Here is a 54824-nt window from a genome sequence, read left to right as displayed (position 1 = left end):
TGCGCGGCGAGGGCGAAGCCCAGCGCAGTGCCACCTTCGCGGGAGCGTATCAGCGCGATCCGGCTTTCTTCGACTTCTACCGGTCGATGAGTGCCTATGGCACGGCGCTGGACAACACCGGAACGACGATGGTGCTGTCGCCGAACTCGGAGTTCTTCCGCTTCTTCCGCAATCCCGACGGCAGCGAGGCGCCGGCGAAGCCGGTTTCGCCGGCCCCAACCGCTCCGGCGACGGCACCTGCCGCGCCGGCGGCACAGCCGAGCACCGGCCAGTAGCGGCCGGTGCAGGATTTTCTCGCCGCCATGGGCCTTGTCCTTGTGATAGAAGGTCTGGTCTATGGCGGCTTTCCCGGCCTTGCCAGGAAGCTTGCCACCGAAGTGCTGTCGCTGCCCGAGAATGCGCTGCGGATTGCCGGGCTGGCAGCGATCGCCATCGGTGTCTGCATCGTCTGGCTGGTGCGAGGCGGATGACGGCGGCGAGCTTCGGTTTTTCGTATACGAGCTTCGATCCCGGGATACGAGCTTCGATCCCCGGGATACGAGCTTCGATCCGGGATAATTGATGATTTATCCTCTGCCGATAGTCATAGCCGCAAACGTGCCGTATTTTTTGCCAACATGGCGCGACGCGGCGTTTTCGTCGAAGCGCTTTTCTTTTCAGGAATACCGGGAGGCTTCTCGATGACATCCAATACAATTCTGCGCGTGGCACGGCGGACGTTCATCGCCGGCGCGGCAGCACTTCTTGTCAGCGCCGTCGCTGTCCCTTCCTTCGTGACACCGACATTTGCCGCGGATGGACCTGCTTCGGTGGCCGACCTGGCGGAAGGCGTGCTCGGCGCTGTGGTCAACATCTCGACCTCGCAGACGGTGAAGGGCACCGAGGGTCCCGGTGCGGTGCCGATGCCGCAGCTGCCCGAGGGGTCGCCGTTCCAGGATTTCTTCGACGATTTCTTCAAGAACCGCGGCGGCGACAAGGACAACGGCGCGCAGAAGGTGCAGTCGCTGGGCTCCGGCTTCGTCATCGACGCCGAGCAAGGCATCGTCGTCACCAACAACCACGTCATCGCCGATGCCGACGACATCGAGGTCAATTTCTCCGACGGCATCACCTTGAAGGCGACGCTGGTCGGCACCGACACCAAGACCGATGTCGCGGTGCTGAAGGTCGATCCGAAGGGCCACAAGTTGACGGCGGTGAAGTTCGGCGATTCCACCAAGATGCGCGTCGGCGACTGGGTGATGGCGGTCGGCAATCCGTTCGGCCTCGGCGGCACGGTGACGGTCGGCATCGTCTCGGCCCGCAATCGAGACATCAATTCCGGCCCCTATGACGACTTCATCCAGACCGATGCCGCGATCAACCGCGGCAATTCCGGCGGACCGCTGTTCAACAGCGCGGGCGAGGTCATCGGCATCAACACCGCGATCATTTCGCCTTCCGGCGGCTCGATCGGCATTGGCTTCTCCATTCCCTCGCAGCTCGCCTCGGGCGTCGTCGACCAGTTGCGCCAGTTCGGCGAGACGCGGCGCGGCTGGCTCGGCGTGCGCATCCAGCCGGTGACCGACGACATCGCCGAGAGCCTCGGCATGGCGACCGCCAAGGGCGCGCTGGTCGCCGGCGTCATCAAGGGCGGTCCGGTCGACAATGGCACCATCCAGGCCGGCGACGTCATCATCAAGTTCGACGGCAAGGACATCCATGAAATGCGAGACCTGCCGCGCGTCGTCGCCGAAAGCCCGGTTGGCAAGGCAGTCGATGTGCTGATCGTGCGCAAGGGCGTCGAGCAGACCGTGAAAGTGACGCTCGGCCGGCTCGAGGATGGCGAAAAGCTCGCCAGCGGCGAGGACGGCAGCAACACCGACCAGGACAAGGGCGACAAGGCTCCGGCCGTTTCCACGGCCTCGGTGCTCGGCATGACGGTCGGCGAACTGAACGACGAGACGCGCAAGAAGTTCAGCATTGCGGCCGATGTTTCGGGCGTCGTCATCACCGACGTCACCAAGGACTCCGCCGCCGCCGAGCGCGGCATCCAGCCGGGCGAGGTGATCACCGAGATCGCGCAGGAATCGGTTGCTACGCCCAAGGATGTCATGGACCGGATCGGCGCCTTGAAGGAGCAGGGGCGCAAGAATGCGCTGCTGATGCTGGCATCGAAGACCGGCGAGCTCAGGTTCGTCACGATCCGGATGGACTGAGGTCCGGAAGAGCCGACAACACGACAACACTGAAAGAAAAAGGGCGGCTAGCGAGCCGCCCTTTTTCTTGCCTGCCAGTCTTGGCGTGACAATCTGTAGAGGACATGCCGTTTGAGATGCGGATGGCTGTCGGGAATGCTGGGGTGGTCGAAGTCGGCGGACGGATCGGCCGTCATGCCGAGGCGTTGCATGACGGCGGTGGAGCGGCGGTTTTTCTCGACGGCGAAGGAGACGATCTCGTCAAGGCGTAGCGTTTCAAAGCCGTAGGCCAGCCAGGCTTCCGACGCTTCGGTGACGTAGCCCTTGCCCCAGAATTCCGGAGCGAGACGCCAGCCGATCTCGATCGTTCCGGCTGGCAGGACGTCAATATCTTCCGTCCCGGTTATCCCGACAAAACCGATGCACTCGCCCGTGGCCGCGATCTCGGCCGCGGCGAAGCCATAGCCGTCCTTGTCGACCCACGCGCGGACCTCGTCCATCTTGGCATCCGCGGCGGCACGGTCGCGGCGGAATGGAAAGAACTCCATGACCTGTTCGTCGGAGTTGATGCGGTGGAACAGGTCGCGGTCGCGATCCTCCCAGTTGCGCAGGATCAGGCGCTCGGTACGCATTGGTTTCATTGCACAAACTCTTCCTGTTTGTAGCCCTGCACATAGAGCAGCGCGGTCAGGTCGCCATGGTCGATGCGGACCTTTGCCTGTGCCGCCACTGTCGGCTTGGCATGGAGCGCGACACCGGTGCCGGCCAGGCGGATCATGTCGAGATCATTGGCGCCGTCACCGACGGCGATAGCGTCAATGGGCGTCAGGCCGAGCCGCGCTGAAATCTCGAACAGCGCGTCGGCCTTGGCGGCGCGGCCGAGGATTGGCTCGCCGACCAATCCGGTGAAGCGGCCGTCCTGTTCGAGCAGGCGGTTGGCGCGATTCTCCTGGAAGCCGAGCATGGCCGCAATGCGCGTCGTGAAGACCTCGAATCCGCCGGACACGAGTGCCGTCCAGGCGCCGTTGGCGCGCATGGTCTGAACCAGAGCGCGGCCGCCCGAGGCCAGCGTCAGGCGATTGGCGACGATGCGATCGACCACGGCGGCGTCGAGGCCCTTGAGCAACGCCACCCGCTCGCGCAGGGCCGGTTCGAAAGCGATCTCGCCATTCATCGATCGCGCGGTAATCGTGGCAACCCGATCCTTGACGCCGATCTCGTCGGCCAGTTCGTCGATGCATTCCTGGTCGATCATGGTCGAATCCATGTCGGCGATCAGGATTTTCTTGCGGCGGGTTTCGGCCTGCTGGACGATCACGTCGACCGCCTCGGTGGCGAGTGCCGTGCGCAAGGCGGCACTCGTATCGGCGGCGTCAGCCGCCTCAGGCAGGATGAGATCGCAGGCAATCCCTTCAGCCAGCCAGACAACAGCGCTTGCGCCGACCGACCGTGACGCCATATTCGCAAGCGACAGCGACAAAGCGCGCTCAGTGGGACGGGAAACAAGCGTGGCGACAAGCGGCATGGAACATTCCGGCGAACAGGCGGGCGAGGGCCGCGTGAAGAACGCGATCCTGATAGCCGGGCCGACCGCCAGCGGCAAGTCGGCGCTGGCGCTCGATCTGGCCGAGCGCAAGGGCGGCGTGATCGTCAACACCGATTCCATGCAGGGCTATTCGGTGCTTGACGTGCTGACCGCCCGGCCGGAGCCGGCCGACCTCGCCCGCGCACCGCATTTTCTCTACGGCCATATCCACCCGGCCACAGCCTATTCCACCGGCGCCTGGCTGCGCGACGTGATGAAGCTGATCGACGACGGCACGCTCTCTAGGCGGCCCGTGATTTTTGTCGGCGGCACCGGGCTCTATTTTCGCGCGCTGGCCGAGGGCATTTCGGAAATGCCCGACATTCCGCAGCGGATCCGAGACCGCTGGCGCTACGAGTTGAAGGAGCAGGGCGCCGTCAAGCTGCACGGCCTGCTGCTGCACGAGGATTCGGCGACCGCCATGACACTGAAGCCAACCGACAGCCAGCGCATCGTGCGGGCATTGGAAGTGCTCGACGCGTCGGGTCGCTCGATCCGTGAATGGCAGGCACAACGCGGCCAGCCGCTCATCGACAGGGAGACCGCACATTTCTTCGTGATCGAGCCGGACCGGGCGGTGCTGGTCGGCCGCATCGAAAAACGCTTCGACCAGATGCTGCACAAGGGCGCGCTGGACGAGGTCAAGCTTCTATCGGCGCTTGGCCTCGATCCCGAATTGCCGGCGATGAAGGCGATCGGCGTTCGCGAATTGCAGGCCGCGATGGCCGGAGAGATTGGCTTTCCCGAGGCGATCGAACGCGCCAAGATCGCGACCAGGCAATATTCCAAGCGGCAGACGACCTGGTTCAGGCATCAGCTGGGGCCGGAATGGCTGAGATTACGCCCTGGTGATGATCTGGAAACCACGATCTGATCGCTTGTTTCCATTGCAACCTGAAAAGTTTACCTGCAAGGAAAGGTTCTCGTTGCGGTTGTCCAAGTTAACCCTCCGTAAGCCCGCCCATGCCATAAGGTCAGTGGGCACTTTTCCATCGGGGAGCAGATGCGTTTCCACAAGGCGGAATCAGCATTTTTCGTCTTTATCTTCGTGATCCTGGCCGCCGGCCTGGTGACGCTGCATGCCTATGGGCTTCTGCAATCCTTCGCCACCGAGCTGCATACGGCGTCGGGTCTGGACAAGGTCATCTATCTCAACAAGCTTTTGTTCGCGACCGGCGTGCTCCTGGCCACGGCGCTGTTCTTCGGCATTTTCTTCATCTACCCGCTGATCCGCAAACAGGCGACGGAAGAAGGCAAGCTGCGCGCCATGACGGTCTCGCTCAGCGCCCGCTCGGAGACGCTCGAGCATGCCGCCCTGACCGACGGCCTGACCGGCATGCAGAACCGGCGCTATTTCGATGATGCGCTGAAGGAATATCTTGAGGAGTTCAGGCGCATCGAAAAGCCCGTCGGGCTGATGATCCTCGATCTCGACCATTTCAAGCAGGTCAACGACACCCACGGCCATGACGTCGGCGACGAGGTGCTCAAGGCCGTCGCGAACTGTCTCAAGGACATGACCCGCTACCACGACGTGGTGGCGCGATTGGGTGGCGAGGAGTTCGCCGTGGTCACGCCCAACATGGACGCCGAGCTTCTGGGCAAGTTTGCCGAACGCATCCGCAAGGCGATCGCCAACATGTCGGTGCTGTCAGGCAATGTCCGCCTCAAGATCACCACCAGTGTCGGGCTTGCCGTCTGGGACCGCAAGGAGACGGCGGAAGAGTTCTATCGCCGTGCCGATCGCCAACTCTACGAGGCGAAGAGGCAGGGCCGCAACCGCGTCTGCGCCTAAGATCCCGAAGAAGAATTCAAGAGGCCGGTCGCCTGACGCGGTTTTCTCGACTTCCGGTGCTCACGGACTAAATGTCCGCTCCGCTCCGGCTTCTCGAAAGCCACGTCATTCAACTCGGCCTGATGAATTCCCTTTCGGGATTTACCCAAGCAAGCCAACGAAGCTGAGCCTCGGAAGCTTGGCGCGGCTTCTCGGTCAGTCGGCAGAGGACTTGACGCTGCTGACCTAATCGTTTTGCGGGCGCAGGCCGAAGGTTGCGGGCTTGAGACCGTAGCGCATGTCGAAATCGTCGTCCGATGGCGTGCGCGCGGCGGGTGGCTTGCGGTAGTCGGGATCGCCCGCCTGGCGACTTGAATCGACGACTTCTGCGAAGGCCATCGCCTGCTGCGTTGGTTTCGGCACGTTGCGCAGTCGTTCGACGATCGCCACCAGATCGACATCGTCGCCGGTTTTCGAAGAGGCGGCCTCTTCGCGCTTGGCCGTACCGGGAAGCAGGTGGTTCGGCAGTTTTTCGAACTTCAGCCGCATGGTCGTCGCCACACCTTCGCCGAAGGCGATGGCTTCGCGCTGGCCCATGGAGGACAGGAAGGCAAGCGACGAGGCGGAAGAGTCGGCAATCGCCGAGCGGATGATCGCCTGGTCCTGCTCATTGGCGAGCCGCATGGCGAAGAAGGTCGAGCATTGCGACAGAATGGTCGGGTCGAGTTCTCCAGGGCGCTGGGTGACGACGCCGAGATAGCAGCCATACTTGCGGCCTTCCTTGGCGATGCGCGACAGCGCATGCCTGGTCGGCGCGAAGCCGAGACGCGGGTCGGCCGGCATATAGCGGTGCGCTTCTTCGCACAAAAACAGCAGCTGCAGCTTGCCTTCGCTCCACAGAGCGAGGTCGAAGGCCAGGCGCGCCAGCACCGAACACACGGAATTGACCACTTCGGACGGCATGCCGGCCATCTCGAAGCAGGTCACCGGGCGGCCATGATGCGGCACGCGGAAGATGTTGCCGATCGTCTCGTGGATGGTGTCCTCGATCAGGCGCGAGTTGAACATGAAGCGGTAGCGTGGGTCGGCGGCCGCCGATTCGATGCGCGTCTTCAGCGATCTGAGCGTCGGGCGATCGGTCTTGCTCTCGAGCATGCCCATGCGCTCGTCGATCTGCTTGAGGAGGTCGGCGATGCGGTAAGGCACCGGCGTATCGGCGGTCAGCGCATCGCTGCCGCGCCGCAGATAGGCGCCGGAATTCGGATTGCGGTAAAGGTTCTTGGCGGCCGGAATGAGGTCGCGCAAGGCATCGATTTCTTCCGGCTCGGTCTCGCGGCCCCGGAACAGCACCTCGGCGAATTCCTCCAGCGTGAACATCCAGAATGGAAGATCCAAGGTTTTGGAATCGACCCGGACGCAATATTCGGGCAGCGACGCCGCGAACTCGTTGTGCGGGTCGAGGATCAGGATGCGCAGGTCGGGCCGTGCCGCGATCGACTTTCGCAGCAGCAGCGAGACGGCGGTGGATTTGCCGACACCGGTGGTGCCGACAATGGCGAAGTGACGCGCCAGCGTATCGTCGATGGCGATGTTGGCGGCGATCGTCTCGTCCTGCGCGAGCGTGCCGATGGTGATCGAATGACGCCCGGCGAGATCATAGACCGCCTGCAGGTCGCGGGTGCGGATGCGATGCGCAACGGCGCCGATATGCGGATAGGTTGTGATACCGCGGTCGAAGACCGGTCCGGCGCCGGGTTCGGCACCGTCACGCACTTCGCCGACCAGCTCGATGCTGACCTCGATCGCGTTTTGGCCCTCATTGCTCCAGGCGCGATCCGACTTGCCGATTCCGTAGACCAGGCCGACGGTTCGCGTGGATCCAAGGTTGATGGAAATCATCTTGCCGACCGTCCACAGGCCGGTCACCGCGCCGTCGACGTCGTCCGCATAGGCGCTGATGGTGGCGCGCGCACCGTCGCATTGCACGACGTTGCCCAAAATGCGCCTGTCGTTCTGCTCGGCGTTGCGGCGCTCCTGCGATGTCGGTTCTCCAACGGAGGCTTCGCGTTCGACATACATGGACAGGCCAATCCCCATTTCCCTGGAGATCAGACCCTACAGGAATGGGGTTAAGGCCCAATGAGGTCGGATGGTGTAGAGAGGATTAAGGAGCCCGAGAAAATTGTCGCGAGACGGCTCTTTTCCCACGGCGATATTTCGCTATAATGGACGTATGGATGATATAGCGAACGATATTTCCTCGACGATCGGTCGAAGGATACACGCCGAAAGGATCATGCGGGACTGGTCTCTAGCCGAACTTGCCGAGCGTTCCGGCGTCTCGAAGGCGATGCTGAGCACGATCGAGCGCGGCAAGACCAGTCCGACGGCGGCTCTTCTGGTGCGCATCGCGTCGGCCTTCGGCATGACGCTGTCAACCTTGATAGCGCGCGCGGAGTTGCAGGGTGGCGGGCTGCTGCGCGAGGCCGACCAGCCGGTGTGGCGCGATCCCGATACCGGCTATGTCAGACGGCACCTTTCGCCGGCTTCCGACATGCCGCTCGAGCTGATCAGGGTGCAGCTGCCGGCGGGCGCCAAAGTCAGCTTCCCGGCCGCTTCCTACGCCTTCATCAAGCAGCAGATATGGCTGATTTCCGGGCGGCTCGAATTCGTCGAAGGTGAGGCCGTGCACAGGCTAGAGCCAGGCGATTGCCTGGCGCTTGGGGCGCCGTCGGACTGCACCTTCCATGCCCTGGAGCCCGGCGCCGACTATCTCGTCGCGCTGGTCAGGGGCTGACATCATGGCGAGAAGACCAAAGCGCTCCCACAATGGGGGGCCGCCTCTCGATGAGTACAAGGGGCCGCCATGGGGCAAGGGCGATCCCTACATCTTCCTTGCCTGGCAGGCCGCCCATGCCAAGGCGTGGAAGGCGCCGAGCCGCGAGGTCATGCTGCTGCGCATGGACAAGGCCGAGCGGCTTGGCCTGACCTATGAGGAATACACGCTCGAGATTCTGGAGCGCGGGCGGCATCTCAGGGAAGAAGACACCGAACGCATCAGCGCCATCAAGGCGGCGCGAAAGCGACGCCGCGTGCGCCATCTGGACTGATGGAATGCGCTCGCATCTATCGCAAATCACAGGACATCATGCGCATGAACTCGATCGAGATCGGAACACTGACCCCGGCTGTTGAGACGCAGGACATGCTGGCCGGATTGCTGGTCGCAACGGTGGCGGCCGGCGGATCGGTGAGCTTCATGCATCCGTTGGCGCCGCAGACGGCGAGTGCATTCTGGGAGAAATCGCTGGCCGCGGCGGCAGGAGGGGAAAGGACGGTGCTTGGCGCCTGGGACGGCGAGGCCCTGGTCGGCACCGTGACCTTGCTGCTCGACTGCCCGCCCAACCAGCCGCACCGGGCCGAAATCGCCAAGCTGATGACATCAGTCGATTGCCGGGGCAGGGGTGTGGGCACGCGCCTGATGCGGGCCGCCGAGAGCCTCGCCGTCGAGAAGGGGCGCACGCTGCTGGTTCTGGACACGGCAACCGAGGAGGGCGCTTCAGGCCTCTACGAGCGGTTGGGCTTCAAGCTGGCCGGCGAGATACCTGACTACGCCTTGAAACCGCATGGCGGGCTGACCGGTACGCTGATCTACTGGAAGCGGATCGGGCCAGTCTCATAACCAGTCATGCCGGCGCGGAGAGGCGCGACAGCAGCCACAGGCGAAAATCCTGCTCGGCTCCGGTCAGGCGCGCGGTCGATGCCTTGGTCAGAAAATGTCCCGATGTGCTGGAGAGTTCGAAGTCGGAAAGCCTGACCAGCGTCTTGCTGTCGAGCGTTGCATCGACGAGTGGCCGTGAGCCCAAAAGCACGCCGGCGCCGGCCTTGGCCGCTTCCATGGCGGCAACGAAACTGTCGAAGCGGTGCGATCGCCTGGGGTGGCCAGCCAGCCCGGCGGCGGCGAACCATTCCGCCCACATCTCGCGTGCGCCGGCAACCAGAAGCAGCGGCAGGGAGGTCCAGTCCGCGTCGCCGGCGAGCGCCGGCGCCGCCACCGGCACGAGCCGCTCGGCGGTCAGCCTGTCGGCTTCGCGGCCGGGGAAGGATCCGTTGCCAAAACGGATGTCGAGCACGGAGCCCGGCAAGTCGTAGTCGGTCGGGCGATGGATCGTCACCAGATCGAGCTGGATGCGCGGCAGTGCCTTAGCCAGATTGGGCAGCGCCGGGACGAGCATCAGCAAGGCAAAGGAGATCGGCGCGCGGATCGAAACGGTCTGGACGGCGCGCGGCTCGAACAATTCCGCGGTGCTGTTGCCGATGGTGGCGAAGGCCGACTGGATGTGGGGCAGGTAGGCCGCACCCTCTGGTGACAGCGCGACGCCGCGCGCCAGCCGCGAAAACAGGCGCGTCTTCAGCCGCTCCTCGAGAAACCGGATGTGCTGGCTGACGGCTGCCTGAGTAAGGCCAAGCTCGGCTGCCGCCGCGGTGAAATTCGACAGCCGCGCCGCGGCCTCGAAACTGCGCAGCCAGTCAAGCGGCGGCAAGGGTGGGATCGTTCTAGCCATTAGAGATTTACAGTCATTGGCCAAAAAATGATAATTTGAGTTATGCCTGTCGCGCGATCAACATGCAATCGAAACCTGCGGATCGGACCGCAGGCGTAGCGGACAGGAACGGATCTCCATGCTCACCCACGTGCTGATCGGCGACGAAGGCAGAACAATCGAACTTGGCTGGAAGGACGGGTCGCGCACCCGTTTCCACGCCATGTGGCTGCGCGACAATGCGCTGGACGACAAGACGCGCAGCGCCGGCAATGGCCAACGGCTGATCACCATTCTCGACATTCCCGCCGAGACCAAGATCGGCGCCGCGTCGATCAAGGGCGGCGCCCTGGAAGTCAGCTTCGTGCCCGAGCAAAAAACGGTGAGTTTCCCGGCGGCATGGCTGCGCGCCAATGCCTATGATCGCAACGCGGCCCGCCAGGCTGGCTGGACAGGCGAGGACACCGTGCGATGGACCAAGGCCACTATGCAGAATTCGGTGCCGCGCGCCGGCTACCCTGCCGCCAGCCGCGACCGCGCCGTCCTGCGGCAGTGGCTGTCGGCGGTGAAAGCCTATGGCTTCGCGGTGATGGACGATCTGCCGGCCGAATCCGGAGCGCTTTGCAAAGTGTCCGATCTGTTCGGCTATATCAGGGAGACCAATTACGGGCGCTGGTTCGAAGTGCGCGCCGAGGTCAATCCCAGCAATCTCGCCTACACCAATCTCGGCCTCCAGGCGCACACCGACAATCCCTATCGCGACCCTGTGCCGACGCTGCAGATCCTGTCCTGCATCGAGAATACGGTTGAGGGCGGCGAGTCCAGCGTCGTCGACGGGTTTGCCGTCGCGGCTGCGCTGCAGGCTGAGAACCCGGAAGGCTTCCGGCTGTTGAGTTCATGCCCGGCGCGCTTCGAATATGCCGGTTCGTCGGGTGTGCGACTGCAGGCGAAGCGGCCGATGATCGAGCTTGGGCCCGATGGCGAACTGATCTGCATCCGCTTCAATAACCGTTCGCTGGCGCCGACGGTCGATGTGCCGTTCGCCAGCATGGAGGCGTACTACGCCGCCTATCGCCGGTTCGCAGAGCTGATCGAGGATCCGTCCTTCGAAGTGACGTTCAAGCTCGAAGCAGGGCAGGCGTTCATCGTCGACAACACGCGCGTCATGCATGCGCGCAAGGCGTTTTCCGGCACCGGCAAGCGCTGGCTGCAAGGCTGTTACGCCGACAAGGATGGCTTGCTGTCGACGCTTGCGGCGATCGAGCACGGGTTCAAGGAGGCGGCGGAATGAGCGGCCAGGACCTGAACGCGGACACCATCGTCGAGTTCATCGCCGACATCTTTGAGCGCCGGGGTGCGGAATCCTATCTCGGCGAACCCGTCACCATGTCGGAGCACATGCTGCAAGGCGCCTGGTTCGCCGAAAAGGACGGCGCGCCCGACGAGCTGGTCGCGGCGGCACTGCTGCACGACATCGGCCACTACACCAGCGAGTTCGGCACCTATTCACCCGAGGATGTCGAGGACAAGCATCATGATGAAGCCGGCGGCGAGGTGCTGGCGCCGTTCTTTCCGCCCGTCATCGTCGAATGCGTCAGGCTGCATGTCGCGGCCAAGCGCTATCTCTGCGCCACCGACCCGACCTATTTCGGCAGGCTCTCGCAGGCCTCGGTCCATACGCTGTCGCTGCAAGGCGGGCCGATGAGCGCCGAGGAGGTGGCCGAGTTCCGCAAGAACCCCTTCCACGAGGAAGCGGTCCGGGTCCGCATCTGGGATGAGAGCGGCAAGATCGCCAACATGAAGACGCGGACGTTTCGCGACTACGTGCCGCTGCTGCAGCGGGTTGTCAGCGACTTTCGCGATCGCGCCTGACGGCGGCAACCGGGAGGCAACAGATGTGCTTCTGCTTCGACGGGCAAGGTGCGGTGACGCCACACCGCCCCGACAATTGTCGGGAGCGCGGGCGTGCCGCAGACGCTCCTGAAGTGCCGCTGAGAGCCTCCCTTGGCGAGCCCCGTCGCCTCGATATGGCCAGCAGGCCTGGGCCGATCGAAGCGGCGCATATTCCACGTTCATAGCGATGCCGAAGGTGCGGCACTCGCCGCACCTCGCTGAGTATCTTGTGTCAGGCCCGGCTATCCCTTGTGATGGACCTGCTGCAGCCCGTAGACCGGCGTCGCGATGCCTTCGTGCCGCGCCTTCAATTGCAGCGACAGGAACTGCGAATAATGACGTGACTGGTGCAAATTGCCGCCGTGGAACCACAGCGCCTCCTGTTGCGTCGGCTTCCACATGTTGCGCAACTCGCCTTCCCAAGGGCCGGGATCCTTGGTTGTGTCCGAGCCGAGGCCCCAGCATTTGCCAACCTTGTCGGCGGTTTCGCGCGATATCAGATCGGCGGCCCAGCCATTCATCGAGCCGTAGCCGGTGGCGTAGACGATGAGGTCCGCAGGCAGTTCCGACCCGTCGCTGAGCAGAACCGAGTGCTGCTTGATCTCTTTGACGTCGACGCCGCTCTTCAGCTTGATCGAACCATCAATGACCAGCTGCGAGGCGCCAACATCGATATAATAGCCGGAACCGCGCCTGAGGTACTTCATGAACAGGCCTGACTCGTCGTCGCCCCAGTCGAGCATGAAACCGGCCTTTTCCAGTCCCTTGTAGAATGTCGCGTCGCGTTTCTTCATTTCGGCATAGGCCGGGATCTGGAATTCGTGCAGGATCTTGTAGGGCAGCGAGGCAAAGATCAGGTCGGCCTTGGCCGTGGTGATGCCATTCTGCAGCGCCTGCTCCGAATAGAGCGAACCCAGTCCGATTTCCATCAACGTGTCGGATCTGGAGATATGGGTACTCGAGCGCTGCACCATGGTGACGTCGGCGCCGGCTTCCCAAAGTGCCGCGGCGATGTCATGGGCGGAATTGTTGGATCCGATGACAACGGCCTTTTTGCCGGCATAGGCGTCGGGACCCGGATGCTTCGAGGAGTGGTGGTGGTCGCCCTTGAAGGTCTCCATGCCCTTGAATTTCGGCAGATTGGCCTTGCCGGACTGTCCAGTCGCCAGCACCAGCTGCTTGGGCCTCAGCGTGATGTCCTTGCCGTCGCGGTGGACGACGACGGTCCATTCCTTCTTCTTGTCGTCATAGGAAGCGCTTTTGGCCTCGGTCGAGGACCAGTAATTCAGCTCCATCACCTTGGTGTACATTTCCAGCCAGTCGCCGATCTTGTCCTTGGGCGAGAAGACCGGCCAGTTCTTCGGGAAATCGATATAGGGCAGATGGTCGTACCAGACCGGGTCATGCAGGCAGAGCGACTTGTAGCGTTTGCGCCAGCTGTCGCCGGCCCGCTCGTTCTTCTCGATGATGATGGTCGGCACGCCGAGTTGCCGCAGCCGCGCGCCGAGCGCGATGCCGCCCTGGCCGCCGCCGATGATGACCGTATAGGGCTGCGTCTTGAAGCCGAGTTCGGCGGCCTCCTTCTCGCGCTCTTCCTTCCATGTCGGACGGTTCTTGCCCGAGCCGTGTTTGGCGCCCATCGGCCGCGCGAAACCCGCCGGCTCCTCGTGGCCTTTCAGCTCGGCCATGGTGGTCAGCAGCGTCCAGATCTTGCCGTCCTTCAGCCTGATATGGCCGAAGCCGCGCGCCACCTCCGTCTCGAAGCTGATCCAGCCCTCGATCAACCCGCCGCTCTCGGTCGCGTCCTCGCCCTTGGCGATGGCAAAGTGTGACGGCCTGGTTTTCGACAACTGGCTTTTCAGCATGTCGCGAACCTGGTCGCGGCCTTCCATGGTCTTTATGTTCCAGGTGAAGGTGACGAGGTCGCGCCAGTAGCAATCCTCCTGAAAGCAATCGACCGCTTTGTCGATGTCATTGGCGGCCAAGGCGGCGCCGAATTGGTCGAGCAGGTCGGACAGTTTCTTGCTAGGGGCTTTGTCGAGCATCAGGTTTCCTCCCGTGAAATCCAGATCGTCATGGTGGCTCCGCCGGACGTGCCGGCCGGAAAGCCAAGTATCGGCAGAGATGGCGGCCCTCGTCACGCCCCACCATAGTTTCAAGCGGTTTCAACGGCTTATCCGGAAATTGAGATCACCAAGCGGTTTTGGAACACCCAGGTCTCGGGAACGGACGCTCCGATTCCGAACGCCGGGACAATGCCGCGCCAGTCGCGCAAAATTGATGGTCATATGCCGCAATGCGGTCACCGAGGCTGATGACAACCGATCGGTGAGAAGCCGGGAAGCGGTGGCGGGCAACAGGGCGGTTCCCGGGGATTTTCTGGATGCGGAACTCTGGAGCCCGTTATGCAAGCATTTTCAGTTCATTCTATCGGCCGGCGCACACGCGCCGCTGCCCTGGCTCTGGTCATGGCCATGAGCGCGACTTTGACCAGCCCGCTGGTGCTGCCTGGAACTCAGGCGCACGCGGCGGAAATCTCCGTCACCCTCCGCGAAAGGCTTTCAAACTATGGCGGATGGCGAACCTCCAGCCGCTTCGGCGACGTCTGGGTTCCCACGGTCCGTACCGAATGGCGGCCCTACACCGAAGGCAGATGGGTCTGGACCGACGATGGCTGGTACTGGCAATCCACCGAGCCATTCGGCGATGTCGTCTATCACTATGGCCGCTGGACCTATGATCCCGATTTCGGCTGGGTGTGGATCGCCGGCGACCAATGGGCGCCAGCCTGGGTGGTCTGGCGCCAGGGCGGCAACGATGTCGGCTGGGCGCCGGCACCGCCCGACATCGATGCCTCCTTCGACGACGCCTGGTGGTGCTTCGTGCCGGTGGCGGCGATCGGCGCGGTCGATCTGGTCAGGGTGGTGCGGCCGGTTCAGGAAAACGTCGTCATCGTGCGCAACACGACGATCATCAACCAGACCGTCACGGTCAACAACGCGCCGCATGTGCGGCTCGGCAACCAGGTCGTCGCGATCAATGCCGGGCCCAGGCTGCAGCAGTTCCCGAAGCCCGTCATAGACTCTATCAAGGCGGCAAGAGTGGTTCCGCCTCGCAAAGGGGTGTTTGCCAGTGCACGGCTCGATGCTTCCAGGGGCGCGGAGATCAAGAGGCTGGCCGGCAACGGAACGCCCGCCCGGACTGCCGATGGAAACGGGCAAACCGTGGCGGGTCGTGGCCCCAAGACGCTGACCGGCGACAAGGCCATTTCCTCGGGCGCTGTGGCGGCGGGCAATCCCGCCATCGCGAAACCGGGTGATGCCGTGCGCAAGCGGATGGTCGCCGGCAACGGCGTGAAGGCCGATACGCTCAAGGCCCCTGCCGGCAAGACCACAGGCAATGGACGTGTCGTTGTAAAATCGTCGTCCAACCCGGTTTCGCCCGGCTCGGTTTCTGGGCAGCGTCTCGCACGCGGGGCTGGGCCGCAAAAGCCGCATCAGCAGGCATTGGCCATGCGCATGTCCCAGCACCATGGTCCGGCGAACGTGGCGCCCCACCGTCCACCGGCAAAGATGCAGGCCAAGAAGACATCCAAATGCGATCCGCGCGTTTCCCGCTGCAAGGCGCCGGGCTGATCACCGCAGTCGCGCCGGCACGCTGCGCGCGCCGGCGCGATTTTTCCCGTTGACAGGCTGCCTTTCCCGCCCTTAGTGTCCGCCACCATGAAAACGGCACTCATTCTCGTAGGAAAGCGCGTGGGCAAGGCGGTGTAACCGCCGGGCGAAAACCCCCCATGCGCAAGACACAGGCTCCCTCGGGGGCCTTTTTTATTGCCTGAAACACGACTAAACGAACCAATAACACCCACATGGCAACGCCCAAAGGGCGACAGTACGGGACCAGACCGATGAGCAACGGACAGAACGAGCGGCGCGAAATGACTGGCGCCGAAATGGTGGTGCAGGCGCTGAAGGACAATGGCGTCAAGCATGTCTTCGGCTATCCGGGCGGCGCTGTCCTTCCGATCTATGACGAGATCTTCCAGCAGGACGAGGTCGAGCACATCCTGGTGCGCCACGAGCAGGGCGCCGGCCATGCGGCGGAAGGCTATGCGCGCTCGACCGGCAAGGCCGGCGTGATGCTGGTGACCTCGGGCCCCGGCGCCACCAATGCGGTGACGCCGCTGCAGGACGCGCTGATGGATTCGATCCCGCTGGTTTGCCTGACCGGGCAGGTGCCGACCTCGCTGATCGGCTCGGATGCGTTTCAGGAATGCGATACGGTCGGCATCACGCGCCCCTGCACCAAGCACAACTGGCTGGTGAAGGACGTCAACGAACTCGCCGCGACCATCCACGAGGCTTTCCATGTCGCGACCACCGGCCGCCCCGGTCCGGTCGTCGTCGACATTCCGAAGGACGTGCAGTTCGCCAAGGGATTCTACGTCCCGCCGCAGATCGCGCCGCGCACCAGCTACCAGCCCAAGGTCCAGGGCGACCTGGAAAAGATCAAGGCGGCGGTCGAGCTGATGGCCGGCGCCCGGAAGCCGATCATCTATAGCGGCGGCGGCGTTATCAATTCCGGCCCGGAAGCAAGCCATCTGCTGCGCGAACTGGTCGATCTCACCGGTTTTCCGATCACCTCGACGCTGATGGGCCTCGGTGCCTATCCGGCATCGGGCAAGAACTGGATGGGCATGCTCGGCATGCACGGCACCTATGAAGCCAACATGGCCATGCATGACTGCGACGTGATGATCTGCATCGGCGCGCGTTTCGACGACCGCATCACCGGGCGGCTGACCGCCTTCTCGCCGAACTCGAAGAAGATCCACATCGACATCGATCCGTCGTCGATCAACAAGAACGTCCACACCGAGGTGCCGATCATCGGCGATGTCGGCCGGGTGCTGGAGGATATGGTGCGGCTGTGGCGGGCGGGCGCCAAGGCCGACAAGAAGGCGCTCTACCCCTGGTGGGAGCAGATCGCCAAATGGCGCGCGCGCGACTCGCTCGCCTACAAGATGAACAACGACGTGATCATGCCGCAATACGCCATCGAGCGGCTCTACGCGCTGACCAAGGACATGGACACCTACATCACCACCGAGGTCGGTCAGCACCAGATGTGGGCGGCGCAGCACTATCATTTCGAGAAGCCGAACCGCTGGATGACGTCGGGCGGGCTGGGCACGATGGGCTATGGCCTGCCGGCGGCGCTCGGCGTGCAGATCGCGCATCCCGACGCGCTGGTCATCGACATTGCCGGCGACGCTTCGGTGCAGATGACGATGCAGGAGATGAGCGCTGCCGTGCAGCACAATGCGCCGATCAAGATCTTCATCCTGAACAACCAGTATATGGGCATGGTGCGGCAGTGGCAGCAGCTGCTGCACGGCAACCGGCTGTCGCATTCCTACACCGAAGCGATGCCGGACTTCGTCAAGCTGGCCGAGGCCTATGGCGGCCACGGCATTCGCTGCGAGAAGCCGGATGAACTGGACGACGCGATCAAGGAGATGATCTCGGTCAGGAAGCCGGTGCTGTTCGATTGCCGCGTGGCGACGCTCGCCAATTGCTTCCCGATGATCCCGTCGGGCAAGGCGCACAACGAGATGCTGTTGCCCGACGAGGCGACCGACGAGGCGGTGGCCAACGCCATCGACGCCAAGGGCAGGGAACTGGTGTAGCCAGCAGATACGAGGCAGGGCTGTCACGAGAAGCCGTGCGCAAACAGAGAATTAGCTCAAGAGCTTGAAATCGAGATTCATGTCATGAACGCACAGCTACAGCCGACCGGTTCGGCCTATTTCATCGCCAAGGAAACGGAAAAGCCGGAAAACCACACGCTTTCCGTGCTGGTCGACAACGAGCCGGGCGTGCTTGCCCGGGTCATCGGCCTGTTTTCCGGGCGCGGCTACAACATCGAGAGCCTGACCGTCTCCGAGACCGAACATGAGAAGCACCTGTCGCGCATCACCATCGTGACGCGCGGCACGCCGCATGTGCTGGAGCAGATCAAACATCAGCTCGAGCGCATCGTGCCGGTGCACCGCGTCGTCGACCTGACCGTGCGTTCGCATGAATCCGGCCAGGAGCGGCCTCTGGAGCGCGAACTGGCGCTGGTCAAGGTGGCCGGCACCGGCGAGGCCCGCGTCGAGGCGCTGCGGCTGGCCGACGCGTTTCGCGCCAGCGTCATCGATGCCAACACCGAGCATTTCATCTTCGAGATCACCGGCAAGGGCACCAAGATCGACCAGTTCATCGCCATCATGAAGCCGCTCGGCCTGGTCGAAATCTGCCGCACCGGCGTGGCGGCGTTGAACCGCGGCCCACAGGCGATGTAGCAAGCGCCGAACGGCCCAGCACCTTCAAAAGGGGAGAGGCATCTGGCCCCGCTGTGGGCTGTCCGTGGCCTTTGCTCGGTCGCCGGGAAGAGACAATAATGCTGACTTATCAGGGAGGATATCATGTCGCTTGAAGCATTCCTTGCCCTGCTCGTCTACGCCTTCGTGACCTCGATCACGCCGGGGCCGAACAATCTCATGCTTCTGGCATCGGGCGTGAATTTCGGCATCGTCAGATCGGTTCCGCACATGCTTGGCATCAGCATCGGTTTCCTGGTGCTGCTGGTCGCCGTGGGCCTTGGCCTCGGCGCTGTGCTGACGGCGTTCCCGGCGCTGCACACCGGATTGAAGATCGCCGGCGGCGCCTATCTGCTCTATCTTGCCTGGAAGATCGCCATGTCGCGCTCGCTCAGCGGCAAGGGCGAGGTGAAGGCGCAGCCGATGCGCTTCATCGATGCGGCGGCGTTCCAATGGGTCAATCCCAAGGCATGGGTGATGGCGATCACCGCCATGGCCGTCTACACCAATCCGGAGCATCCATTCCTGTCGGTGGTGTTGATCGCCGTGGCCTTCACCGTCGTCAATTTGCCGAGCGTCTCGGTATGGGCGGGTTTCGGCACCGCGCTGCGCGGGTTCCTGTCGGACCCGGTGCGGCTGAAATGGTTCAACATCGCCATGGGCGTGCTGCTGGCGGCGACGCTGTGGCCGATGCTTAAATAGGCCTGGGGCGCACAGGATCCGGACTCTCGGCGGACCGTCCGGATCGGGAGTCAGGCCGCACTGCACATCCATTGTGCAGTGCACATTAAATCTTCGTAATGCCGTGTTTTGGCCCTTTTCCGACAAAGGCGTGTCCTATCTATTCGGCTAAATCGCGGCAACGGGCCGTGATTTGCGCTAGAATAGAACCATCAGACCACGACGTGTCGGGTGGAGAGGACCTTGGACCATGCGTGGAAAAGTCGGTCTTTCGTTGCTTGCCGTTGCCTGCCTGGCAGGGGCGGCGTGGTTCTATGTTTCGCCTGACGCGCTGGGCAAGGTGCAACAGCTTGTCGGCGTGAAGCAGGTGGCGGCGTCGGACAAACCGGCAGCGGGTTCGGACAAGAAAGGCGCCAGCGCGGCGCGCTCGGCCTCCATCCTCTCGGCAGTCGCCTCGACCGCCGATTTCCCGATCCGGCGTTACGCGATCGGCTTCGTCTCCTCTCCGGCCGTCGTCAGCATCAACGCGCGGGTCTCCAGCCAGATCGTCTCGATCGACGTCAAGGACGGGCAGATGGTGAAGGTCGGCGACGTTCTGTTTTCGCTCGATGACCGGGCGCTGAGGGCGCAGCTTGCCAAGGATCAGGCGACGCTCGCCAAGGACCAGGCGATGCTCGCCAGCTCGCAGTCCGATCTCCAGCGCGCCAAGGATCTGGTCGCCAAGCAGGCCGGCACGCAACAGACCTACGACCAGGCCGTCGCTGCGGCAAAGGCTGCCGCGGCGACCGTCGATGCCGACAAGGCGACAATCGACGCCGACAACGTCCAGCTTGGCTTTGCCACGATCACGGCGCCGATTTCCGGCAGGCTGGGCGCGGTCAGCGTCGCCGTCGGCGACCTCGTCAGCACGAGCAATGGCAGCAGCACTGCGACCCCGCTGGTGACCATCACCCAGATGGACCCGCTGCAGGTCAACTTCAATCTGCCGGAAAGCAATCTGGCGCTGTTGCACAAGGCGCTTGCCAATCCGCAGCAAGGGGCGGTCACCCTGACCAAGGACGGTGACCCAACGCCGATCGGCAAAGGTACGCTCGATTTCGTCGATTCCAGCGTGGACACCGCGTCGGGCACGATCGCCACCCGGGCAAGCATTCCGAATGCCGATCTTTCGCTATGGCCTGGCCAATATGTGAACGTCATCCTGGAGGCCGGCATCATGCCGCAGATGACCTCCGTTCCCACCGTCGCGGTCCAGCCGAGCCAGAAGGGCCCTTTCGTCTATGTGGTCAAGCCGGACAACACCGTCGAGATGCGGCCGGTGCAGGTGGCGCTGACCGAAGGCGAAAACAGCGCTATCGGCCAGGGGCTGAAAAGCGGCGAGCGTGTCGTCATCGAGGGCCAGACGAGGCTGAAGGACGGCGCTGCGGTGCATGAAGGCAAGGCCACGGCCGCAGCCGGCAGCCAGGCCGCTCCCAAGGTGGCTGACGCCACCAAAGCCGGCGAGGCGGCCCAATGATTTCCGAATTCTGCATCCGCAGGCCCGTCGCCACGCTGCTCATGTCGTTCGCCCTCGTGCTGGGCGGAGTGTTTGCCTACAAGTTCCTGCCGGTGGCAGCCCTGCCGAGCGCCGAATTCCCGGTGGTCAATGTTTCGGCCTCGCTGCCTGGCGCGTCGCCCGAGACCATGGCCACGTCGGTGGCGACGCCGCTGATCAAGCAGTTCGCGACCATTGCCGGCATCGATTCGATCTCGACCACCAATTCGCTCGGCTCGACCTCGATCGCCATCCAGTTCGTGCTCAACCGCGACATCGACGCGGCCGCGGCCGACGTCCAGGCGGCGATCGCGCGCACGCAGAAATCGCTGCCGCCGGAGATGACGGCGCCGCCGAGCTACCGCAAGGTCAATCCCGCCGACGCACCGATCCTGTTGATGTCGCTGGTCAGCGACACGGTTCCGCTGACCGATCTCGATGCTTTCGCGGAGAACGTCATCTCGCCGTCGCTATCGACCATCGACGGCGTCGCGCAGGTTTCGATCTACGGCCAGCAGAAATACGCCGTGCGCATCCAGATCGATCCGACCGCGCTTGCCGCGCGCGGCATCTCGATCGACCAGTTGCAGGCGGCGGTTGCGTCGGCCAACAGCAACACGCCGCTCGGCGTGCTCCAGAACGACAAGCAGCAGCTCACCATCACCGCCAACACGCAGCTCAACAACGCGGCCGGCTTCTCCAACATCATCATCGCCACCAAAAACGGTCACCCGGTACGGCTGGGCGAGGTGACCCGCGTCGTCGATTCGGTGCAGACCACGACGACGGCGAGCTGGTACGATGGCACCCGCGCGATCATCATGGCGGTGCAGCGCCAGCCCGACGCCAACACGGTCGACGTCGTCGACAAGGTCAAGGCGATGCTGCCGTCCTTCCAGGACCAGATGCCGGCCGCCGCCTCGATCAAGCTGCTCAACGACCGTTCGGCCTCGATCCGTCAGGCCGTCGACGACGTCCAGTTCACGCTGCTTTTGACCATCGCCCTGGTGGTGATGGTGATCTTCGTGTTCCTGCGCCGGGTGACGGCGACCATCATCCCGGCCGTGGCGGTGCCGATTTCGCTGATCGCCACGCTCGGCGCGATGTTCCTGTTCGGCTTTTCCATCGACAACATCTCGCTGATGGGCCTGACGCTTGCGGTGGGCCTCGTCGTGGACGACGCCATCGTCATGCTGGAAAACATCTTCCGCCACATGGAGGAGGATGGGCTGTCGGCCTTCGATGCGTCGCTGAAGGGCGCGCGCGAAATCGGCTTCACCATCATCTCGATCTCGATCTCGCTGGTGGCGGTGTTCATCCCGGTGCTGCTGATGGGCGGCGTCATCGGGCGCATCTTCAACGAGTTCGCCGTCGTGGTGACGGTCGCCATCCTGGCGTCGATGTTCGTGTCGCTGACGCTGACGCCGATGCTGTGCTCGCGGCTGCTGTCGGTGACCAAGGTCGACCGCGACAAGCATGGCCCTGGCCATAAGCAGGACCTCGTCACGCGCAGCTACGACCGGGTCTTGAGCTTCTGCCTGCGGCACACCTTCCTGGTGTTCCTCGTCTTTGTCGGCACCGCGGCAGCGTCGGTGTGGCTGATCCAGATCTCGCCGAAGGGCTTCTTCCCGCAGGAGGATATCGGCCAGATATCGGTGACCACCATCGCGCGACAGGACATTTCGTTTGACGCCATGGTGAAGCTGCAAGGGCAGGTGGCCAACGTCTTTTCCCATTCGCCCTATGTTTCGCATGTGGCATGGTCGGCTGGCAGCGGCAACAATGCGCTGAACCAGGGCCAGCTCTACGTTCAGTTGAAGGACAAGAGCCAACGCCCGGATATCGAGAAGGTGCAGTCGGATCTGCGCAAGCAACTGGCCAATGTGCCGGGTATCGAGACCTACATGCAGCCGGTGCAGAACCTGAGGCTGGGTTCACGGTCGTCGGCCAGCGCCTACCAGCTCGTGGTTCAGGGCCTCGATACCGGCCAGACCGATATCTGGGCGCAGAAGATGAATGACGCGATGGCGGCCGACCATGCGACCTTCACCGATGTCACCAGCGACCTGCAGAACAATGCGCTGCAGGCGACGCTGGTGGTGGATCGCGATAAAGCCGCGCAACTCGGCATCGATACCGACACGCTGCGCTCCGCCCTCTATGGCGGGTTCGGCACCAACCAGGTCTCGACAATCTTCGGTTCGGCCGACAGCTACGAAGTCATCGCCGAACTCGATCCCAAGATCGAATGGTCGCCCGAGCGGATGCTCGCCATCCAGATGAAGACGGCGAGCGGCAGTCTGGTTCCGCTTGGCGCCTTCGCCCGGGTCGACCGCACGGCCGGCGCCTTGACGGTCAACCAGCTCGGCCAGCTTCCGGCCGTGACGATCTCCTACAACCTGCCGCAAGGCGTGGCGCTCGGCGACAGTGTGACCCGTATCAACGCGCTCAAAGAGCAGATCGGCATGCCGACGGCGATCTCGACGACCTTTGCCGGCACGGCCAAGACCTTCCAGGATTCGCTGGCCAACCAGGGTCTTCTGGTCGGCGGCGCGATCCTGACCATCTATATCGTGCTCGGCATCCTGTACGAGAGCTTCATCCACCCGCTCACAATCCTCACCGGCCTGCCGTCGGCTGTGCTCGGGGCGGTCGTTGCACTGCATTTTGCCGGCATGGATTTGTCGGTCATCGCGGTGATCGGCATCCTGATGCTGATCGGCATCGTCAAGAAGAACGGCATCATGATGGTGGACGTCGCGCTGGAGCTCCGACGTGATGGCATGTCCGCCAAGGAATCCATCCATAAGGCCTGCCTGATGCGTTTCCGGCCGATCATGATGACGACGCTGGCGGCACTGATGGGCACATTCCCGATCGCGCTCGGCACCGGCGCCAGCGCCGAGCTACGCCAGCCGCTCGGCGTTGCCGTTGTCGGCGGTCTGCTTGCGTCGCAGGCGCTCACCCTGTTCGTGACGCCGGTGATCTATGTCTACATGGAGAATTTTTCAGGCTGGCTGGTCGGGCTTTGGTCGAAGCGCAAGGGCGAGCCGAGCCCGGTCGAAGATGTCGACCAGCCCTCGCTGTTCGAGGCCAGGGAAGAAATGCTGCCCGAACCGCAGCGGGCGGCCGCTGAATAGAAGCAGGGCCAGCGCCCTGTGCCGCTGGCCCAAGCCGTCGTGCTTGCGGCGGCGTCACCGGAACCGTAATTTGCCGCCATGTCACACGATCATGATCACGACAACGAACTCGATCCGTTTGCCGCCCGCGTGCGCGCTCTGGAAACCATCCTCACCCAGAAAGGGTTGATCGATCCGGCCGCGATCGACGTCATCGTTGATACTTACGAGACGAAAATCGGCCCGCGCAATGGCGCCAGGGTGGTGGCGAAAGCCTGGAGCGATCCAGCCTATGCCGACTGGCTGAAGCGCGACGCGACGGCGGCGATCGAATCGCTGAGCTATTCGGGCCGGCAAGGCGAGCACATGCAGGCGGTGTTCAACACCGAGGACACGCACAACCTCGTCGTCTGCACGCTGTGCTCCTGCTATCCGTGGTCGGTGCTTGGCCTGCCGCCGGTCTGGTACAAGGCGCCGCCCTATCGCTCGCGCGCGGTGATCGATCCGCGCGGGGTGCTGGAAGAGTTCGGGCTGACGCTGCCGGCGGACAAGAAGATCCGCGTCTGGGATTCGACCGCGGAGCTGCGCTATCTCGTCGTGCCGATGCGGCCCGAGGGCACCGAGGGCTGGAGCGAGGAGCGGCTGGCGGAGTTGGTGAGCCGCGATGCGATGATCGGCACCGGCCTGGCGAGACAGCCGGCATGAACGGGCCGCAGGATCTTGGCGGACAGATGGGGTTCGGCCCGGTCGCGCCCGAAAAGGACGAACCCTATTTCCACGCCGCCTGGGAAAGGCGGGCGCTCGGCGTGACGCTGACTGCCGGCGCCATGGGCGCCTGGAACATCGACGAGAGCCGGCATGCACGGGAATCGCTGCATCCGGCCGACTATTATGCCTCGAGCTACTACCAGATCTGGATCAAGGCGCTGGAGATCCTGCTCAAGCGCCATGGCTTCGTCACCCAGCGCGATCTGGCAGCAGGAGAGGCGATCGATCCGGCAGCGGCGCCGAAAAGGGTGCTGAAGGCGGAAAACGTACCTGGTGTGCTGGCCAAGGGCGGGCCTTGCGACCGGCCGGTTGCGACGGCGGCGCGGTTCAAGGCCGGCGATCCCGTGCGGACCAAGAACTTCAACCCGACCGGCCACACGCGGCTGCCACGCTACGCCCGTGGCAAGCGTGGCGTCATCGAGGCCGTGCGTGATGGGTTCGTGTTCCCCGACAGCAACGCGCATGGGCACGGCGAAAACCCGCAATGGGTCTACACCGTGGTTTTCGAAGGATCGGAAATCTGGGGCGAGGGCGCCGACCCGGCGCTAAGCGTGTCGATCGATGCCTGGGAGAGCTATCTTGAACCGGCGTGACACGGATGTGGCCGAGCTGCCACCGGGCATCGATGCCCCGGTGTTTGCCGAGCCATGGCAGGCCGAAGCCTTCGCCATGACGGTAGCGCTGCACGACAAGGGTCTGTTCTCGTGGAGCGAGTGGGCGCAGGCGCTGTCGAGCGAAGTGAAGAAGCCCGGTGCTGCTGCCGACGGCCACGACTATTACGAACATTGGCTGGCGGCACTGGAAAGCCTGCTTGTTTCAAAAGGGCTGGCAGCCAGAGCCGATGTCGACGCGATGGCTGAAGCCTGGGAGCGCGCGGCGCACGCCACACCACACGGCAAGCCGATCCTGCTGGAAAACGATCCCCGGCCGACCGGATAGGTCGCCTCAGACCCACACGCAAATGGCCTGTTCTGGAAAATCAATCGGTTGCCGGCTCTCGGCGCACAAGGACGCCACGTTGAATTAGCAAGTCCAATAGACGGCTGTAGCTTGGATAGTTATCGCTGTCGTTGGATCGAAGCGCTTCGTCGATTTCAGATTGCGATCTATTGACCGCCTCATACAATGAGTTTTTGTGGTGGACACGATTGAATGCCGAAGAGATTTCGACAATCGCGCGATACTCGTTGAGCATCTCCGATTGGGCGTAGCCGGCCTCCATCATATTTGAACTGAAAGGACTTTCTCGAAACGCCTTTTCCAAAAGCTGATCGAGATTGTACGTTGGCAGCCAGCTGAGCCGGGGGCCAATGTAGAAGAATATGTCTCGGTGTGGCTGCTCCGTCGGCACCTGCCATTCCTATCTTTTCGTCTTGCACCATTATCCTACGGGAGAATGCGACTCTAGGGCTTAGAGTCCAGAGCGCGCTAATCTTGCGGTCCAACTCATGCTGGCTTTGTTCCCTTTACGTTCTGGTTTGCACCTGATATCCTGACCCGTCGGCGACACCGGGGCGTCCCGACGAGTCGATGGTGGTGACAGCTGTCTTGTCTTTCCCTTGCGAATCCGGTCTCTCGCGCTGATGGAATTCTCTCCCCAACAGGACGAGGCGCTGCAAGCGGTTGCCCGCTGGCTCAAGACCGGTAAGCCGCAGCTGTTTCGGCTGTTCGGCTATGCTGGCACCGGCAAGACGACGCTGGCGCGTTATTTCGCCGAACATGTCGACGGCCAGGTGCAGTTCGCCGCCTTCACCGGCAAGGCCGCACAGGTTCTGCGCTCCAAGGGCGCGGTCAATGCCCGCACCATCCATTCGCTGATCTACAGGCCGAAGGGCGAGGAGTCGGTGTCGGACGAAGTCACCGGCAAGACCTCGATGTCGCCGACCTTTTCGCTCAACCGGCAGAGCCCGATCTCGCGGGCCAAACTGGTCGTCATCGACGAATGCTCGATGGTCGACGAACAGCTTGGCCGCGACCTGATGAGTTTCGGCACGCCGATCCTGGTGCTCGGCGACCCCGGCCAGTTGCCGCCGATCTCGGGCGGCGGCTTCTTCACCGACCACGAGCCGGATTTCCTGCTCACCGAAATCCACCGCCAGGCGCGCGACAATCCGATCCTGCGGCTGGCGCTCGATGTGCGCGAGGGCCGCGAGTTCATGCGTGGCGACTATGGCACGGCGCAGGTCATCGGCAAGGAAGACGTCACCCAGGACCTGGTGCTGAAGGCGGACCAGGTGCTGGTCGGCACCAACCGCACGCGGCGTCGCTACAATCAGCGGCTGCGCGAGCTCAAAGGCTTCAATGCCGACTATCCGCAGGCCGGCGACAAGCTGGTCTGCCTGCGCAACGATCCGGCCAAGGGTCTGCTCAATGGCTCGCTGTGGAAGGTGATGACCTCATCGCGCGAAACGGTGAAGCCCGGCATCAATCTGCTGGTTTCTCCCGAAGAGGACGATCCGGGTCGCGGTGTCGCCAAGATCAAGCTGCTCAAGGCGGCCTTCGAGGATCCGGACGCCGATATCCCCTGGCAGCAGAAGAAGCGCTTCGACGATTTCGACTATGGCTACGCGCTGACCGTGCACAAGGCACAGGGCTCGCAGTGGAACGAGATCGTGCTGTTCGATGAAAGCTGGGCCTTCAAGGAAACCCGCCAGCGCTGGCTCTATACCGCCATCACACGAGCGGCTGAGCGGCTGACGATCGTCAGGTAGAGGCGCCGGAGCGGGCTCCCGTTGCGTTCTGTTGGACGGTCAGATTAGTTTTTCGGTCATGCCACGCGTTTTCCAACAGGTCGTCAGTCTTGGCCCCGATTGCCGGACAATCCATCAGATCCGGGAGCGTTTTGGCAGAGTGAGCGGCAGGCGCGGTGTTTTCGACTGGCAAGGCACGCCGCCCGTGGTGGTGATGGAATATCTGCGGCGCGATTTTGCCGGAATGTTCGAGCGCGATGATTTGCAGGTCGCCGACGGCAAGGTCTCCAACCGACGGTTCGGCACCAGCTACAAGCACCTGTTCCCGGATGATGTTACCGAAGCGGTGCTCGAAGTCCGCTATCGGGCCGTTCGGAAAAACCATGACCGATGGTGCAAGACGACGAGGGCACTGATCCGAAATGGTCGTTCGACGCTTTTCGTCCTTGGTTTGCCGGTCACCTGGCGGGACATGGATGAACTGTCGATGCTTCTCGAAAAAGCCGCTCCCGGCCGGGACTTCCTGTTGTTGGCGCCTCCCGAAGGAGACAGAAGCGACGACTGGCGGGGCGACTATGATTTGTGGCGGGAGCATTTTGCCCCATTCTCGATCGAGCCGCCGCTGGGAAGGCGTATCAGCCTGAAATTCTATAGGCTCGGCAAAAGGATGTTCTTCAGGAACTCAAATCCGCTCGACGCCGACGAGTTGATCGGAACGCTGAACTGGCTTTGGAAGAAGCGCTAACCGGGCCGTTGCAAGTTATTGCCCGCCAATCGGGCTGGCGCCGAGCCATTGCCAGGCGGCGGCCTCGTCTTCCGCTTTGAAATGTCTGAATTCGATGGGTGGTGAGGGCGGCAGGAAGCGTTGTGCGTCCGCTATCCAGTCCGGTTCGCCGATCGTCGCGCAACGGCCGACATGTTCCAACGCATGGATGGCGCCCTGCTTCAGGGTCTCGTCCGCGATATGGGCCCAGTCGACGCCGTCATGGTCGACAAGGCGCACCAGCACATCAATGCGCTGATGAAGGGCATAGGCGGCCTCCATCAACCCGAAAAGGTTTTCGCCGTCGGCCGCGGAGACGTGCCCGACGATGTCGATGGCGAAAAGGTCGTCACGGCTGGTCTCGATACGACGGATCGCCGGCACGGAATCGAGAAAATTCATGGGCGGTTCCTTTCCGGACATGTTCATCAGGCTTGGAACACCCGAAACCCCCAGTCTGTTCCCACCAAAGGCATTACTGTTCCCGCCAAAGGCATTATAGGTGGGCACGTCGAATGATTTTACGAGGCCGCCCGCATGCCCGCAAAGCTCTCCGTCAACCTCAACGCCGTCGCCATGCTGCGCAACCGGCGCGACCTGCCGTGGCCTGATGTCATCGGTCTCGGCCGCATTGCGCTCGCGGCCGGGGCGCATGGGCTGACGGTGCATCCGCGCCCCGACGAGCGGCACACAAGACGCTCCGATCTGCCCGCGATACGGTCGCTGATCGACGACGAGTTTCCGCGCGCGGAATTCAACATCGAGGGCTATCCGACCGAGGATTTCCTGCTGCTTGTGGAAAAGCATCAGCCCGAACAGGTGACGCTGGTGCCGGACGATCCGGCCCAGGCGACATCGGACCATGGCTGGAACTTCGCGGCCCAGGCCGCGTTCCTCACACCGATCGTCAAGCGTCTGAGGAAGGGGGGCTTTCGCGTGTCGCTGTTTTCCGATCCGGACCCCGATTGCGTGGCGGCCGCACGCGACACTGGCGCCGACCGTATCGAGCTCTATACGGGTCCCTACGGCAGCTATCATTCCGATTCCGCCAAGGCGGCCAAGGAGCTGGAAAGATTGGGAAAAACCGCCGACGCCGCGCTTGTCGCCGGACTTCAGGTCAATGCCGGGCACGATCTGGTGGTCAGCAATCTGCCGGCGCTTGCCAAGCGCATTCCGGCATTGGCCGAAGTGTCGATCGGACATGGGTTGACAGCCGACGCGTTGGAGTATGGCATGGCCGGTACGGTGGGGCGATTTCTCAGGGCCTGCGGGTGGTAGCGATGGCAGCCTCGCAGGGCAAGCATGGCAGCCATCACGCGACGGCACTTGATATTGCATCGCAGCAAGCGTAGAGCACCGCGCGCTTATCGGAGTGTCGTCCATGGCCCTTACCAATACTGGTAGTGAGGCAGAACCCGTCGAACAATCGAGCCATTCGGAAGTCGAACAGCACAGCACCAAGGTTCTGATGCTGGGCGCGCTCGGCGTGGTCTATGGGGATATCGGCACCAGCCCGATCTACGCCTTTCGCGAGGCGCTGGTGGCGTCGTCGGGTGGCAATGTCGCCCAGCGCGGCGATATTCTCGGCGTGCTGTCGCTGATCATCTGGTCGCTGACGATCATCGTCACCATCAAATACATCATGTTCGTGCTGCGCGCCGACAACCGCGGCGAGGGCGGCGTGCTGTCGCTGATGGCGCTGGCGCGCGGCAGTTTCCCCAAGCGCTCGGCGCTGATGCTCGGCATCGGCATTGTCGGGGCATCGCTTTTCTTCGGTGACGCCGTCATCACACCGGCGATTTCGGTGCTGTCGGCGGTTGAGGGCATGAATGTCGTCACGCCGACCTTCCAGCCCTATGTCGTGCCGCTGACGCTGGTCATTCTTGCCATGGTGTTCGCGGTGCAGCGCTTTGGCACGGGCGGGGTGGGATTGGTGTTCGGCCCGGTGACCGCGGTATGGTTCCTGGCCATTGGCCTTTCCGGTCTCAACCACATCATCGCCGATCCGGAAATCCTGTGGGCGGTGAGCCCGCACTACATCGTCGCCTTCCTGATCAATTCGCCCGACGTCGCTTTCGTGACCATCGGCGCCATCTTCCTCGCCGTCACCGGCGCGGAAGCGCTCTATGCCGACCTCGGCCATTTCGGCCGCAAGCCGATCGTGCTCGCCTGGCTGGCGATCGTGTTTCCCTGCCTGCTGCTCAATTATGCCGGGCAAGGCGCCTTCGTGCTGGCAAAGAACGGCGTGGTCGGTCATCCGTTCTTCGAGATGAACGAGGGCTGGACGCTGATCCCGATGGTAGTGCTGGCAACGGCCGCGACGGTCATCGCCAGCCAGGCGGTGATATCGGGCGCGTTCTCACTGACCAGGCAGGCGGTGCAGCTCAACATGCTGCCGCGCCTGGAAATCCTGCACACGTCGGAAAAACAGTCCGGCCAGATCTATATGCCGCGCGTCAATCTCCTGCTGGCGCTGGTGGTGATGCTGCTGGTGGTCGGCTTCGGCGAGTCCAGCAGGCTGGCGTCGGCCTACGGCATCTCGGTGACCGGCAACATGCTGGTGACGACGGTGCTGCTCTATGTCGTCATGACGCGCATCTGGAAATGGCAGCTTTGGCTGGCAGTCTCGCTGACGGCGCTGTTCGGCTTCATCGACGTCGGTTTCTTTGCCTCCAACATCGTCAAGGTGTTCGAGGGTGGCTGGGCCTCGCTGGCCGTGGCCTTCACCATCGTGCTGGCCATGTGGACCTGGGTGCGCGGCAGCCGCTATCTGTTCGACAAGACCCGCCGCAACGAGATCCCGCTCGATTTCCTCGCCGGCAATCTGTTGAAGAAAAAGCCGCAGCTGGTGTCCGGCACCGCCGTGTTCCTGACCAGCGATCCGCTCAGCGCGCCAACCGCGCTGATGCACAGCCTGAAGCACTACAAGGTTCTGCATGAGCAGAACGTCATCCTTTCGGTGGTGACCGCGCCGCAGCCGGTGGTGCCCGACAGCGACCGGGTCAAGATGGAGACGGTCAACGAGCTGTTCATGCGGGTGACGCTGACCTTCGGCTATATGGAACAGCCCAACATCCCGCGCGCGCTGGCGATCTGCCGCAAGCAGGGCTGGAAATTCGATATCATGACGACCTCGTTCTTCCTGTCGCGGCGTTCGCTCAAGGCCTCGCCCAATTCCGGCATGCCGGTGTGGCAGGACCGGTTGTTCATCGGCCTGGCGCGCACGGCGGCCGACGCGACGGAGTATTTCCAGATCCCGACCGGACGCGTGGTCGAGATCGGCACGCAGGTAGCGATCTGACAGTTTCTTGCCGATGAATGGCTGAGGAGGCGGGCATGAGCGGCGAATTGGTGCTTGTTACCGGCGGCTCCGGCTTCCTCGGGGCGCATTGCATTCTCGAACTGCTGAAAGCCGGCTACCGCGTGCGCACGACCGTTCGCTCAGCCAAGCGTGAAACCGATGTTCTGGCTATGCTCAAGGCTGGCGGCACCGAGCCCGGGGCGGCTCTTTCGTTTGCCGTCGCCGATCTGATGGCCGATGCCGGGTGGCCTGATGCCGTTGCCGGCTGCGACTATGTCCTTCACGTCGCATCGCCGTTCCCGCCTGGCGTGCCGAAGCATGAGGATGATCTGATCATCCCGGCCCGCGAAGGAGCGATGCGGGTGTTGCGGGCCGCGCGGGACGCGGGCGTCAAACGTGTCGTGCTGACCTCGTCCTTCGCCGCGATCGGCTATGGCAAGCTGCCGTCCGGCGGCCGGCCGTTCACCGAGGAGAACTGGACCGATCCGACAGGCAAGGTCAGCGCCTATGTGAAGTCGAAGACTTTGGCCGAACGTGCTGCCTGGGATTTCATTGCCGAGGGCGGCGCGTTGGAGCTCGCGGTCGTCAATCCGGTGGGGATATTTGGACCGGTTCTTGGCTCGGACCATTCGACCTCCACCGAATTTGTCCAGCGTATGTTGAACGGTGCCATGCCCGGGCTGCCACGCCTTTCCTTCGGCGTCGTCGACGCGCGCGACGTGGCGGACCTGCATGTGCGTGCCATGACCAATCCCGCCGCCAAGGGCGAGCGGTTCCTGGCCATCGCCGGCGATTTCATGACGGTGCGGGAGATCGCCCAGACTTTGAAAACGCGATTGGGCGATGCGGCGGCGCGCATCTCGACCAGGCAGCTTCCCGATTGGCTGGTGCGGATCGTGGGCTTGTTCAACGGGGAAGCCGCACAGCTCGCGCCGGAACTGGGTAAAGTCAAGAATGCCACCAACGCCAAGGCGGTGGGCATGCTCGGCTGGTCGCCGCGATCGCGCGAAGACGCACTGGCTGCGACCGGCGAAAGCCTGATCCGGCTCGGGCTGCTCAAGACATCGAAATAACGGTACCGAAAGCCGGGTATCTCGGCTCCCGGCACCGCTGGCCGTCAACCAACCAGAGCGGCCCTGTTCGCCTCGAGGAACTGCTTCAGCGTTTTTGACTTCCGGCCGGAAAGCGTCTCGACCGTGTCCGTCACCATGGCGATGCGGCCGGCGCGCGTGTTGGCGTCAAACGACACGATGATGCGGGCGAAATCCTCGGGAACGCCGGCCGCCTTCACGCCTTCGGTCAAGGCTTCATCCGAAACCGGCACGACATTGAGCGGCTTGCCGGTGACCTCACTTACCAGTGAGGCAATCTCGGCCACGGTATAGGCCTGCGGGCCGGTCAACGTGTAGGTCTTGCTTTCGTTCGAAGCGGCGGCGAGGCCGGCGGCGATCGCCGCCGCCATGTCTTTGCGCGCGCCGTGCGCGATGCGGCCGTCGCCGGCGGATGTGTACCAGTGTCCCGATGCGATGGCCTGCGGCAGTGCCATGAACAGGTTCTCCTGGTACCAGCCATTGCGGAAGATAGTGTAGGCAATGCCACTTGCCTTGATCGCCTGCTCGGAGCCGTAGTGATCATTGGCAAACAGTATCGGTGAAACCGGTTCCGGATTCGGCATCGAGGTGTAGAGCAGGTGCGAAACGCCGGCCTTCTTCGCGGCAGCGACCGCGTTCTCATGCTGCTTCAGGCGCTTGCCGTGATGCAGGTCGATCTCGCCGGTCGAGATGATCAGCACCCTGTCGGCGCCCTTGAATGCGGCCTCCAACGATACGGCGTCGTCGAAGTCGGCGGTCCTGATGGTGACGCCGCGCGCCGCCAGGTCGGCGAGGTTTTCCGGGTTGCGGGTGGTGGCGATGATCCGCCGAGGCGGAACCTTGAGTGAGTCCAGCAGGTGGTTGATGACGCTACGGCCGAGCTGGCCGGACGCGCCGGTGACGAGAAGGGTTTCGGTCATGGAGGATCCTGACGTTGCGCCGGAAGCGCGGTTCGAGTGTCAGTCTCAAAAAGAGACCAGCACTAAAATAGGAATTGACCTGTTGCCGTAAAGAAGGCAGTTTTTCGGGAGGTAGGCACGCGCAGGGAACCAGCGGTGGACAGCAAGATCGTCAATCTCAAATCCAAGCTCGAGATCTACAAATCCATGAGCAATGGCGGAAACATTGCCGATTGCCCGGTTCGCGATGTGATCCAGGGTCTCAGCGGCAAATGGAGTTCGCTGTTGATGGGGGCGCTGGCCGAAAAGCCCTATCGCTTCGGCGAGTTGCGGCGGCTGGTGCCCGACATCTCACAGCGCATGCTCACCCAGACGCTCTACGATCTGCAGCGCGACGGCTATGTGCATCGCGAAGTGTTTCCGACCAAGCCGCCGAGCGTCGAATACAGCCTGACCGATCTCGGACACTCGATGTTCGGCGCCTTGCACCAGCTGATCCTGTGGGCCGAGCTCAATCATGACGCCGTGCGCGACGCGCGCGCCGGCTTTGATGCGGCGCAGGCGTGAGCCGGACAAGGCCGTTGGCGACTTGATTTCGTCCGGCCGCTGAAGGATTGTCCCGGCCATTCGGCTTTGGGGGCATTGGCATTTCCTACGACATCGCAATTGCTGGCGCCGGGCCGGCGGGACTGGCCATGGCGCTCTATCTCAAGCGTGCCGGGCATCGGGTCACCGTCTTCGAGCGCTTCGATGAACCGAAGCCGGTCGGCTCCGGGCTGATCCTGCAGCCGACCGGGCTGACGGTCCTGGCCGATCTTGGCCTGCTCGACGACATACTGGCGCTGGGCAGCCGCATTGATCGCCTGCATGGCGCCGACGCCCGCAGCGGCCGCACCGTGCTCGACGTCAGCTATGATGCGCAACGCGGTGGCCGCTTCGGGTTGGCGGTGCACCGGGCGGCTCTGTTCGGCGTGCTTTTCCGCGCCGCGCAACGCGAGGCGATCGCCATCGAGACCGGGGTTGAAGTCGAGGCGCTGGAGGCGGGCGAACGGGTGAGCCTGATCTGTGGCAACGGGCGAAGGGCAGGGCCGTTCGATCTGGTCGTCGACGCCAGCGGTTCGCGCTCAAAACTGCGATTGAGTGCAAGTGCTCCAGGCGAGCCGCGGCCGCTGACCTATGGCGCGTTCTGGGCCTCGCTCGGCTGGCGCGGCGAAGGTTTTGACGAGCATGCGCTGCTGCAACGCTACGACAGAGCGAGCGTGATGATCGGCGTGCTGCCGATCGGCCGGCCGGAGCCAGGTGCTGAAAAGATGGCTGCATTCTTCTGGAGCCTGAAGCCGTCGGATGCCGACGAGGTGCGCGCCCGGGGCCTGAACGCCTGGAAGGAGAGGGTGGTCCGGCTGTGGCCTGAAAGCGAGGCGTACACCAGCCAGATCGACAGTTTCGACCAGCTCTCGCTGGCGCGCTATGGCCACCACACGATGAAGCGGCCGGTTGGGCTGCGGCTGGCCATCATCGGCGACGCGGCGCACTCGACCAGCCCGCAGCTCGGGCAAGGGGCCAACATGGCGCTGCTCGACGTCGCAGCACTCAGCCATGCGCTGGTGCGGACGCCAAACGTCGAGGCAGCGCTGGAAGCCTATGCGAGGGCGCGGCGCTGGCATGTCCGCATCTTCCAGGCGCTATCGCTGGCATTCACGCCGTTCTACCAGTCGGATTCAGTGGCGCTGCCCTTCATCCGCGACAGGCTGGTGGCGACGGTGGCAAAGATCCCGCCGGCGCCGCAGTTCCTCGCCTCGATGGTGGCCGGCACGGTGATCGACCCGTTCAAGCGGATCGGGCTGACGGAGGCGCGGTGGCCGGATCGCTTTGGCCAATGAGGCTCGAAAGGTACGATCCCTTCGCTCGCAGGAAGGCATGCAAGGCCTGCGGGTAGTCCGGCGCCACGGCGTGCTTGATCGACGGGCGCTCACTCAACGCCTGGCGCCAGGCCCGGACAAGCGGTTTGCCGTCAAGGATGCCGAAATCGCCGATCCGGTCGAAGGCGTCCAGATAGCGGAAGACCGGACCGTAGACGGCGTCGACCAGCGAGAAGCGCTCGCCGGCGAACCAGGGTCCGCCAGTCTCGTCCGTCAGCTCGGCTTCGAGACGATCGAACATGGCAGACAGCGCGCTGGATTCGGCCAGGAAGCCTGCCTCGGTCGAGGCTGAATAAAACCGGCCGATGGCGTTGAGGGTTGCCGAGCCGAACTCGATCCAGGCACGATGCCGGGCGCGGGCGTAGGGGTCGGCAGGGTGGAGAGGGTTGGCCTGCGTCTCTTCGAGGAATTCGAGGATGACGGCCGACTCGAAGACCGCCGTTTCCTCACCATTTCGCTGTACACGCAGCAGCGGCACCTTGCCGAGTGGCGAGATCGCCTTGAACCAGTCCGGCTTGTTGGCGAGGTCGATGTCGACGCGCTCGAACGGCACGGCCTTTTCGGCCAGTGAAATCGCGGCGCGCTGCACATAGGGGCAGAGATGATGGCTGACGAGAATGAGCTTGTCGGTCATCTTACTCGCCCCAGACATAGTTCAACGCGCCATCCTCGACGCGCGTCGACAGGAACATCAGGCGGGACTCCTTTGGCGCCGGCCCGCCGAGCCGATCGCCGCTTGCCATATCGAACGAGGCGCCGTGCCATTGGCAGACCAGCCTGCCGTCCTTGCAGTCGAGCGGCCCGCCGAAATGCAGGCAGACATTGGCGGCGGCACGGATGTGATCGCCCCTGCGATAGACATGCACCTCGCGGCCGAAGAACGGCGCGATCAGGCTGCCTGTCTGCGGAATGTCGGCGAGTTTGCAGATTTCGTGTTTCATGAGTCTGGCTTCCTAGTTAATGCAACTGCATCTATGTAGATGCATATGCATTTATCGTCAAGCTTGATGCATCTGCATCTACCGCCTATGTTGGGCCATGACCGAGAAAGCCACGCCTTCGTCTGAAGCCATCAAGGCCTGGGCCCGCTTGATGCGGGTTTCGCGCCAGCTGATGGAAAGCGCTGAAGAGGCGTTGAAGGCCGCTGGCCTGCCGCCGCTTGCCTGGTACGATGTGCTGCATGAACTCGCCGAGGCGGGTGAGGGCGGGCTGCGGCCGTTCCAGCTGATCGAGCGCACTCTGTTCGCGCAATACAACATTTCGCGCCTGCTGGCCCGGCTCGAGGCCGACAGGCTTGTGGAGAAATTGCCGGTGGCCGATGACGGCCGTGGCCAAACCATCCGCATTACGGCCAACGGGCGAGAGACACGCCGCCAGATGTGGGCTGTCTACGGACGGTCGATCGCCGAACTGGTCGGGGCCAAACTCTCGGGAGAGGAGTTGACCATGGTCTCGGCACTGCTTGGCCGGCTGCGCCAGCCGCCAGCCAGCGATTAAGCGCGGCTTGTCGCGCGGCAGCGCCCATCCACCTGCAGATATTTTTTGCGCTCGTCCTCTTGCGCGCGGCCTCGGATTGCGCAATATGCCGAACCGTAACGTACGGTACGGCGCATTGGAATGACCGATGGCCCTACCTTTCGAGAGAAGAGCGTGTTGCACAACGTGCCCGAGATCGACACCAGCGAAGCGCTGACGGAGCGGCAGAAAGCCGTTCTGGACGCGGCGTTGCGGCTGCTGGTCGAAGAGGGCGATCAGCTGACCATGACCGCCGTGGCGCGTCGCGCCAGCTGCTCCAAGGAAACGCTCTACAAATGGTTCGGCGATCGCGACGGGCTGCTGACGGCCACGGTGCAATGGCAGGCCTCGAAAGTGCGGGTGGCGCAGGTCGACGGCAAGGGGCTCGATCTGGCCTCGCTGACGGCAAGCCTCGAACGCTTCGCCTCGGACTGGCTCAAGGTGATTTCGAGCGATACTTCGATCGCGCTCAACCGCGTGGCGGTCGGCCATGCAGGGTCCGGCAAGGACAATCTCGGCGCCGTGGTGCTGGAGAATGGCCGTTTCGCGCTGGCCAAGCGCCTGAAGCCTGTCCTTGAAGCCGGTCGGCAGGCCGGGCTGCTCAAGTTCGCGGATGCCGAAACGGCGTTCCGCACCTTTTTCGGGCTGGTCGCCCGCGACGTGCAGATCCGTCTGCTGCTCGGCGACCGGCTGGAATTGACTGAGGCGGCGATCGGCGGCGATGCCGCGCGGGCGACGCAGCAGTTTCTCGCTCTTCATGGAGCAAAAACCGGGCCGCAAGGCCTCTGATTTGTAAAAACGGGAAGGAAGACAAAATGCGCGTCTATTACGATCGTGATGCCGATCTCAATCTGATCAAGGGCAAGAAGGTCGCCATCATCGGCTACGGCAGCCAGGGCAGGGCGCATGCGCTCAATCTCAAGGATTCCGGCGCCAAGGAGATCGCCATCGGCCTCAAGGCCGGCTCGGCGACCGCCAAGAAGGTCGAAGCCGACGGGCTCAAGGTGATGAGCGTGGCGGACGCCGCCAAATGGGCCGACCTGATGATGATGGCGACGCCCGACGAACTGCAGGCCGACATCTACAAGAACGAGATCGCGCCGAACATCCGCGATGGTGCGGCGATCGCCTTCGCGCACGGCCTCAACGTGCATTTCGGCCTGATCGAGCCGAAGTCGACGGTCGACGTCGTCATGATCGCGCCGAAGGGCCCCGGCCACACGGTGCGCGGCGAATACCAGAAGGGCGGCGGCGTGCCGTGCCTGGTTGCGGTCAACCAGGACGCTTCGGGCAACGCGCTCGACCTGGCGCTGTCCTACGCCTGCGGCGTCGGCGGCGGCCGTTCGGGCATCATCGAGACCAATTTCCGCGAGGAATGCGAGACCGACCTGTTCGGCGAGCAGGTCGTGCTGTGCGGCGGTCTGGTCGAACTGATCCGCGCCGGCTTCGAGACGCTGGTGGAAGCCGGCTACGCGCCTGAGATGGCCTATTTCGAGTGCCTGCACGAGGTCAAGCTGATCGTCGACCTGATCTATGAAGGCGGCATCGCCAACATGAACTACTCGATCTCGAACACCGCCGAATGGGGCGAATATGTCTCGGGCCCGCGCATCATCACCGCCGAGACCAAGGCCGAGATGAAGCGCGTGCTGAAGGACATCCAGACCGGCAAGTTCACCTCAGAGTGGATGCAGGAATACCGCGCCGGCATGTCCCGCTTCAAGGGCATCCGCCGCAACAATGACAGCCACCAGATCGAGGAAGTCGGCGCCAAGCTGCGCGCGATGATGCCGTGGATTTCCAAGAACAAGCTGGTCGACAAGGCCAAGAACTGAGCGAAATCCACGTTCTTGCCTCTGCGCGTCCTGGGGCTTCGCCCTGCGGGCGCGCGGGGGGCTCGAAGAACAAGTTGGTCGATAGGGCCAAGAACCAGGGTCCGGACTCAGTCGTCCCTCAATCAAGCTCACTGCGAATTGGTCGCAGTGAGCTTGTCGCGGCGATAACACCAGTACTGCTTGGGGCCGCCTCGGCTGGAGACCTATGCGGGCACTAGCCCGTGGCGCAGCATGACCTCCTTCGCCTTGGCCAGGTCAGGCTTGCCGGGGACATTGATCACCTCGGCAATCTCCTCGAAGTAGCGGCGCCCGATGGAACCCGGCGTCAGCACGGCCAAGGTCCGCGACACACCGTCGTGCAGGTTCTCGTGGTGGTGGACACTTCCGCGCGGAATGAAGATGGCATCGCCGGCACCGAGTTCCTGCTTTCGGTCATCAACGGTGATCGTCAAAATGCCCTCCAGTCCATACAGCGTTTCGTCCGCCTCCTGATGGTAGTGGGGCGCCGGTACGCGGGCGCGGGACGGGACAACGAATTCAAACACGGTTGCACCCTTGTCGGTGACCAGGAAGCGCAATTCCAGCTCACCGATCCTCAAGACGCTCTGTGTATCCGCTTCCATCGACATGCTCCTTGTTGTAAAGTGGCTTTACAGAGTTTGTAAAAGGACTTTACAACAATGTCAACAGCCAGCCAGACGCCGGAGCCCGACACAGAGCTGCGCCCGCCCTTCTTCGGGGCTCTCTTGCGCATCACCTGGGAGCACGTTCGCAGCCAGATGCACGAGGCCATTCATGACGCCGGCTTCACCGACTTTCAGGACGCTCACTTTGCCGTGTTCTCCTATCCCCTTCCGGACGGCGTGAGGCCGTCGGAATTGGCTCGCCAGAAGCGAATGTCGAGGCAGGCGATCAACTACCTCCTCATCCAGCTCGAAGAACTTGGCTATATTGAGCGGCGCTCTCCCGAGGGCAGCGACCGGCGCCTCATCTACGTGAGCGCGCGCGGGCGGCAGCTTGTCGAGACGATTTTCAGCTGCCTGCGGCGGTTGCATGCGGAATGGGCGGAGGAAATCGGTGAGGAGCGATTCAACGACTTCCTTGGCGTGTTGAAGCAGCTGTCCACGAGGGCGCAGCAGGATCGCTCCAAAGATCCAGGCTAGCAGTCAAGCAGCCGAACGACAGCGGTGGCGTGCTGTACGTCACCGTGCTCGCGGTTCCGTCTTTTGCGGCGTCTTGCCCATAAACAAAAACGGCGCCGCGATGCGCGGCGCCGTATTCGTCAATCAGCGCGGCTCAGCTATAGGGCGACCAGCACTGCTGGCGCGGGCCGTTGTAGGGCTGGAAGGTGTTGTCGTAGGCCCGATACGACCGGTAGCGGTTGTAGCACCATTGAACATGGGCGCTCGACAGCCGGCCGGCACGGTAGTAGCGGCGCGGCGGCGGCGCATCGTAATAATTGTAGTTGTTGTACATGCTGCCGAGGCCGAGTCCCAGACCAAGTCCGAGTACAGCAGCCGCACCGTCATCGTAGTAACGACCGCCGCGATAGTGGTGGCGACCATGGCGCCAACGCCAGTCGTCTCCGCGATCCCAGTTGCCGCCACCGTTCCAGTTTCCGCCGCCACCGTTCCAGTGTCTGCGGCCCCCGTTCCAGTTACCCGACCGGCGCCACCTCCAATTGTCATTGTTGAACTGCCGGTCATTACCGCCGGCCCATTCGTCGCGCACCGGCGTGACGGTTGGCGCCGCCGTGCTGGTGGGAATCGACATGTTCGGCTGCAGGATCGGTCCGGCGGCGGACGGCGCCGTGATGCCGGAGAAGATGCCGAGGGCCAACAGCCCGGATTTGACGGTGGAAGAAAAGAGCGAATTCATTGCACTCTCCATGAGTTACAGGCCCCACGCCCACCCGAGGAATGGGGCAACAATGGATGCTTGCATCTGAACGGCGGATGAACGGAAAGGTTCCGTCAACCATGGCGCGAATGCCTGAGGACCAATCGATCTTCGCTGGTGGTCCTGCGAGCTTGTTTTCTCCAGCACTTGCGGGCAAAGGTCTTGGCATGTCGCTGCGCCTTGCCACCTTCAATGTCGAGAACCTGATGAACAGGTTCGATTTTTCCGGCTATCGCAACCAGCTCAACGAGGATCGAACGCTGGCGCTGTTCGATATCCAGAGCGAGGCCGAATACAAGATGCTGGAGCAGGCCCGCGCCATTGCCCAGTCCGACGACACGCGCCAGCTGACGGCGCTGGCGATCGCGGCCACCCGCGCCGACATCATCTGCATGCAGGAGGTCGACAATATCGAGGCGCTGAAGGCCTTCGAATACGGCTATCTGTTCAAGATGGTGGGGCAGGGCTACCGGCAGAAATACACCACATCGGGCAATGATTCGCGCGGCATCGACGTTGCCGTGATGATGCGCAACGAGACCGCGCAGGGCCAGCCGATCGAATTCGTGCGCATGACCAGCCACGCCTATGTCACCTACGAGCAGTTCGGGCTGCACACGCCGGAACTGGCAGCCCTCGGCAACCAGGCCAATGAACGCATCTTCCGGCGCGACTGCCTGGAGGTTGACGTGACCGTGGGCGGCGTGCCGCTGACGCTCTACCTCGTGCATTTCAAGTCGATGGGCTCACCGCGCAACGGGCTCGACGGGCGCGAGGCGACGATGCCGGTGCGCATCGCGGAGGCGCAAGCCGTGCGGCGGATCATCGAGGAGCGTTTCGGTGGGGAGCATGCCGCCGACAAGCGCTGGGCGATCTGCGGCGACATGAACGATTACCGGCAGCGCGTGAAGATCGCCGGCGACGCGATCGACGGCTACCATTTCGAGGTGGTGGACGAGGCCGTGTCCTGCATCAACGTGCTGACAGAAGGCGGCTTCTGCGAAAATGTCGTCGAGCGGCGGCCGGAGATGAACCGCTGGAGCTTCTACCACACGCGCGGACCGGAAGAGCGGCATCTGTGCCAGCTCGACTACATCCTGCTGTCGAAAGGGCTCGCCGCCAGCAACGCGACCGCCGTTCCCGATATCATCCGCAACGGCCAGCCCTGGCGCACCATCTTTCCGCCGGGGCAGGAAGTGGAGCGCTTTCCGCGCGCCGGCTGGGACCGCCCGAAGGCGTCGGACCATTGTCCGGTGGCCATTACCCTGGACATGACCTGAGCAGCGTTGGAGCAACATGAGTTTCGACCTGCCGCGCAATGTCATCCTGCCGGTCGACGCCATCGACGTTCGGCTCGATCCTGACCCGCACCCGTTCGCCTTGAACAATGCAGAGGCGATCGCCGAGAACTGGCAGCGCGAAATCGGTGCCAAGCCGGCGCTGTTCGACGGCACGGTGGTGCTCCTGTCGCAACTCGCGTACCGCGACAATCGCCTCGTCGGCCGCTGCCATGCGGTCAACTACTCGACGTTCATGCTGTGGCGAAAACAGCGCGAGAATTCGGGCGCCGAGCATGCCTATGGCCACGCTATGCTGGTGGCCGCCGACAACGCGCTGGTGGCGATCCGCATGGGATCGCACACGGTCAACGCCGGGCGCGTCTATTTCGCCGCCGGCTCGTTCGAGCCGATCGATTTTCGCGACGGTCTGGTCGACGTCGACTTCAACATGATCCGTGAGGTGCGCGAGGAAACCGGCCTCGACCTGTCAGGTGCTGAACGGGGCAAGCGCTGGCACGCCCTGTCGACCAACAACGGCACGGTGATCTTCCGCCGCTATCACGAGACGGCGCCCGCCGACGAGATCGCCCAGCGCATCTCAGCCTTCGTAGCGGCCGAGACCGATCCAGAGATCGAGGGGCCGGTGATCATCCGCCACGCCGCCGACCTGCCGGTCGGGCTGTCACCGCACATGAAGCCGCTGATCGAGTGGCATTTTGCCGGCACGGACTAAAGGCGCGTCTTGTTCAGCGCGTCCTTGCGATCGTTGCGGGCGGCGACGAGGAACAGGATAAGGCCGATGCCCAGCAAGCCGCCCATCGCCATTCCCATGGTCTGGCCGACGACTGCCTGGAAATCCGATGTGACGCGATCGGGATTGGCCATGCCGTAGCGGGCGAGATACCACCAGATGCCTGCAAGGAAGACCTCGATGACGACCATCGCCAGGATCAGTCGCGCCTTCTTGCTCATAGGCTATTCCTCCACCCAAGGTGAATTGCCCTAGCATCGCCAACGGTGCGCCGACAGTGGCGAGGCCGGGTGGAAACGTCGAAGGCTGTGCAAAACCGGTCGGAGCGCTGGCTGCGTTCCGGCCGGGTTGCCCTATTCGTGCCTAAGCGCGTCGATCGGATCGAGCCTGGCGCCGCGCAGCGCCGGGAAGAAGCCGAACACCATGCCGATGAGCGCGGAAAAGCCGACGGCGAGCAGGATGACCGCCGGGCTTGGCACGAAGGGGATGGTCAGCGTCACCGAGGCGAGGCCGGCCAGCGCCAGGCCGATCAGGATGCCGATGATGCCGCCGAGCAGCGACAGCACCGTCGCCTCGACCAGGAACTGGATGAGGATGTGCTTTTCATGCGCGCCGATGGCCAGCCTGATGCCGATCTCGCGGGTGCGCTCGGTGACCGACACCAGCATGATGTTCATGATGCCGATGCCGCCGACCAGCAGGCTGACGCCGGCGACCGCACCCAGCATGCCGGTCATGGTGGTGGTGGCGCTGGCCATGGCGTCGGCGATCTGGGTCATGTCGCGGATGGCGAAATCGCTCTCGCGCTCGGGCGTGATGCGGCGTGCATCGCGCAAGATGTCCTCGACGCGCGGCTGCAGTTCGCTGGTCGGCGTGCGGTCGTCGGCGGCGATGTAGATGTTGTCGATGTCGCGGTTGCCGGCGATGCGGCGCTGATAGGCGTGCAGCGGCATCAGGACGACATTGTCCTGGTCCTGGCCGAAGCCGGTATAGCCCTTGGGCTCGAGCAGGCCGATGATCTTGCAGGAGGTTCGGTTGACGCGGATGATCTCGCCCTCGGGGTCGCCGGCGCCGAAGAACTGCTGGCGCACCGTCTCGCCAATCAGGCAGACGCCGGTGCCCGAGCGGGTTTCGGAATCGCTGAACGGACGGCCGGACACCAGCTTCCAGTCGCGCGCATCGAGATAGGCGCTGTCGGTGCCGGTGACGCCGGAGGTCAGGCTCTCGGTGCCGAAGATGACGCGCACCTGCTTTTGCGAGGCCGGCGAAATGGCGCGCGCACCGGTCAGATGGGCAACGAGCGCCGCCAGATCTTTTTCGGCCAGCGGACGCACCACCTGGTCGAGCCCGCCCGGACCGCCGGGACCGGCCGGGCGGCCGGAGCGGACGACCAGAAGATTGCTGCCGAGCTTAGAGATGTCGGCCTTGACCTTTTCGGTGGTGCCCGAGCCGATGGTGAGCATAGCAATGACGGCGGCGACGCCGATGACGATGCCGAGCAAGGTCAGGAACGAGCGCAGCACGTTGCGGCGGATCGAGCGGAGCGAGAGGCGGACGGTTTCCCAGATCATGGTTACGCCACCTCCAGATTCTTGGAATCGGAGGCGACATGGCCGTCGAGGAAGCGGATGGTGCGTTCGGCATAGCGGGCGACGTCGGCCTCATGCGTGACCATGGCGATGGTCAGGCCAAGCTCGGTGTTGAGCCGGGTCAAAAGCTCCATGATCTCGTGCGTGCGTGCGGTGTCGAGATTGCCGGTCGGCTCGTCGGCGACGAGCAGGGTCGGGCGCGTGACGATGGCGCGCGCGATCGCCACGCGCTGCTGCTGGCCGCCGGACAGTTCGGCCGGCGTGTGGTGCTCGCGGCCGACAAGGCCGACCTCCGCCAGCGCCTGCATGGCAAGGTCGCGGCGCTCGCGGGTGGCAACGCCACGATAGATCAGCGGCAGTTCGACATTTTCCGCTGCCGTGGTGCGGGCCAGCAGATTGTAACCCTGAAAGACGAAGCCGACATAGAGGTTGCGCAGCATGGCGCGGCGGTTGCGGTCGAGGCGGCCGGCGTCGATGCCCATGAAGGAATAGGTTCCGGCCGTCGGCGTGTCGAGGCAGCCGATGATGTTCATCGCTGTCGACTTGCCGGAGCCGGACGGACCCATGATGGCGACGAATTCACCGCGCCGGATGGCAAGATCGACGCCGGCCAGCGCATGCACCTTGGCCTCGCCCTGGCCGTAGCTCTTCCAGACCTTGTCGAAGGTGATGAGGGTCGCGCCCGCAGCCACGGTATCAGCTCCGCTGCTGCGATGCGGTGATGATTTGTGCGCCTTCGTCCAGGCCCGAAATGATCTCGGTCAGTTCACCGTCGGTGGAGCCGATCTTGACGTTGACCGGATGCGGCCGTCCGTTCTCCAGCACGTAGAGCGTGCGCGAGCCGTCGGTGGGTGCCGCCGTGGCCTGGCGCTGGCGGTTGCCGCCGGGGCGGCCCATGCGGCCGGTGAACAGGTCGCTGAGGCTCCAGCCGCGGGCGGCCTGCTGCGTCGGGCGATAGCGGAAGGCGGTGGCGGGCACGGTGAGCACGCCCTTGGCCTGCTTGGTGACGACCGAAACGGTGGCGGTCATGCCGGGCCGCAGCAACAGCTCGTTGTTGTCGACCTCCAGCCGCGCATTGTAGGTGACGACGCCGTCGGTGGTGACCGAGGCATAGGAGATATCGCGGATCTCGGCATCGAACGGGCGCTCGGGGAAGGCATCGACCGTGAAGCGGGCATGCTGGCCGGATTTGACCGCGCCGATGTCGGCTTCGTCGACGGCTGCCACCAGTTCCATGTTCCTGAGATCGGCGGCGATGATGAACAGCACCGGCGCCTGCAAGGAAGAGGCGACCGTCTGGCCGGGGTCGACCGAGCGCGTCAGCACGATGCCGTCGATCGGCGCATAGATGGTGCTGTTGGCCAGGTCGGTCTGCTGCGATTTCAGATCGGCATTGGCGATGGCGAGATTGGCCTGAGCGCTGTCGAGTGCCGCCTTGGAACGGTCGCGCGTCGCGGTCGCGGCCTCGAGCGACTGGTCGGTCGCCATGCCGCGCTTGGTCAGCGCCGCCGCGCGGATAAGCGCCTTTTCGTTCTCGGCCAGCGTCACCGTGGCGTCCTCGACATTGGCGGCCGCGCCCTTGGCGGAGGCCTCCGCCCGTTCGATCTGGACCTGCAGCTTGGCGGTGTCGAGCGCCGCCAGCACGTCGCCTTTCTTGACCTGCTGGTTCTCTTCGACCGACACCGAACGGATGATGCCGGAGAGCTGGCTGGAAATATCGACCTGGGTGAGGGGCTGCAGCGTGCCGGTCGCCGACACCGCGACGGTGAGATCGGCCTTGGCGGCAGACACGGTGGTGTAATCAATCTTGGCCGGCGAGCCGGCATACCATTGATAGGCGCCAAGCCCGGCGGCGAGCACGATCAGCGCCAGCAGGGCATAGAGCCAGCCACGCCGACGCGACTTGCGCAGACCTTGTCTGTCGAGCCCAAGCGCCGTCTCGATGGCGGAATCCGATTCCGTCTTTGGCAGATTGACAATCTGGTCCACGCTGGACCCCTATAATGCGCAATGTCCCTATCTGTGCACAGATCAGGCTTGACGGTTCAAATATCAAATTAAATTTCGCCCATGTTGGGATTGAGGCACGAATGAAAACCCGGAATTACTTGCTCTACGATGTGTTTACGACCGAGCGACTGGCCGGCAATCCTTTGGCCGTCGTGCTGGACAGCAAGGGATTGGACACGGCCGCGATGCAGGCCATCGCGCGTGAATTCAACCTGTCCGAATCGGTGTTCGTTCTACCGCCGGTCAATCCCAAGCACAGAAACCGCATTCGCATCTTCACGCCCGACTATGAAATGCCGTTCGCCGGCCACCCAACCGTGGGGGCGGCGATCGCGCTGGCCGAACTGTCGGAAGAGGGCGGCGCCGGCATCTTCGTGCTGGAGGAAAACATCGGCCCGGTTCGTTGCGCCGTCAGCAAGCACGACGGCAACACCTTCGCCGAGTTCGACCTTGCGAAGCTGCCGGAGCCGCTGAAGCTCGAGGCCGATCCGGAGGCGATCGGTGCGGCCCTTGGGTTGACGCCGCACGAGATCGGCTTCGAGAATCACCGCGTCGCGTTCTGGTCGGCTGGCGTGCCCTACGTCACCATCCCGGTTGCCAATCTCGAGGCGGCGGGCCGGGTCCGACTGGACAACCAGGCCTGGTCGGAACTGGCGCCGCGCAAGAGCGAGTGGGCCTTCGCCAGTCCCTATGTCTACTGCCGCGAGACGGTGAACCACGAAAGCGCCTTCCATGTGCGCATGATCGTGCCTGGCACGCCTTCCTATGAGGATCCGGCGACCGGCTCGGCGGCAGCGGCCTTTGCCGGCGCCATCATGCATTTCGACGCACCGACCGATGGCATTTCGCAGCTGTGGATCGAGCAGGGGCTGGAGATGGGCCGGCCATCGCGAATTCGCCTCGAACTGACCGTGGAAGGCGGAAAACTGGCCTCGGCGCGCATCGGCGGCAACGCGATCAAGGTCGCGGAGGGCAAGCTTTTCGTCTGACGGCTGCGGCACTTAGAGCCTGTTCCATCCCGATGAAATCGGGATGGGGCTCTGTCTTTTTGCATGAGCATGATCTTTTCCGAAAACCGGATTCCACTTTTCGGGATCATGCTCCAGGCGATTTGTCGGGAAATGATTCCGGCAGGGCTGGACAGGACCGATGGTGGCGGCTATATGCCCGCCAACGCCGGTTTTTGCCGGCCGAGTGGGTGCGTAGCTCAGTTGGTAGAGCAGCTGACTCTTAATCAGCGGGTCCACAGTTCAATCCTGTGCGCACCCACCAAAGCATTTTCAATGCTTTAGTGGTGATCCAAGTATAGAGCGAGAAAAGGGTCCTGCCAACAAATTTTGGCACCGGATTTGCCCGTTTGTTCTCACTGCAACACCTCGGTCAGCGTGTCCGCGAGAACATAGAGCGGGTGCCCCTCGGCCGCAACGTGGAGTGCCATTCGGCGGGGCGCCTCATTGGTTAGAATCAATCAGAGTTTTGTTTCGGTATCGGTCCTGTTCAAACAGGTCGGCGGATGGTTCTAGCCGCGCGTCATGCCGTTCTCCCGCCTGCCAAAATGGTGCGCTGGCGGCGGCCGATCGGTGCTTGGCCCTTGGTCTGATCCATAGCTCACCTCGATGATTCCGACTAGTGCGCGAACGAACTCAACCATATCGTTTGCAGTGATGGCTGCCTTGTCGGGATTTTGCCCTATGTGCTCGGCGGCTTCGCAACATGACCGGCGGATGAGATCGTAGTGTAAATCCCTTTCATCCTCCGGCAACGCCGCTAACTTCATAGCTCGGCTATGGATCAACCGCAGCAATTGTTCGAGAGCTGCTCCGACACTCATGCGTTTGCTCCGCATTGGTCGGGCGTCCCGGCGCTTCAGCGCGCGTTTGGAACGTCCGATGGGGAGGTTTCCCGTCCCCGTACGGAAGGCTGCATCACAGCGGTTAATATATTCTTTCTTGCTAATATAAGGCGTTTCGGATGAGCCGACCGGCACAACGGCCGAGCGGCGGCCTATGCCTCCTCAGAATCGTTCGTGGCCAGTGACGTGGGCATAAAAAGAGCTCGCCACCTGAGGCTGACGGCGCGACCGCGCGATGCAGCGCCCCTCCGTTGATGTCGCGAATACGGAATTGTAGCGTCGGCCTTTGTTCAGGGCCCGAATGCTGGCCAATCGACAGGAGGGCTTCATATAGTGGCTTGCGATCAGTCTTATCGGCGAAGGAAGGAGAACCGTGTCGTCTGTCTTGAATTCGGAACGCTGGCCAGATCTACCCTACGCCGTCTGGAAGGATACCTACGAGACGCTCCACCTGTGGACCCAGATCGTAGGCAAAGTCCGCTTGATGCGCGAGCCCTGGCTGAACCATTCCTGGCATGTCCCGTTCTACGTGACCGCGCGCGGTCTCACGACCTCGCCGATCCCATCTGGCGGGCGGGTGTTCCAACTGGATTTCGACTTCATAGACCATCTGCTGTGGGTGAGGACGAGCGACGGTCACGTCCGCCAGGTCATGCTTGCACCGAAAACCGTGGCGGAATTTCATGGCGAAGTGACCTCCGCGCTTGCCGAACTAGGGCTCGTGACACCGATCCTCACGCAGCCCTCCGAAATCGCTGGCGGCATCCCGTTCGAGCAAGACCGTGTTCATGCTTCTTACGATCGCGACTACGCCCAGCGTTTCTGGCGCATCCTGCTCTCGACACACGAGGTCCTTTCGCGATTCCGGACAGGATTTCTGGGCAAGGTCAGTCCCATCCATTTCTTTTGGGGCGGCTTTGATCTGGCAGTGACGCGTTTTTCAGGCAGGCGGGCGCCGCCGCATCCAGGCGGCATTCCGCATCTGTCCGACGCTGTCACCCGCGAAGCCTATTCGCATGAGGTGAGCAGTGCCGGCTTCTGGCCGGGTGGCGGCCTGTTCGACTATCCAGCCTTCTATTCCTATGCCTATCCGTCACCAGAAGGCTTTGCGTCAGCGATGGTCGAGCCGCGGCAGGCGTTCTTCTCCAAGGAGCTCGGTGAATTCCTTTTGCCCTATGAGGCAATACGTCGGGCGCAAGACCCGGAAGCGATGCTCACGGCATTTCTGCAGAGTACCTACGAGGCTGCTGCCGAACTCGGCAAATGGGATCGCGAAGCGCTCGAATGCCCCGTTGGTGTCCCCTGTCGGCCACGCGCGCCATAGGCCGCGCGGCTGGGGCTCCGAAAATTTGTAAGGGTTTGTTCATCAAGGCGATCTGCGCTTAGGCCCGCATTACTTCTCCGACACCCCCGCCTCGGCAAAACTCGCCATGCGGGCATGGCACTCCAGCGCCGAGCGCACGATGTTGACCGCTAGGCAGGCGCCGGAGCCTTCGCCGAGCCGCATGCCGAGATCGAGCAGCGGCGGCAGGCCGAGCGCTTCGAGCAGGCCGCGATGGCCTGACTCAGCCGAGACGTGAGCGGCGATTGTGTGGGCGAGGCCGGCCGGGTGCAGCTTTGCCAGCGGAGCCGCGGCGGCGGTGCAGACGAAGCCGTCGAGCAGCACGGGTATGCCCAGATGGCGGGTGGCCAGCGTGGCGCCGAGGATGGCGGCCAGTTCGCGGCCACCGAGCGCGGCAGCGACAGCAAGCGGATCGGCAAGGGCGGCGGCGTGACGCTTCAGGCCGGCTTCGATGGCAACGACCTTGCGCTTCAAGCCCGCGTCGTCGACGCCGGTGCCGCGTCCGGTCCATTTTTCCGCGCCGCCGCCGAACAGGGCGGCTGAGATTGCCGCTGCCGGCGTGGTGTTGCCGATGCCCATCTCGCCGAAGCAGATGAGATCGAGGTCTTTTGTCACCGCGTCGTAGCCCGCCGAGACGGCGGCGAGAAACGCCTTCTCGTCCATTGCCGGCACTTGGGTGAAGTCGCCGGTCGGATGGTCGAGATCGAGCGGAATGACGTCGAGTTCGGCGCCGGCCATGCGGGCAAGCTGGTTGATGGCGGCACCGCCGCCGGCGAAATTCGCCACCATCTGCACGGTGACTTCCGAGGGATAGGCCGACACGCCTTGCGCGGTGACGCCGTGGTTGCCGGCGAAGACGAAAACCTTGACGCGGTCGAGTTTCGGCATGTCGCGGCCCTGCCAGCGCGCCAGCCATGCGGCGATGGTCTCCAGCCGGCCGAGGCTGCCTTGCGGCTTGGTCAGCGTGTCCTGGCGGCGCGCAACCGCATTGGCAGCGGCATCGCTGCCGGCCGGCAGATCGAGGCAGGCGGCGCGCAGTTCTTCGAGCGATTTGAAGGGCATGGGGGCAAAGTCTCCGAAAGGGAATCAGGCCAAAGGGAATCAGGTAAGCGCAACGGAAGCGACGAGCAGCACTGAGATTTCACTGACCTGCTGCAAGGCGCCGATCGTGTCGCCGGTCTGGCCGCCGATCTGGTTGAGGCAAAGGGCGCGAAACGCAGCAAACAGCAGGCCAAGCAGGATGAGCGCGAAAACGGCGCCGCCGAGCCCGAGCAGGAGCAGCGGGATCGCGCCGAGCACGGCGCTGGCTGTTGCCGTTTCGGCCGAGACGGTGCCGGCATCGGCCGACAGGCCGTCGATCCGCGCTGGGGGCAAGAGATGCATGAAAGCGCCGAGCACGCCGCGCGAGGCTGCGTGTGCGGCCAGGAGGGCGAACAGCGCCTGTGTCGGGTCGACGAACTCCGACAGCGCGCTCCAGCGGATCAGCAGTGACAGGCCCAGCGCCGCGGCGCCATAGGCGCCGATGCGGCTGTCGCGCATGATCTCGAGTTTGCGGCCGCGTGATTTGCCGCCGCCAAAGCCGTCGGCGACGTCGGACAGCCCGTCCTCATGCAGACAGCCGGTGGTGAGCAGGGTTGCCACAAGCGCGAGGGCGGCCGCCGGCCCCATGGCAAGGCCAAACCGTTCCGCCGTGGCAAAGACGATGGCACCGATCAGGCCGACGACGAGGCCGGCGACGGGGGCGGCCCAGATCGCGGCGGCAAGGCTGCGGCCGCGAAAATCGAAGACCGGTAGCGGCAGTCTTGTGAAGAAGACCAGGCAGAGCGCGATGTCGTCGACGACTTGCCGCGGTGAAAGGGCCAGGTTCTTGAACTTCATGCTCTAGCCCCTCGCAATCGCATGGAAGAAGGTGCCGCTGACATGGCCGCGCCGATAACCAGAGGCGCCGATCGGATTGCCCTGACCGTCGGCGAGGTCGGCCAGCGGCTCGTCATTGCCGGTAGAGGTCATCTGCGCATAGTGGAATTCGTGGCCACGGATCAATGCACCTTGTGAACCCAGAGGGCAATCGGCGCGCAACCGCGCCTCACGGTAGCCGAGATTCATCTTGCGCCTGGCGAAGCTGGTGGAATGGCCGAGCAGGCCGAGCATCGCATGCGTTTCGCCCAACGCGTCCCCCAGAGCTTCGCCCAGCACCATGAAGCCACCGCACTCGCCATGGATCGGCTTCGTTGCGGCGAATCTTGCCATCCCGGCGCGGAAAGTCGCGGCGGCGGCAAGCCGGCCGGCGTGAAGCTCGGGATAGCCGCCCGGTAGCCAGCAGACATCGCAGTCCTCGTCGGGTGCTTCGTCAGCGAGCGGCGAGAACGGGATGATTTCGGCGCCGGCCTTGCGCCAGTACGCCGCGACATGCGGATAGAGGAAGGTGAAGGCGGCATCCTCGGCCAGCGCGATCCGCTGGCCGGGCGGCGCCAGTGCGTCGGCGAAGCCGCCGGGCGCCGGGGTGAGGGGTGTCGCCAGGGCCATGATAGCGTCGAGGTCGAGCGACTTTTCCGCCATGTCGGCCAGCCGGTCGAGATGCGCCATCAGGTCGTCATATTCGCCAGCCTGGACGAGGCCGAGGTGGCGCTCGGGCAGGTTCAGCGTGGGGTCGCGCAGGATGGCGCCGACGACCGGCAGGCCGATCGCCTCGATGGCGTCGCCGGACAACCGGCGGTGGCGCTCGCTGCCCAGCCGGTTGAGCACGACGCCCGCCATGCGCACGTCCGGATCGTAGGTGGCAAAACCCTTGGCGACGGCGGCCGCGGTGGTCGACTGGCCGGACACGTCGAGCACCAGCAGCACCGGCAAGCCATAGAGCCGCGCCAGGTCGGCCGCCGAACCGGTGCGGCCGGGCGAGGCCGGAATGCCGTCGAACAAGCCCATGGCGCTTTCGAGGATGACGAAATCGGTATCGTCGGCGGCTTGTGCTGCCAGAGCATTGAGCAGCGATCGCGGCATCGCCCAGCTGTCGAGGTTGACGCCGGACAGCCCCGTGGCGGCGGTGTGGAAGCCGGGGTCGATATAGTCGGGGCCGGATTTGGCGCCGCGCACTTTCAGGCCGCGCCGGGCGAGCGCGCGCAGGATGCCGATGGTGACGCTGGTCTTGCCGGAGCCGGAGCGCGGCGCGCCGATGATGATGGCGCGGGCCGTCATGCTTGCCCCAGCAGCGCTGCGCGCATGGCAACGATGCCGCCGACGACGATGAGCGCCGGCGAGGCAAGACCGGCGGCGGCCGCTTCCTCGGCAATGGTGGCGAGCGTGGCGACGACGGTTCGTTCCTGCGGCGTCGTCGCGGCGACGATCACCGCCGCCGGTGTCGACGGTGCCAGCCCGCCGTCCAGCAGTGCCGCGGCGATCAGGGGCAGATTGGCCATGCCCATATAGACGACGACAGGCTGGCCGGTGCGGGCGATCGCCGCCCAGTCGAGATCGTCATCGGTGCCGGCAGCGTGGCCGGTGGCCAGGATCACAGCCTTGTTGATGCCGCGCATGGTGGCCGGGATGCCGGTCGCGGCCAGTGCGCTGAGGCCCGAAGTCAGGCCGGGCAGGACGCGGAAGGGAATACCTTCCCGCGCGAGCGCCAGGGCTTCTTCGCCGCCACGGCCGAAAATATAGGGGTCGCCGCCCTTCAGCCTGACGACGCGGCGGCCGTCGCGCGCCAGCCGGACAAGCAATGCGGTGATGTCGTCCTGTTTCATCGACGGTTTTCCGCCGCGCTTGCCAGCAAAGAAGAGCTCGGCATTTTCGGCAACGGCGACGACATCTGATGAGACCAGCGCGTCATAGACCAATGCATCCGCCTCGGCCAACGCCGCCAGCACTTCCAGGGTCAGGCAGCCAGGGTCGCCGGGGCCGGCGCCGGCCAGCCAGACGTGACCCGGTTCCAATTGGCGCGGCTTGAAGTTCAGCCGGGACAAGGCCTGTTCGAGCGTGGCGTTTCCGCCGGTGTTTTTGGTGTTGCCGCTCACAATCCGTCCCGTCCGCGAAAACGCCGCTGGTATTGGGCGTCGTATAATGAACTCTCGCCAAAACCTTCCGCCGCCAGCGAGCGGCCGACGAAGATGATCGCCGTGCGCTCCATCGGGTCGGCGGCCAGCAGCGCCTCGATGGTCGCCAGCGTGCCGGTCAGCACGCGCTCGTCCGGCCAGGAGGCGCGGAAGACGATCGCCACCGGGCAATCGCCGCCATAGTGCGGTGTGAGCTCGGCGACGACGCGGTCGATGGCGTGGATGGCAAGATGAATGGCGAGCGTGGCGCCGGTGCGGCCGAAGCCGGCCAGCGTTTCGCCGGGCGGCATTTTTGATGCACGGCCGGAAATGCGGGTCAGCACCAGGCTTTGCGCGACTTCGGGAATGGTCAGCTCACGGCGCAATGCGGCGGCAGCAGCGGCGAAGGAGGGGACGCCGGGCGTCAGCGTGTAGGCTATGCCATGCTTTTCCAGCCGCCGAATCTGCTCGGCCACGGCGCTCCACACCGACAGGTCGCCGGAATGGAGACGCGCCACATCATGGCCGGCCTTGTGGGCCGCGACATACTCGGCCTCGATCTCGTCGAGCGACATCGGTGCGGTGTCGATCAGTTTTGTCCCTGGCGCGCAGTGCTGCAAAAGCTCGGGCGCGACGATCGAACCCGCATGGAGGCAGACAGGGCAGCTCGCCAGCAGCCTGGCGCCGCGCAGCGTGATGAGGTCGGCGGCACCCGGACCGGCGCCGATGAAATGAACGGTCATGGCGCATCTCCACTGATGGCGATGGCGCACGTGACCGGGCCGAGCACCGTGCGGGGGCCGAGCAGCCTGGCGCCTTTGCCGGCGACGGCAAGGGCGGATGCCTCGGAAACCGATGGCGTGCCGGCCAGATACTGCGAGAGGTTGCGCGAGGCGGCCCCCTCATCCGGCCCTTCGGGCCACCTTCTCCCCGTTGGGGAGAAGAGATTGGCGGCGACGCTGGTAACCTCCTCTCCCCTCGGGGAGAGGTCAGCCGAGCGAAGCGGAGGCTGGGTGAGGGGGAGCGCCGGTTCGGATTCGGCCACGTCCACTATTATGACGGGGAGGTTGAGTTGACGACCAGCAGCGAAAATGGCGCCTTCATTGCGTTTAAATTCAGTCGTCGCCAATGCCGAAAGAGCCGTCATCGTCAGGCCATGGGCTTCGACAGCGGTTTCTATCGCCGCAAGTACGTCCTCGACACTCACGCCCTTTCGGCTGCCTATGCCCGCGACCATCATGGCTTCACCCAGCTCCATTGGGTGACAGGCATGGCCGGCCGCCATGCCTGCATCGCGCCGACCGGCGACGCGCGCGAGATGTTTATCCGGGTGAGATCGCCGCCGAGCGAGACATGGCGGGCAAGAAGCAAGGTTTCCATCTCCAGCGTCACCGCATTGGCCACAAGACGGCCGCCAATGCGCAGCGCTTTGATGGCAGCGTTCAACACGCCGGCATCGCTGCCGCCGCCGCCGATGAAGATCGCGTCAGGTGTGTCCAGCTTGGCAAGTGCTTTGGGGGCGCTGCCTTCGACCACGACAAGGCCGGGAACGCCACAGGCGGCGGCGTTGCGGCCAATGCGGGCGGCGCGGATCGGGTCGGCCTCGATGGCGACGGTGCGC

Annotated in this window: 58 protein-coding genes and 1 tRNA gene (1 of these 59 running past the window's edge); 35 read left to right on the top strand and 24 right to left on the bottom strand. The window is 63.7% G+C overall.

The window, feature by feature from the left end; genetic code table 11:
• The 3 genes from hflC to FCU66_RS36695 all read left to right on the top strand — a co-directional run.
• On the top strand, positions 1-275 hold the end of the coding sequence (gene hflC, locus FCU66_RS36705) for a protease modulator HflC (protein WP_136620256.1). It extends 694 nt beyond the left edge of the window; 275 of the gene's 969 nt are visible here — the last part of the coding sequence; the start codon falls outside the window, past its left edge; its stop codon occupies positions 273-275.
• A 6-nt stretch (positions 276-281) separates the two neighbouring features.
• Positions 282-470 (top strand): DUF2065 domain-containing protein, encoded by a 189-nt coding sequence (locus FCU66_RS36700; protein ID WP_136620255.1) that lies wholly within the window; start codon positions 282-284, stop codon positions 468-470.
• Between the two features lie 210 nt (positions 471-680).
• Positions 681-2198, top strand: coding sequence for a DegQ family serine endoprotease (locus FCU66_RS36695; RefSeq protein WP_136620254.1), 1518 nt, complete (start codon positions 681-683; stop codon positions 2196-2198).
• 47 nt (positions 2199-2245) lie between these two features.
• Here FCU66_RS36695 and FCU66_RS36690 read toward each other — a convergent pair whose 3' ends face one another.
• On the bottom strand, positions 2246-2818 hold the full coding sequence (locus FCU66_RS36690) for a GNAT family N-acetyltransferase (protein ID WP_136620253.1): 573 nt from the start codon (positions 2816-2818) through the stop codon (positions 2246-2248).
• Complete coding sequence (gene serB / locus FCU66_RS36685; protein WP_136620252.1) at positions 2815-3702, bottom strand: phosphoserine phosphatase SerB; 888 nt, start codon at positions 3700-3702, stop codon at positions 2815-2817. The genes FCU66_RS36690 and serB overlap by 4 nt, the downstream gene beginning before the upstream one ends.
• Here serB and miaA point away from each other — a divergent pair.
• Both miaA and FCU66_RS36675 read left to right on the top strand, forming a co-directional pair.
• The gene (gene miaA, locus FCU66_RS36680; protein ID WP_136620251.1) at positions 3701-4636 is read left to right on the top strand and encodes a tRNA (adenosine(37)-N6)-dimethylallyltransferase MiaA; all 936 of its coding nucleotides are present in this window, start codon (positions 3701-3703) and stop codon (positions 4634-4636) included. The two genes, serB and miaA, sit on opposite strands and share 2 nt — an antisense overlap.
• A gap of 129 nt (positions 4637-4765) precedes the next feature.
• Positions 4766-5557 (top strand): GGDEF domain-containing protein, encoded by a 792-nt coding sequence (locus tag FCU66_RS36675; protein ID WP_136620250.1) that lies wholly within the window; start codon positions 4766-4768, stop codon positions 5555-5557.
• Positions 5558-5782: 225 nt separating this feature from the next.
• Here FCU66_RS36675 and FCU66_RS36670 read toward each other — a convergent pair whose 3' ends face one another.
• Complete coding sequence (locus FCU66_RS36670) at positions 5783-7615, bottom strand: ATP-binding protein (protein WP_136620249.1); 1833 nt, start codon at positions 7613-7615, stop codon at positions 5783-5785.
• A gap of 154 nt (positions 7616-7769) precedes the next feature.
• Between FCU66_RS36670 and FCU66_RS36665 the strand changes: the two genes are divergently transcribed.
• From FCU66_RS36665 to FCU66_RS36655, 3 genes are read left to right on the top strand one after another with little or no spacing between them, the layout of a single operon-like run.
• Positions 7770-8333, top strand: coding sequence for an XRE family transcriptional regulator (locus FCU66_RS36665; protein ID WP_136620248.1), 564 nt, complete (start codon positions 7770-7772; stop codon positions 8331-8333).
• 4 nt (positions 8334-8337) lie between these two features.
• Complete coding sequence (locus FCU66_RS36660; RefSeq protein WP_136620247.1) at positions 8338-8646, top strand: hypothetical protein; 309 nt, start codon at positions 8338-8340, stop codon at positions 8644-8646.
• Positions 8647-8690: 44 nt separating this feature from the next.
• Positions 8691-9218 (top strand): GNAT family N-acetyltransferase, encoded by a 528-nt coding sequence (locus FCU66_RS36655; RefSeq protein ID WP_136620246.1) that lies wholly within the window; start codon positions 8691-8693, stop codon positions 9216-9218.
• A 4-nt stretch (positions 9219-9222) separates the two neighbouring features.
• On the opposite strand, the gene FCU66_RS36650 is transcribed toward FCU66_RS36655, so the two are convergent.
• Positions 9223-10101 (bottom strand): LysR family transcriptional regulator, encoded by an 879-nt coding sequence (locus FCU66_RS36650; RefSeq protein ID WP_136620245.1) that lies wholly within the window; start codon positions 10099-10101, stop codon positions 9223-9225.
• A gap of 118 nt (positions 10102-10219) precedes the next feature.
• On the opposite strand from FCU66_RS36650, the gene tmpA reads away from it, so the two are divergent.
• Entirely contained in the window at positions 10220-11371 is a 1152-nt protein-coding gene (tmpA, locus tag FCU66_RS36645) for a 2-trimethylaminoethylphosphonate dioxygenase (protein WP_136620244.1), read from the top strand.
• Positions 11368-11952 carry a (R)-1-hydroxy-2-trimethylaminoethylphosphonate oxygenase gene (tmpB, locus tag FCU66_RS36640; protein WP_056583050.1) on the top strand — a complete coding sequence of 195 codons (585 nt, stop codon included), beginning with the start codon at positions 11368-11370 and terminating at the stop codon, positions 11950-11952. The genes tmpA and tmpB overlap by 4 nt, the downstream gene beginning before the upstream one ends.
• A gap of 263 nt (positions 11953-12215) precedes the next feature.
• On the opposite strand, the gene FCU66_RS36635 is transcribed toward tmpB, so the two are convergent.
• On the bottom strand, positions 12216-14018 hold the full coding sequence (locus FCU66_RS36635; RefSeq protein ID WP_136620243.1) for an NAD(P)/FAD-dependent oxidoreductase: 1803 nt from the start codon (positions 14016-14018) through the stop codon (positions 12216-12218).
• 360 nt (positions 14019-14378) lie between these two features.
• On the opposite strand from FCU66_RS36635, the gene FCU66_RS36630 reads away from it, so the two are divergent.
• From FCU66_RS36630 to FCU66_RS36590, 9 genes are all read left to right on the top strand, one after another.
• Entirely contained in the window at positions 14379-15608 is a 1230-nt protein-coding gene (locus FCU66_RS36630; RefSeq protein ID WP_246094176.1) for a DUF6600 domain-containing protein, read from the top strand.
• Positions 15609-15880: 272 nt separating this feature from the next.
• Entirely contained in the window at positions 15881-17662 is a 1782-nt protein-coding gene (locus FCU66_RS36625; protein ID WP_136620242.1) for an acetolactate synthase 3 large subunit, read from the top strand.
• Positions 17663-17746: 84 nt separating this feature from the next.
• Positions 17747-18319, top strand: coding sequence for an acetolactate synthase small subunit (ilvN, locus tag FCU66_RS36620; protein ID WP_027044849.1), 573 nt, complete (start codon positions 17747-17749; stop codon positions 18317-18319).
• A 123-nt stretch (positions 18320-18442) separates the two neighbouring features.
• Positions 18443-19039 (top strand): LysE family translocator, encoded by a 597-nt coding sequence (locus FCU66_RS36615; RefSeq protein ID WP_136620241.1) that lies wholly within the window; start codon positions 18443-18445, stop codon positions 19037-19039.
• Between the two features lie 229 nt (positions 19040-19268).
• Complete coding sequence (locus tag FCU66_RS36610) at positions 19269-20534, top strand: efflux RND transporter periplasmic adaptor subunit (RefSeq protein ID WP_136620240.1); 1266 nt, start codon at positions 19269-19271, stop codon at positions 20532-20534.
• Entirely contained in the window at positions 20531-23692 is a 3162-nt protein-coding gene (locus FCU66_RS36605) for an efflux RND transporter permease subunit (protein ID WP_136620239.1), read from the top strand. The genes FCU66_RS36610 and FCU66_RS36605 overlap by 4 nt, the downstream gene beginning before the upstream one ends.
• Before the next feature lie 78 nt (positions 23693-23770).
• The gene (gene nthA / locus FCU66_RS36600; RefSeq protein ID WP_136620238.1) at positions 23771-24376 is read left to right on the top strand and encodes a nitrile hydratase subunit alpha; all 606 of its coding nucleotides are present in this window, start codon (positions 23771-23773) and stop codon (positions 24374-24376) included.
• Positions 24373-25032 (top strand): nitrile hydratase subunit beta, encoded by a 660-nt coding sequence (gene nthB, locus FCU66_RS36595; protein ID WP_136620237.1) that lies wholly within the window; start codon positions 24373-24375, stop codon positions 25030-25032. The genes nthA and nthB overlap by 4 nt, the downstream gene beginning before the upstream one ends.
• Positions 25019-25378, top strand: a complete 360-nt coding sequence (locus tag FCU66_RS36590) for a nitrile hydratase accessory protein (RefSeq protein WP_136620236.1) — start codon at positions 25019-25021, stop codon at positions 25376-25378. The genes nthB and FCU66_RS36590 overlap by 14 nt, the downstream gene beginning before the upstream one ends.
• A 40-nt stretch (positions 25379-25418) precedes the next feature.
• On the opposite strand, the gene FCU66_RS36585 is transcribed toward FCU66_RS36590, so the two are convergent.
• A complete protein-coding gene (locus FCU66_RS36585; RefSeq protein WP_136620235.1) occupies positions 25419-25790 on the bottom strand; it encodes a hypothetical protein in 372 nt (123 codons plus the stop codon).
• A 232-nt stretch (positions 25791-26022) separates the two neighbouring features.
• On the opposite strand from FCU66_RS36585, the gene FCU66_RS36580 reads away from it, so the two are divergent.
• Together FCU66_RS36580 and FCU66_RS36575 are read left to right on the top strand one after the other, a co-directional pair.
• Entirely contained in the window at positions 26023-27150 is a 1128-nt protein-coding gene (locus FCU66_RS36580) for an ATP-dependent DNA helicase (protein WP_136620234.1), read from the top strand.
• Between the two features lie 139 nt (positions 27151-27289).
• Positions 27290-27874 (top strand): hypothetical protein, encoded by a 585-nt coding sequence (locus FCU66_RS36575; protein ID WP_136620233.1) that lies wholly within the window; start codon positions 27290-27292, stop codon positions 27872-27874.
• 15 nt (positions 27875-27889) lie between these two features.
• On the opposite strand, the gene FCU66_RS36570 is transcribed toward FCU66_RS36575, so the two are convergent.
• Complete coding sequence (locus tag FCU66_RS36570; protein ID WP_136620232.1) at positions 27890-28294, bottom strand: SpoIIAA family protein; 405 nt, start codon at positions 28292-28294, stop codon at positions 27890-27892.
• A 135-nt stretch (positions 28295-28429) separates the two neighbouring features.
• On the opposite strand from FCU66_RS36570, the gene FCU66_RS36565 reads away from it, so the two are divergent.
• The 3 genes from FCU66_RS36565 to FCU66_RS36555 all read left to right on the top strand — a co-directional run bounded on the left by FCU66_RS36565 (position 28430) and on the right by FCU66_RS36555 (position 32266).
• Complete coding sequence (locus FCU66_RS36565; RefSeq protein WP_136620231.1) at positions 28430-29170, top strand: pyridoxine 5'-phosphate synthase; 741 nt, start codon at positions 28430-28432, stop codon at positions 29168-29170.
• 103 nt (positions 29171-29273) lie between these two features.
• A complete protein-coding gene (locus tag FCU66_RS36560; RefSeq protein ID WP_136620230.1) occupies positions 29274-31193 on the top strand; it encodes a potassium transporter Kup in 1920 nt (639 codons plus the stop codon).
• Between the two features lie 35 nt (positions 31194-31228).
• Positions 31229-32266, top strand: coding sequence for an SDR family oxidoreductase (locus tag FCU66_RS36555; protein ID WP_136620229.1), 1038 nt, complete (start codon positions 31229-31231; stop codon positions 32264-32266).
• Between the two features lie 44 nt (positions 32267-32310).
• Here the strand turns inward: FCU66_RS36555 and FCU66_RS36550 are convergent, their stop codons facing one another.
• On the bottom strand, positions 32311-33204 hold the full coding sequence (locus FCU66_RS36550; protein WP_136620228.1) for an SDR family oxidoreductase: 894 nt from the start codon (positions 33202-33204) through the stop codon (positions 32311-32313).
• Between the two features lie 135 nt (positions 33205-33339).
• Between FCU66_RS36550 and FCU66_RS36545 the strand changes: the two genes are divergently transcribed.
• Both FCU66_RS36545 and FCU66_RS36540 read left to right on the top strand, forming a co-directional pair.
• Positions 33340-33750: a winged helix-turn-helix transcriptional regulator gene (locus FCU66_RS36545; protein WP_136620227.1), complete on the top strand. Its 411-nt coding sequence runs from the start codon at positions 33340-33342 to the stop codon at positions 33748-33750.
• Positions 33751-33797: 47 nt separating this feature from the next.
• Positions 33798-35063 carry an FAD-dependent oxidoreductase gene (locus FCU66_RS36540; RefSeq protein WP_136620226.1) on the top strand — a complete coding sequence of 422 codons (1266 nt, stop codon included), beginning with the start codon at positions 33798-33800 and terminating at the stop codon, positions 35061-35063.
• On the opposite strand, the gene FCU66_RS36535 is transcribed toward FCU66_RS36540, so the two are convergent.
• Both FCU66_RS36535 and FCU66_RS36530 read right to left on the bottom strand, forming a co-directional pair.
• Complete coding sequence (locus FCU66_RS36535; RefSeq protein WP_168992020.1) at positions 35011-35736, bottom strand: glutathione S-transferase family protein; 726 nt, start codon at positions 35734-35736, stop codon at positions 35011-35013. The two genes, FCU66_RS36540 and FCU66_RS36535, sit on opposite strands and share 53 nt — an antisense overlap.
• Position 35737: 1 nt before the next feature.
• Positions 35738-36043 carry a Rieske (2Fe-2S) protein gene (locus FCU66_RS36530; protein WP_136620224.1) on the bottom strand — a complete coding sequence of 102 codons (306 nt, stop codon included), beginning with the start codon at positions 36041-36043 and terminating at the stop codon, positions 35738-35740.
• Between the two features lie 97 nt (positions 36044-36140).
• Between FCU66_RS36530 and FCU66_RS36525 the strand changes: the two genes are divergently transcribed.
• From FCU66_RS36525 to ilvC, 3 genes are all read left to right on the top strand, one after another.
• Complete coding sequence (locus FCU66_RS36525; protein ID WP_136620223.1) at positions 36141-36599, top strand: MarR family winged helix-turn-helix transcriptional regulator; 459 nt, start codon at positions 36141-36143, stop codon at positions 36597-36599.
• Positions 36600-36719: 120 nt separating this feature from the next.
• On the top strand, positions 36720-37406 hold the full coding sequence (locus FCU66_RS36520) for a TetR/AcrR family transcriptional regulator (RefSeq protein WP_136620222.1): 687 nt from the start codon (positions 36720-36722) through the stop codon (positions 37404-37406).
• Positions 37407-37432: 26 nt separating this feature from the next.
• Positions 37433-38452 carry a ketol-acid reductoisomerase gene (gene ilvC, locus FCU66_RS36515; RefSeq protein WP_013531065.1) on the top strand — a complete coding sequence of 340 codons (1020 nt, stop codon included), beginning with the start codon at positions 37433-37435 and terminating at the stop codon, positions 38450-38452.
• A gap of 203 nt (positions 38453-38655) precedes the next feature.
• Here ilvC and FCU66_RS36510 read toward each other — a convergent pair whose 3' ends face one another.
• A complete protein-coding gene (locus FCU66_RS36510; protein ID WP_136620221.1) occupies positions 38656-39075 on the bottom strand; it encodes a cupin domain-containing protein in 420 nt (139 codons plus the stop codon).
• 57 nt (positions 39076-39132) lie between these two features.
• Here FCU66_RS36510 and FCU66_RS36505 point away from each other — a divergent pair, with 57 nt between their 5' ends.
• Positions 39133-39615: a MarR family winged helix-turn-helix transcriptional regulator gene (locus tag FCU66_RS36505; protein ID WP_136620220.1), complete on the top strand. Its 483-nt coding sequence runs from the start codon at positions 39133-39135 to the stop codon at positions 39613-39615.
• A gap of 133 nt (positions 39616-39748) precedes the next feature.
• Here FCU66_RS36505 and FCU66_RS36500 read toward each other — a convergent pair whose 3' ends face one another.
• Complete coding sequence (locus FCU66_RS36500; RefSeq protein ID WP_136620219.1) at positions 39749-40330, bottom strand: BA14K family protein; 582 nt, start codon at positions 40328-40330, stop codon at positions 39749-39751.
• Between the two features lie 188 nt (positions 40331-40518).
• Between FCU66_RS36500 and FCU66_RS36495 the strand changes: the two genes are divergently transcribed.
• Together FCU66_RS36495 and FCU66_RS36490 are read left to right on the top strand one after the other, a co-directional pair.
• The gene (locus FCU66_RS36495) at positions 40519-41631 is read left to right on the top strand and encodes an endonuclease/exonuclease/phosphatase family protein (protein ID WP_136620218.1); all 1113 of its coding nucleotides are present in this window, start codon (positions 40519-40521) and stop codon (positions 41629-41631) included.
• Between the two features lie 16 nt (positions 41632-41647).
• The gene (locus FCU66_RS36490; RefSeq protein WP_136620217.1) at positions 41648-42364 is read left to right on the top strand and encodes a hypothetical protein; all 717 of its coding nucleotides are present in this window, start codon (positions 41648-41650) and stop codon (positions 42362-42364) included.
• On the opposite strand, the gene FCU66_RS36485 is transcribed toward FCU66_RS36490, so the two are convergent.
• From FCU66_RS36485 to FCU66_RS36470, 4 genes are all read right to left on the bottom strand, one after another.
• Entirely contained in the window at positions 42361-42603 is a 243-nt protein-coding gene (locus FCU66_RS36485; protein WP_136620216.1) for a hypothetical protein, read from the bottom strand. The two genes, FCU66_RS36490 and FCU66_RS36485, sit on opposite strands and share 4 nt — an antisense overlap.
• Positions 42604-42735: 132 nt before the next feature.
• Positions 42736-43953, bottom strand: coding sequence for an ABC transporter permease (locus FCU66_RS36480; RefSeq protein WP_136620215.1), 1218 nt, complete (start codon positions 43951-43953; stop codon positions 42736-42738).
• Between the two features lie 2 nt (positions 43954-43955).
• Positions 43956-44663, bottom strand: coding sequence for an ABC transporter ATP-binding protein (locus FCU66_RS36475; protein WP_136620214.1), 708 nt, complete (start codon positions 44661-44663; stop codon positions 43956-43958).
• 4 nt (positions 44664-44667) lie between these two features.
• Complete coding sequence (locus FCU66_RS36470) at positions 44668-45960, bottom strand: efflux RND transporter periplasmic adaptor subunit (RefSeq protein ID WP_136620213.1); 1293 nt, start codon at positions 45958-45960, stop codon at positions 44668-44670.
• A gap of 101 nt (positions 45961-46061) precedes the next feature.
• Between FCU66_RS36470 and FCU66_RS36465 the strand changes: the two genes are divergently transcribed.
• Both FCU66_RS36465 and FCU66_RS36460 read left to right on the top strand, forming a co-directional pair.
• Positions 46062-46970 carry a PhzF family phenazine biosynthesis protein gene (locus FCU66_RS36465; RefSeq protein ID WP_136620212.1) on the top strand — a complete coding sequence of 303 codons (909 nt, stop codon included), beginning with the start codon at positions 46062-46064 and terminating at the stop codon, positions 46968-46970.
• A 207-nt stretch (positions 46971-47177) separates the two neighbouring features.
• Positions 47178-47253, top strand: a tRNA-Lys gene (locus FCU66_RS36460).
• A 247-nt stretch (positions 47254-47500) separates the two neighbouring features.
• Here the strand turns inward: FCU66_RS36460 and FCU66_RS36455 are convergent.
• Complete coding sequence (locus FCU66_RS36455) at positions 47501-47812, bottom strand: hypothetical protein (RefSeq protein WP_136620211.1); 312 nt, start codon at positions 47810-47812, stop codon at positions 47501-47503.
• A gap of 394 nt (positions 47813-48206) precedes the next feature.
• Between FCU66_RS36455 and FCU66_RS36450 the strand changes: the two genes are divergently transcribed.
• Positions 48207-49157, top strand: a complete 951-nt coding sequence (locus tag FCU66_RS36450; RefSeq protein WP_136620210.1) for a DUF5996 family protein — start codon at positions 48207-48209, stop codon at positions 49155-49157.
• A 69-nt stretch (positions 49158-49226) separates the two neighbouring features.
• Here FCU66_RS36450 and cobT read toward each other — a convergent pair whose 3' ends face one another.
• The 7 genes from cobT to FCU66_RS36410 form a co-directional block, all read right to left on the bottom strand.
• Positions 49227-50237 carry a nicotinate-nucleotide--dimethylbenzimidazole phosphoribosyltransferase gene (gene cobT, locus FCU66_RS36445; protein WP_136620209.1) on the bottom strand — a complete coding sequence of 337 codons (1011 nt, stop codon included), beginning with the start codon at positions 50235-50237 and terminating at the stop codon, positions 49227-49229.
• Positions 50238-50276: 39 nt separating this feature from the next.
• Positions 50277-51053: an adenosylcobinamide-GDP ribazoletransferase gene (gene cobS, locus FCU66_RS36440; protein WP_136620208.1), complete on the bottom strand. Its 777-nt coding sequence runs from the start codon at positions 51051-51053 to the stop codon at positions 50277-50279.
• 3 nt (positions 51054-51056) lie between these two features.
• Positions 51057-52370, bottom strand: coding sequence for a cobyrinic acid a,c-diamide synthase CobB (locus tag FCU66_RS36435; protein WP_136620207.1), 1314 nt, complete (start codon positions 52368-52370; stop codon positions 51057-51059).
• Complete coding sequence (gene cobA / locus FCU66_RS36430; RefSeq protein WP_136620206.1) at positions 52367-53185, bottom strand: uroporphyrinogen-III C-methyltransferase; 819 nt, start codon at positions 53183-53185, stop codon at positions 52367-52369. Before cobA ends, FCU66_RS36435 begins: the two co-directional genes overlap by 4 nt.
• Positions 53182-53946: a precorrin-4 C(11)-methyltransferase gene (gene cobM, locus FCU66_RS36425; RefSeq protein ID WP_136620205.1), complete on the bottom strand. Its 765-nt coding sequence runs from the start codon at positions 53944-53946 to the stop codon at positions 53182-53184. The genes cobA and cobM overlap by 4 nt, the downstream gene beginning before the upstream one ends.
• Entirely contained in the window at positions 53943-54443 is a 501-nt protein-coding gene (locus FCU66_RS42965; RefSeq protein WP_246680267.1) for a cobalamin biosynthesis protein, read from the bottom strand. Before FCU66_RS42965 ends, cobM begins: the two co-directional genes overlap by 4 nt.
• Positions 54440-54824: bifunctional cobalt-precorrin-7 (C(5))-methyltransferase/cobalt-precorrin-6B (C(15))-methyltransferase (locus FCU66_RS36410; protein WP_425462886.1), on the bottom strand; the 385-nt coding region annotated here is incomplete at its 5' end. The genes FCU66_RS42965 and FCU66_RS36410, both read right to left, overlap by 4 nt.

This window comes from Mesorhizobium norvegicum, from assembly GCF_004919685.1.
Taxonomy (GTDB): domain Bacteria; phylum Pseudomonadota; class Alphaproteobacteria; order Rhizobiales; family Rhizobiaceae; genus Mesorhizobium; species Mesorhizobium norvegicum.
The sequence above is the reverse complement of the archived record's forward strand: the minus strand, read 5'-3'. Positions and strand labels throughout refer to the sequence as shown.

What these genes read in the sequence shown, in the direction of transcription:
- FCU66_RS36695 (WP_136620254.1), top strand. Translation starts at nt 681, where the DNA reads ATGACATCCAATACAATTCTGCGCGTGGCACGGCGGACGTTCATCGCC.
- FCU66_RS36690 (WP_136620253.1), bottom strand. Translation starts at nt 2,818, where the DNA reads ATGAAACCAATGCGTACCGAGCGCCTGATCCTGCGCAACTGGGAGGAT.
- miaA (WP_136620251.1), top strand. Translation starts at nt 3,701, where the DNA reads ATGGAACATTCCGGCGAACAGGCGGGCGAGGGCCGCGTGAAGAACGCG.
- serB (WP_136620252.1), bottom strand. Translation starts at nt 3,702, where the DNA reads ATGCCGCTTGTCGCCACGCTTGTTTCCCGTCCCACTGAGCGCGCTTTG.
- FCU66_RS36675 (WP_136620250.1), top strand. Translation starts at nt 4,766, where the DNA reads ATGCGTTTCCACAAGGCGGAATCAGCATTTTTCGTCTTTATCTTCGTG.
- FCU66_RS36670 (WP_136620249.1), bottom strand. Translation starts at nt 7,615, where the DNA reads ATGTATGTCGAACGCGAAGCCTCCGTTGGAGAACCGACATCGCAGGAG.
- FCU66_RS36665 (WP_136620248.1), top strand. Translation starts at nt 7,770, where the DNA reads ATGGATGATATAGCGAACGATATTTCCTCGACGATCGGTCGAAGGATA.
- FCU66_RS36660 (WP_136620247.1), top strand. Translation starts at nt 8,338, where the DNA reads ATGGCGAGAAGACCAAAGCGCTCCCACAATGGGGGGCCGCCTCTCGAT.
- FCU66_RS36655 (WP_136620246.1), top strand. Translation starts at nt 8,691, where the DNA reads ATGAACTCGATCGAGATCGGAACACTGACCCCGGCTGTTGAGACGCAG.
- FCU66_RS36650 (WP_136620245.1), bottom strand. Translation starts at nt 10,101, where the DNA reads ATGGCTAGAACGATCCCACCCTTGCCGCCGCTTGACTGGCTGCGCAGT.
- tmpA (WP_136620244.1), top strand. Translation starts at nt 10,220, where the DNA reads ATGCTCACCCACGTGCTGATCGGCGACGAAGGCAGAACAATCGAACTT.
- tmpB (WP_056583050.1), top strand. Translation starts at nt 11,368, where the DNA reads ATGAGCGGCCAGGACCTGAACGCGGACACCATCGTCGAGTTCATCGCC.
- FCU66_RS36635 (WP_136620243.1), bottom strand. Translation starts at nt 14,018, where the DNA reads ATGCTCGACAAAGCCCCTAGCAAGAAACTGTCCGACCTGCTCGACCAA.
- FCU66_RS36630 (WP_246094176.1), top strand. Translation starts at nt 14,379, where the DNA reads ATGCAAGCATTTTCAGTTCATTCTATCGGCCGGCGCACACGCGCCGCT.
- FCU66_RS36625 (WP_136620242.1), top strand. Translation starts at nt 15,881, where the DNA reads ATGAGCAACGGACAGAACGAGCGGCGCGAAATGACTGGCGCCGAAATG.
- ilvN (WP_027044849.1), top strand. Translation starts at nt 17,747, where the DNA reads ATGAACGCACAGCTACAGCCGACCGGTTCGGCCTATTTCATCGCCAAG.
- FCU66_RS36615 (WP_136620241.1), top strand. Translation starts at nt 18,443, where the DNA reads ATGTCGCTTGAAGCATTCCTTGCCCTGCTCGTCTACGCCTTCGTGACC.
- FCU66_RS36610 (WP_136620240.1), top strand. Translation starts at nt 19,269, where the DNA reads ATGCGTGGAAAAGTCGGTCTTTCGTTGCTTGCCGTTGCCTGCCTGGCA.
- FCU66_RS36605 (WP_136620239.1), top strand. Translation starts at nt 20,531, where the DNA reads ATGATTTCCGAATTCTGCATCCGCAGGCCCGTCGCCACGCTGCTCATG.
- nthA (WP_136620238.1), top strand. Translation starts at nt 23,771, where the DNA reads ATGTCACACGATCATGATCACGACAACGAACTCGATCCGTTTGCCGCC.
- nthB (WP_136620237.1), top strand. Translation starts at nt 24,373, where the DNA reads ATGAACGGGCCGCAGGATCTTGGCGGACAGATGGGGTTCGGCCCGGTC.
- FCU66_RS36580 (WP_136620234.1), top strand. Translation starts at nt 26,023, where the DNA reads ATGGAATTCTCTCCCCAACAGGACGAGGCGCTGCAAGCGGTTGCCCGC.
- FCU66_RS36570 (WP_136620232.1), bottom strand. Translation starts at nt 28,294, where the DNA reads ATGAATTTTCTCGATTCCGTGCCGGCGATCCGTCGTATCGAGACCAGC.
- FCU66_RS36565 (WP_136620231.1), top strand. Translation starts at nt 28,430, where the DNA reads ATGCCCGCAAAGCTCTCCGTCAACCTCAACGCCGTCGCCATGCTGCGC.
- FCU66_RS36560 (WP_136620230.1), top strand. Translation starts at nt 29,274, where the DNA reads ATGGCCCTTACCAATACTGGTAGTGAGGCAGAACCCGTCGAACAATCG.
- FCU66_RS36555 (WP_136620229.1), top strand. Translation starts at nt 31,229, where the DNA reads ATGAGCGGCGAATTGGTGCTTGTTACCGGCGGCTCCGGCTTCCTCGGG.
- FCU66_RS36550 (WP_136620228.1), bottom strand. Translation starts at nt 33,204, where the DNA reads ATGACCGAAACCCTTCTCGTCACCGGCGCGTCCGGCCAGCTCGGCCGT.
- FCU66_RS36535 (WP_168992020.1), bottom strand. Translation starts at nt 35,736, where the DNA reads ATGACCGACAAGCTCATTCTCGTCAGCCATCATCTCTGCCCCTATGTG.
- FCU66_RS36530 (WP_136620224.1), bottom strand. Translation starts at nt 36,043, where the DNA reads ATGAAACACGAAATCTGCAAACTCGCCGACATTCCGCAGACAGGCAGC.
- FCU66_RS36525 (WP_136620223.1), top strand. Translation starts at nt 36,141, where the DNA reads ATGACCGAGAAAGCCACGCCTTCGTCTGAAGCCATCAAGGCCTGGGCC.
- FCU66_RS36520 (WP_136620222.1), top strand. Translation starts at nt 36,720, where the DNA reads ATGACCGATGGCCCTACCTTTCGAGAGAAGAGCGTGTTGCACAACGTG.
- ilvC (WP_013531065.1), top strand. Translation starts at nt 37,433, where the DNA reads ATGCGCGTCTATTACGATCGTGATGCCGATCTCAATCTGATCAAGGGC.
- FCU66_RS36510 (WP_136620221.1), bottom strand. Translation starts at nt 39,075, where the DNA reads ATGGAAGCGGATACACAGAGCGTCTTGAGGATCGGTGAGCTGGAATTG.
- FCU66_RS36505 (WP_136620220.1), top strand. Translation starts at nt 39,133, where the DNA reads ATGTCAACAGCCAGCCAGACGCCGGAGCCCGACACAGAGCTGCGCCCG.
- FCU66_RS36500 (WP_136620219.1), bottom strand. Translation starts at nt 40,330, where the DNA reads ATGAATTCGCTCTTTTCTTCCACCGTCAAATCCGGGCTGTTGGCCCTC.
- FCU66_RS36495 (WP_136620218.1), top strand. Translation starts at nt 40,519, where the DNA reads ATGTCGCTGCGCCTTGCCACCTTCAATGTCGAGAACCTGATGAACAGG.
- FCU66_RS36490 (WP_136620217.1), top strand. Translation starts at nt 41,648, where the DNA reads ATGAGTTTCGACCTGCCGCGCAATGTCATCCTGCCGGTCGACGCCATC.
- FCU66_RS36485 (WP_136620216.1), bottom strand. Translation starts at nt 42,603, where the DNA reads ATGAGCAAGAAGGCGCGACTGATCCTGGCGATGGTCGTCATCGAGGTC.
- FCU66_RS36480 (WP_136620215.1), bottom strand. Translation starts at nt 43,953, where the DNA reads ATGATCTGGGAAACCGTCCGCCTCTCGCTCCGCTCGATCCGCCGCAAC.
- FCU66_RS36465 (WP_136620212.1), top strand. Translation starts at nt 46,062, where the DNA reads ATGAAAACCCGGAATTACTTGCTCTACGATGTGTTTACGACCGAGCGA.
- FCU66_RS36455 (WP_136620211.1), bottom strand. Translation starts at nt 47,812, where the DNA reads ATGAGTGTCGGAGCAGCTCTCGAACAATTGCTGCGGTTGATCCATAGC.
- cobT (WP_136620209.1), bottom strand. Translation starts at nt 50,237, where the DNA reads ATGCCCTTCAAATCGCTCGAAGAACTGCGCGCCGCCTGCCTCGATCTG.
- cobS (WP_136620208.1), bottom strand. Translation starts at nt 51,053, where the DNA reads ATGAAGTTCAAGAACCTGGCCCTTTCACCGCGGCAAGTCGTCGACGAC.
- FCU66_RS36435 (WP_136620207.1), bottom strand. Translation starts at nt 52,370, where the DNA reads ATGACGGCCCGCGCCATCATCATCGGCGCGCCGCGCTCCGGCTCCGGC.
- cobM (WP_136620205.1), bottom strand. Translation starts at nt 53,946, where the DNA reads ATGACCGTTCATTTCATCGGCGCCGGTCCGGGTGCCGCCGACCTCATC.
- FCU66_RS42965 (WP_246680267.1), bottom strand. Translation starts at nt 54,443, where the DNA reads ATGATGGTCGCGGGCATAGGCAGCCGAAAGGGCGTGAGTGTCGAGGAC.